Source organism: Rhodococcus sp. NPDC057014, from assembly GCF_042673295.1.
GTDB lineage: Bacteria > Actinomycetota > Actinomycetes > Mycobacteriales > Mycobacteriaceae > Rhodococcus_F.
Genome location: NZ_JBHUSF010000039.1, coordinates 1 through 41,095 on the forward strand (window position 1 = coordinate 1; position 41,095 = coordinate 41,095).

Genomic DNA, 41,095 nt, shown 5'->3' on the forward strand with positions numbered 1-41,095 from the left:
GGCGCGGCGGCGGGCTACCCCGACCGCTATAACCACCGCGGCGGCCGCGAACGCGGCCGGGACCGCCCACCGCGGCGAATACCGCTGCAGAACCAGCCACACGAGGACGACGGGCGCGACGGCGAGCGGGGCGTCACGCAGCGCCAGCACCGGCGCCAGGCACAGCGGCAGCAGCACCCCGGCGAGCATCGCCTGCGCCAGTGCCGGGGGGATGGCCGCGATCAGCCGTCCCAGCCGCGGCCACAGCCCGGTGAGGATCACCGCCGCCCCCACGACGGCGAACGCCCCGACCGCGGCGGGCCAGCCGCCGCTCACCGTTCCCGCCCCGGCGAGCAGGGCGGCGCCCGGCGTCGACCACGCGAGGGTGATCGGCATGCGGTAGTGCCGCGACATCCACAACATTCCCAGCGCCTGCGTCACACACAGCGCCAGCAGTCCCGAGGCGGCCTGGGCGGAGTTCGCGCCCACCGCCGTCAGCCCGGTGAGTACGACCGCGAACGAACTCGTGAACCCCACCAGGGCGGTGACGATTCCGGCGCTGATCGGCTGGGCGGCGGAATCCGGTGAACGCACGTCACTGTCGGGCACAGACATAGGACGCGATTCTGCCCGACGCGTGGTGGAGACGATCCGTGGCATTAGGGTCGGGACGGTGAAACACGACGACGCCCCCGCGATGCCGACCGCCGCCGACTTCCCCGCCCTGTGGCCGGTGCCGACCCGCTGGGCGGACAACGACCACTACGGGCACGTCAACAACGTCACGTACTACTCGTATTTCGACACCGCCGTCAACGGCTGGCTGATCGCGACGGCGGGCACCGACATCCGGGATCTGCCCGCGATCGGCGTGGTCGCCGAAACGTCCTGCAGGTACGTGAGCGAGCTGACGTTCCCGGACCGCCTGCAGGTGGGGTTGTCCGTCGAAAAATTGGGCACCCGGAGCATCGTGTACGCGCTCGCGATCTTCCGCGAGAACGGCGACGCACTCGACCTCGCCGCTCTCGGCCGCTTCGTTCACGTGTACGTGGACGCGGAGACCCGCAAGCCGGTTCCGATTCCCGACGAGATCCGCAGCGCCGTAACCCTTCTGGTGGCACCGGGCGCCGCCTGAGGGTCCGGCACCACCGGGTGGATCAGCGCAGGCCCTCGGCCTCGGCCGTTGCCACCGCCCGGGCGATGATCCCGTCGATCAGCGCGACCGTGGGCGCACCGGTCTCGGCCTTGTTCCGGGGGTCGTCTATCACGCGGCGCAGCACGCCTTCGGCGATGATCGCCAGCTTCCACAGCGCGAGCACGTGCCAGTACCCGACGTGCGTGACGTCGCGTTTGGTGTGGTGGACATAGGCCTCCACGAGTTCGGCCCGGGTGGGGAATCCCTCGAGGGTGGAGGCGGGGAACGGGCCGGCGTCCTCGTCGCCCGCCTCCGGCCAGTACGCCAGCAACGCGCCCACGTCGGCGAGCGGGTCGCCCAGTGTGCACAATTCCCAGTCGACCACCGCGACCACCTCGCCCTCCTCCGGCGAGGTGATGACGTTGCTCAGGTGAAAATCGCCGTGCACCAACGACAGTTCGGCCTGCTCCGGCATGTTGCGTTCGAGGATCCCGGCCAGATCCTCGATCGCCGGGACCTCGCGGGTGCGGGACTTCTCCCACTGATCCGCCCAGCGCTTCAACTGCCTTGCCGCATAAGGTTTGTGGCTGGCCAGATCGTCGAGCCCGGCATCCCGGAGGTCGACCGCATGGATTTTCGCGAGCGCCTTCGGCATCGCCAGCCCGACGGCACCCCGCTGCTCGGGCGTCAGTTTCTTCGCCACGCCGACACTGTCGATCACCACCCCCGCGACGTAACTCATCAGCACGAGCGGCGCGTCCGTGACCTCCGGATCTTCGGTGAGCCCGAGGATCTTCGGCACCGGAACGTCGGATCCCTGCAGAGAGGACAGAATCCGGTGTTCGCGGACCACGTCGTGCGCCGACGCGAGCAGATGTCCGAGCGGTGGTCGCCGCAGCACCCACCGTCCACCACCGGCGTCGCTGACCGCGTACGTGAGATTCGACTGACCGTTCCCGATCCTCTCGAAGCTCAGCGGCGCGATCGCTCCCACACCGAGTCCGGCAATCCACGCAGAAACGGCATCTTCGTTCAGCCCCACAGCATTCACGCGCTCGATGCTAACCGCTCGGAAGCCCGATGCGGAGGGAACCGGTCCGCACCGCAGGTCGCGGCCCTAGGGTGGCAACAGTGAGGCCGATTCGGCCGGAACTGGAGGGACGGACGTGGAAGTTTTCCTCATCGTGTGTGGCGTGCTCCTCGCCGTGAGCGCCGTCGCCGTGAGCATTCCCAAGCTGAGGCTGAAGGGAACCGCGTGGACGGGGTTGCAGGCCCGGGGCCTGAGCGGGCAGCAGGTGCGGCTGATCGGCGTGGCGGAACTCGCGGGAGGCGTCGGCGTTCTCGTCGGCCTCTACTGGACTCCGCTGGGCGTGGTGGCGACGGTGGCGCTGCTGATTCTCCTCCTGTGCGCTGTCGCGTTTCACGTCAGACACGGCGATTACGGCAATCCCGACACCCGGGCAGTCGCGATGCCCGCGGTCTACCTCGCGGTGCTCGCCGTCCTCGCTTCGATCGGGTTCGTGTTCGCGGGGTGATCCGGACGTTTCGGACAATTGCAGCGACAACCAAGCGTCGGTGACCTTCGCATTGGTCATTAGACGCAGCATGACACCCCCCACACCCCCAAAACTGGGCATTCTGCTCGACATCGGCGGTGCCACTTGCGCACTTCGCGTTCCCGTGGATGCTGTGAAGTAGGACACACCCGTCCTGCCGCAGTACCCGTCTCCGACGAACCCACAAGGTTCACGGACTCGACAACACGAGGTGACCCCGATGGTCGACAAGATTGCCTATCCGGTCCAGCTCATCCAGCCGGACGGCCGACGGGTCTTCAGACCCGACTACACGAGCCTCGTCCGCGACATCGGACCCGACCAACTGCGCGACCTGTACGAGGACCTCGTCGTCGCGCGCCGGATGGATGTCGAGGCGGTCGCTCTGCAACGCCAGGGTGAACTGGGACTGTGGGCCCCGCTGCTCGGTCAGGAAGCCGCCCAGGTCGGCTCCGCCCGCGCCCTCCGTCCCGACGACTACGCGTTCATCAGCTACCGCGAACACGCCGTCGCCTACTGCCGGGGCGTGGACCCGGGTGTGATGACCCGCATGTGGCGGGGATGCGCGCATTCCGCCTGGGATCCGAGTTCCGTGAACGTGACGAATCCGGCGATCGTCGTCGGATCGCAGGGGCTGCACGCCACCGGGTACGCCATGGGCGCCCACCTCGACGGTGCGGAGATCGCCACGATCGCCTATTTCGGCGACGGCGCCACCAGCCAGGGCGACCTCGCGGAAGCCCTCGGCTTCTCGATGAGTTTCAACGCGCCGGTCGTATTCTTCTGCCAGAACAACCAGTTCGCGATCAGCGAACCGGTCCGCCTGCAGAGTCCCGTCCCCATCGCACAGCGCGCCGCCGGCTACGGCATGCCCGCTCTCCGGGTGGACGGCAACGACGTTCTCGCGGTGCTCGCGGTCACCCGCCAGGCCACCCAGCGCGCCCGCGAAGGCAGTGGACCGACGTTCATCGAGGCCATCACGTACCGGATGGGCCCCCACACCACGTCGGACGATCCCACCCGGTACCGGGCGGCGGCCGAGACGGAGATCTGGAAGGCCCGCGACCCCATCGACCGGATGAGGCGACTCCTCGACCGGGAGGGACTGCTCGGCGACGACTTCCTCGCCCGGGTCCAGGCCACCGCCGACGCCGTCGCCGCGCGACTGCGCGCGGGGACCGTCGAGGCACCCGACCCCGCGCCGCTCGATCTGTTCGACCACGTCTATTCCACCGACCACCCGCTCGTCGACGAGGAACGCGAGCAGTACGCCGCGTACCTCGCAGGTTTCGCCGGCATCGAGGAGGCACTGTCATGACCACCACCACGCTGTCGCTCGGCGCCGCACTCAACGCCGGTCTGCGGCGCGCCCTCGAACACGACCGCAAGGTCGTGATCATGGGCGAGGACGTCGGACGCCTCGGCGGGGTCTTCCGCGTCACCGACACCCTGCAGAAGGACTTCGGCGACAACCGGGTCATCGACACCCCGCTCGCCGAATCGGGGATCGTCGGCGCCGCGTTCGGCATGGCCCTGCGCGGCTACCGGCCCGTCTGCGAGATCCAGTTCGACGGTTTCGTCTACCCCGCGTTCGACCAGATCGTGTCGCAGGTCGCCAAGATTCACTACCGCACGCAAGGCCGGGTCACCGCGCCCCTCACGATCCGGATCCCGTACGGCGGCGGCATCGGCGCGGTCGAGCACCATTCGGAGTCGCCGGAGGCGTACTTCGTCCACACCGCCGGACTCCGTGTCGTCACCCCCAGCAACCCGGCAGACGCGTTCCACATGATCCAGCAGTCCGTCGCGGCGGACGACCCGGTGGTGTTCTTCGAACCGAAGAGGCGGTACTGGGACAAGGCCGAGTTCGACGTGGACGCCGAACCGGATCTGCCACTGCATCGGGCCCGGGTGGCCCGGGAGGGCACGGACGCCACCATCGTCGCGTACGGGTCCGTCGTGCCGACCGCCCTGTCGGCCGCGTCGATCGCCGCCGACGAGGGGCACTCCCTCGAGGTGATCGACCTGCGCTCCCTCGCCCCGATCGACTTCGACACCGTCGAGGAATCGGTGCGCAAAACCGGCAGACTCGTCGTCGCGCACGAGGCGTCCACGTTCCTCGGGCTGGGTGCGGAGATCGCGGCCCGCATCTCCGAGCGGTGCTTCTACCAGCTGGACGCGCCGGTCCTGCGGGTCGGCGGATTCGACGTCCCGTATCCCCCGTCGAAGCTGGAACGGCATCACCTGCCGGACGCCGACCGCCTGCTCGACGCCGTCGATCGCAGTCTCGCGGCCTGATCGCACTCATCGGAGGAGAGGAGTCGTCCGTTGGCGCAGGAATTTCGCCTACCCGATCTCGGTGAGGGACTGACGGAGGCCGAACTGGTCTCCTGGGCCGTCGAGGTGGGCCAGACGATCGAGCTCAACCAGGTGATCGGCGAAGTCGAAACGGCGAAGGCGCTCGTCGAGTTGCCCTCGCCGTATCCGGGTGTCGTGGAGGAACTGCTGGTCGCCCCGGGCGCGACGGTGCCGGTGGGGACGCCCATCATCCGGATCACGACGGATGCGGCCGTCGAGGAGGCTCCCGCGCGCACGCCCGTTCTGGTGGGGTACGGGCCCGAGGCCGCCGCCGAGAGCAAGCGTGCCCGGCGGCGATCCGTCGGCCCGGAGACTGCCCGCCCGGAGTCTGCCCGCCCGGACCGCAGGCGCCTCGACGCGTCGCCGGCCGCCCGGCTCGCGGCCCGTGAACGCGGGATCGACCTCGCGGTCGTCGCGGGAACGGGACCGTCCGGCGCCGTGACCAGGAACGACGTGGAATCCTATGCGAGATCGACTGAGCCGGCAGTCTCGCCGGAGCCTTCCGAGTCGCTGCCGCGCGAGACCCGCACCCCGATCCGCGGTGTCCGCAAGCAGACGGCGGCGGCGATGGTCCGCAGCGCGTTCACGGCCCCGCACGTCACCGAATTCGTGACCGTCGACGTGACGCGCTCGGTGGAACTGCTCGACCGTCTGCGGGACCTCCCCGAATTCGAGGGGCTGTCGGTGACACCGCTGAGTCTGGTCGCGAAGGCGATGATCGTCGCGTTGCGCGCGAATCCGAGCCTCAACGCGTCGTGGGACGAGGAGAACCAGGAGATCGTCACCAAGCACTACGTCAATCTCGGTATCGCCGCGGCCACACCCCGCGGTCTGATGGTCCCCAACATCAAGGAGGCGCAGTCGCTGAGCCTGGTCGAATTGTGCCGCGCGATCACCGAACTGACCGCGACCGCGCGCAGCGGCAAGGCCGAACCGGCACAGCTGACCGGCGGCACGGTGTCGATCACCAACGTCGGGGTGTTCGGTGTCGACGCGGGCACGCCCATCCTCAACCCCGGCGAGGCGGCCATCCTGTGCCTCGGCAGCGTCGGCAAGAGACCGTGGGTGCACGAGGGCGAACTCGCGGTGCGATGGGTCACCACGTTGAGCGTGTCGTTCGACCACCGGGTGGTCGACGGTGAGCAGGGGTCGAGGTTCCTGTCGTCCGTCGCTGCCATGCTGCACGATCCCGCCTCACTGCTCGCGCACCTCTGATCCTCGGTACGTTTGGTCGGTGAGCACTTCCCGAGCGTCCCCGGTCGACAAGCGTGTGCCGGTGGCCGAGCCGCTCCGCCGGGCCCGGGCGGGAACGTTCGGGATCTTCGGGATCAACGGGTTCCTCCTCGGCATGTGGGTCGTGCACATCCCGGCGATCGAGGACCGGACCGGCATCAGCCACTCCACGCTGGGTTCGCTGCTGCTCCTGATGGCGGTCGGTGCGATCGGCGGCATGCAGGTCAGCGGCCCCCTGGCCGACCGGTTCGGCAGCAGGCGGATGGTGATCGTCGCCGGACTCGCGCTGTCGGTCGCCACCCTGGGTCCGGGGCTGGCGTCCACTGCCTGGCAACTCGGTCTCGCCCTGCTCGTGTTCGGCTTCGCCAACGGCGCACTGGACGTGTCGATGAACTCCCAGGCCGTCGAAGTCGAGCAGCGGTATCGACGGCCGATCATGTCCGCGTTCCATGCCCTGTTCTCCGTCGGCGGGGTGGCGGGGTCCCTGCTCGGCGCGGCGACGCTCGCCGCCGGATGGGCGCCGCTGACGGCGCTGCTGGTCGCCGGCGGCATCGGGGTCGTCACCGTCGCCGTGGGCTCCCGCCTGCTGATGGCGGACCGTCCCCGCTCGCGGCACGACCCGGCACCCGCCGAGAAGGCCCACGGCCGACTGTCCGCGCGGGTTCTCGCGCTCGGCGGCATCGCCTTCGTCCTGATGCTGTCGGAGGGTGTCGCGAACGACTGGAGCACCCTGCAGGTCAAGGAACACCTCGGAACGTCGGATTCCGTCGCCGCCCTCGCGTTCGGCGCCTTCTCGGTGATGATGACGGTGGGGCGATTCACGGCCGACCGCGTGAGTGCCGCGCTCGGCCCCGTCGCCGTCGTCCGCTACGGCACCCTGATCGCCGCGCTCGGCATGCTGCTCGTCCTCGTCTCGGTGCTGCTCCCGCTCACGATCCTCGGCTGGGCGCTGTTCGGCCTGGGACTGTCGGGCTGCGTCCCCCAGATCTTCACCGCCGCGGGCAACCTGGGCGCGGGTTCCGCCGGCACCAACATGTCCCGCGTGGTCGGGCTGGGGTACGTCGGATTCCTGGCCGGCCCGGCCACCATCGGCTGGATCACCCAGGTGGTTCCGCTCACCGTCGCCATGGTGGTGCCACTCGTCTGCGTGCTGGTGGCCGCCACGTTCGCGGGGGCGGTCCGGCGCACCTGAACCTCACGCGATGTCGTGATCCTCGTCGTCGGGGATGTGACGGTGCCGGGCGCACGCTCGTCGCACGACGACAACCGTTCACCGACCTCACAGCGGCCGCTCATGGATCACTCAGCGTCGGTTGGCACACTGTGTGTCGTGACCGAATCGACTAGCAGGCTTCGTCACAGTGTTCGTCGCCTCGCCTTCGCCGCGGCGGGTGTGGTGGCACTGTGCGCGCTGTACCTCATCCGCCCCGAATCGCCAGGTCTCGTCCTCCCGGAGGCGCTCCGCCCCGTCGCCGAACCCGTGATCCAGGCGATCGACGTCACGACGGTTCTCGCAGCGGCCGTCGTTCTCGCCATCGTCGCGGCGATGCGAAAACTCTCGTACGGTATGGGTGCGGTACTGCTGCTCTGTATCGGCGCGAATCTCACCAGCGCCGCCGTGCGGGCCTGGGAATCGGATGCGCCGTCCGTGCTGCTGCCGAGCGGGCACGTCGTGGCCGTCACCGCCCTGTACGGTTCGGCTCTGCTGGTGTCGGCGCCCCGGTTCCGGCCCATCATCGCGGGTCTCGGTTTCGCCGTCGTCCTCGGTGTCGCAGGCGCCGCTGCGCTCGTCGAGTCCACCGGTATCTTCGGCCTCGCGGCCAGTCTGATCATCTTCGCGATCTGGTGGGCGCTGGCGTCCACCCTGATGCTGTACTCCCCCGTCGCGGCCGAGCGCGAAGAGCGCCGGCCCGACACCGCGGCCATCGCCTTCTCCCGGCACCTGTAGGCGGCTCCGCCGCCCGTGCGTGGTTAACGAGTCTCTGTACTCGCCAACCACGCACGGGCCCGGAGGGCCTACAGCGCTTTGAGTTCCTCGGTGACCTCGGAGACCGACTTCTTCGCATCCCCGAACAGCATCGAGGTGGTGTCCGCGAAGAACAACGGGTTGTCGATGCCGGCGAACCCGGAGTTCATCGACCGCTTCAGCACGATCACCGACTTCGACTGATCCACATTCAGGATCGGCATCCCGTGGATCGGGCTGGACGGATCGTTGCGGGCGGCCGGGTTGGTGACATCGTTCGCCCCGATCACCAGGGTGACATCGGTCCGGGAGAACTCGTCGTTGATGTCGTCCATTTCCTTCATCGCGTCGTACTCGACGTCCGCCTCGGCCAGCAGCACGTTCATGTGCCCGGGCATCCGGCCCGCCACCGGGTGGATCGCGTACTTGACCTCGACACCCTTCGACTCGAGCAGCTTGGCCATGTCCTTGACCGCGTGCTGAGCCTGCGCGACGGCCAACCCGTACCCGGGAACCACGATCACCTGGTTCGCGTACGCCATCTGGATCGCCGCATCCGCCGCCGACGTCGCCTTCGCCGTCTTCGCGGTACCGTCGCCGACCGCCGCGGCGCCGCCGCCACCACCGAACCCGCCGGCCACGATCGCCGGGATCGACCGGTTCATCGCCTTCGCCATCAGGTTCGTCAGGATCGAACCCGACGCCCCGACGATCATCCCGGCCACGATCATCGCCTGATTATTCAAGGCCAGACCCGCCGCCGCCGCGGACAGACCGGTCAGCGCGTTCAGCAGCGAGATCACCACCGGCATGTCGGCGCCGCCGATCGGCAGCACCACCATCAACCCGAGCACCGCCGCCAGCACCAGCACCCCGACGATCCACCACTGCGACGTCGGTCCGGCCGGGTCGATCGCCTTGACCCCGATCGCCACCGCCAACACAACCGCACCGATCAGCAGCACCGCATTGAGTGGTTGCTGCAGCTTGCCGATGCCGATCGGCCGTCCGGGGAGGGTTTCCTGCAGCTTGAGGAACGCGATCACCGAGCCCCAGAACGACACCGACCCGATGATCGCCGCGAACAAGGAGGCGATCACGATGTGCACCGTCGGCGACTCACCATGCGCGAACGCGGTGAACCCGTCCGAGTCCAGGAACTCCGCATACGCGATCAGCGCGACCGTGCCGCCACCGACACCGTTGAACAACGCCACCAGCTGCGGCATCGCGGTCATCTTCGTCCGCAGCGCCGGCGGCACACCCAGGACCACACCGATCACCAGACCGGACACGATCAGCACCCAGTTGGAGGTGTCCCGGATCGAGATCAGGGTGGCGACCACGGCCACACCCATCCCGACCGCGGCGATCTGGTTACCGCGGACCGCGGTCTTCGGGCCGGTCAGACCCATCAGACCGTAGATGAACATCGAGAACGCCACGATGTAGAGCACGTTGACGAGGTACTCCATTACCGGTCCCCACCCTTCTCAGACACAGCAGCAGGGGCAGCCGGCTTGGACTTGAACATCGCCAGCATCCGGTCGGTCACCACGAAACCACCGACCACGTTGATCGTTCCGAACACCAGCGCCACGAACAGGATCACCTGCAGCCCCCACGGCGGGTTGTCGACCTTCCCGAGCACCACCAGGGCGCCGAGCACCACGATGCCGTGGATGGCGTTCGTCCCCGACATCAGCGGGGTGTGCAACGTGTTCGGGACCTTGGAGATCACCGCGAACCCCACGAACCCGGACAACACCAGGATCGCGATGTTCGCCAACAATTCGGTATACATCTAGGACACACCCTCCTCACGGGTGACGCAGGACGCGGCCAGGACCTCGTCCGAGAAATCCGGTGCCAGCTTCCCGTCGACGAGCATCAGCTCCAGCAGCGCGGAGATGTTCTTCGAGTACAGCTCCGAGGCGTGCTCGGGCATGGACGCGGGCAGGTTCAGCGGCGAGCAGATCGTCACCCCGTGCTTGACCACGGTCTGACCCGGTTCGGTGAGCTCGCAGTTGCCGCCGGTCTCGCCGGCCAGGTCGACCACCACACTGCCGGGCTTCATGCCCTCCACCGCGGCGGCGGTCACCAGGCGGGGTGCCGGGCGGCCCGGGACCAGGGCGGTGGTGATGACCACGTCGAAGCCCTTGATCGCGTCCTCGAGGGCCTGCTGCTGGGCCGCCCGCTCCGCCTCGGTCAGCTCGCGGGCGTAGCCGCCCTCACCGGCGGCGTCGATCCCCAGATCGAGCCACTGCGCACCGACCGAGCGGACCTGGTCGGCGACCTCCGGGCGCACGTCGTAGCCGGTGGCCCGGCCGCCGAGCCGCTTCGCCGTGGCCAGGGCCTGCAGGCCGGCGACCCCGACCCCGAGGACCAGCACCGTCGCCGGCTTGACCGTGCCCGCGGCGGTGGTGAGCATCGGGAAGAACCGGGTCGACTCCGACGCCGCCAGCAGCACCGACTTGTAGCCGGACACGTTGGCCTGCGACGAGAGCGCGTCCATCACCTGGGCGCGGGAGATCCGCGGGATCGCCTCGACGGCGAACGCCTGCACCCCGGCCGCCTTCAGCGCGGCGACCTGGTTGTCCTGGTTGCGGGGGGCGAGGAACCCGATCAGGGTCTGCCCGGCATGCAACCGGCCCACCTCCTCGTCCGACGGCGGCGCGACCTTCACGATCACGTCCGCCGACCACGGGTCGGCGATCGTCGCCCCCGCATCCTTGTACAACTCGTCCGGAATCAACGCGCCCAACCCGGCACCCGACTCGACCACCACGTCGACGCCCTTGGCGATCAACGACGCCACGACCTTCGGCACCAACGCCACCCGACGCTCACCGTCGTTCGACTCCCGAACGACACCGATCGTCGGGCGCGCAGTGGACGCGCTCTGCGATGTATCCATGTATCGACTTCCTGCGGTAGATGGTGTGTGTGCCGCGACGAGCGGCGATCAACCGATGATGAGCGGAAAAAAATTCCCCCGATTCGACTGAGTTAGCTGATAGTAGCCAGAGATCGCGTGACGTAGGGAACAGAGAAGTCCGTGCGTACGCGTCTGAATCGAGTCCGAACAGTCGTTCTCACAGATCTTTCTGCTCGTTTGTGAACCCGATCACAGGGCGATTCGTCGTAGTCTGACGGTAGACAGCCGCACGGAAGCGGAGGTTCGGCCATGAGCAAACCGAAGGAACGGAGCGCGGAGGACGTCACCGCGGATCCGCCGGTGATCGTCGAGCGGGTCTACGACCATCCGACCGAGGGCGACGGACTGCGACTGTTCGTGGACCGGCTGTGGCCGCGGGGGCTGCGCAAGGACGCGTTCCACTTCGACGACTGGGCCAAGGACCTGGCGCCGTCGACGGAGTTGCGTCATTGGTACTCGCACGACGTCGCCGCGTTCAGCGAGTTCCGCGAGCGGTACGTCCACGAGCTCGATTCACCGACCGGCAGGAAGGCGGTCGCACGGGTGCAGGAACTGGCGCAGGGACGGCCGATCGTTCTGCTCACCGCGACGAAGGACGTCAGTCACAGTCATGCCGAGGTCCTCGCCGAATACATGCTGGATCGGTTGTGACGTCTCCCGGCGACGAGGCCGTGCCCGTCGCCGAGCCGGACGGCGACGTCGGCGGCGATCCGGTCTGCTGGCTCGACCGCGTGTGCCCCGACTGCGGGTTGTTCCTCACCGACCGGACCGCGAGCACCTGCCCGCGCTGCGGTGCGGCACGGGACAGGTGACGGTCGGGGGCTCAGCCGGCGTTCAGGTACCGCGCGCGGAGTTTGTGCTTGACGAGTTTGCCGGTGGGGGTGCGCGGCAGGTCGTCGGAGAAGTCGATGCTGCGGGGCGCCTTGTAGTGACTGACCCGCTCCCGCACGTAGTCGAGCAGCTCGCGGGCGACGGCGTCCGACGGTTCCACCCCGTCGACGAGTTGCACGACGGCTTTGACCTGTTCGCCCATCTCGTCGTCGGGTACGCCGATCACCGCGACGTCGAACACCTTGGGATGCATGGTGAGAACGTTCTCCGACTCCTGCGGATAGATGTTCACTCCACCCGAGATGATCATGAACGCGGCCCGGTCCGTGAGGTACAGGAAGCGGTCGGAGTCGATGTAGCCGATGTCGCCGCTCGTCGTCCACGTCGGGTGGTCGGGGTGCGTCGCGGAGTCGGTCTTCGCGGGGTCGTTGTGATACTCGAACGGTCGCTCCTCCCGTTCCCAGTAGACGGTTCCGACGTCGCCGACGGGGACGTCCGCGCCGGTGTCGTCGCAGATGTGGACGATGCCCATGACCCCGTCGTGGCCCACCGACCCGGGCTTGGCGAGCGCCTGGGCGCTGTCGATGAACGTGGCACCGGCGCCCTCCGTGGAGGCGTAGTACTCGTGGACGACGGGACCCCACCAGTCGATCATCGACCGCTTCACGTCGGGCGGGCACGGCGCCGCCGCATGGATCGCCACCTTCAGACTCGACACGTCGAACTTGTCGCGAACGTCCTTCGGCAGCTTGAGCATCCGGACGAACATCGTCGGAACCCACTGGCTGTGGGTCACCCGGTACTCCTCGATGAGCCGCAGCGATTCCTCGGCGCCGAAACGGTCCATCAGCACGATCGTGCCGCCGACGGAGGTGATGGTGCCGCAGAAGCGCAGCGGCGCGGCGTGATACAGCGGTGCCGGGCACAGATAGACGGTGTCGGAATCGAATCCGTACATCGGGGCGAACACCGCGGTGTACGGGTCCGTCGTCGTGTCCACTTCCCCCTCGGGGAGTGCGGGTTTGATCCCCTTGGGCCTGCCCGTGGTGCCCGACGAGTACAGCATGTCCTGCCCGCGGGGCTGCGAATCGAGCGGTTCGGCCGACTCCGCCGCCACGGCGTCCTCGTAGCTGTCGAATCCGTCCAGCGCACCGCCGTACACGAGCCGGTGGCGGACGCGGGGCAGCTGACTCGGGTCGCGGGGCACGGCGCCGCCCGCGTCGGCGGAGACGATGAGCACCTCGGCTCCGCAGTCGTCGACGACGTAACCGGCTTCCTCCGGAGTGAGGTGCCAGTTCACCACGGTGATGTACAGCCCGGATCGCAGCGCCGCCCAGTACACCTCGAGGACCCGGAGGTCGTTGCTCGACACGAGCGCCAGGTGGTCGCCGACCTTCAGGCCGAGCGAGCGCAGGTGCCGTGCGAGGCGGGTGGACCGCTCGTCCAGCTCCCGGTAGGTCAGCCGCTCCCCCGTCGAGGGACGTATGACGGCGGGCTTGTCCGGGGTGGTCGCCACGAAGTTTCCAGGGAACATCCGCACTCCTTTTGTTAATGGAGATTCTCACCATCGGTCTACCACACCGAACCCCGGACGGGGAGGCCTTCGACGCTCTCACCGGCGCATTCGCCCGCCCGCGGCGAAAAAGCTCGGACTGTCCGGCGGAAGGTCCTAGAGTTGAGGCAAAAGGGAGGCGTACGACCCGTGAATGCCCTACAGAAGGAACCGATCCTCGACGCGTTGTTCGAGGAATGGGACGTACTCGACGACGTTCTGTCCTCGTTGTCCGGCGACGCGTGGTTCACGCCCACCGCGCTGCCCGGGTGGACGGTGCACGACGTGACCGCACACCTGATCGGCACGGAGTCGCTGCTCGCCGGAATCTCCGCGCCGCACACCACCATCGACGTCCGCGGCCTCGCCCACGTCCGCAACGAGATCGGCGCGTTCAACGAGCAGTGGGTCGAGGGCCTGCGCGGGTGCTCCGGCCCCGAGATGCTCGAGCGTTTCCGGATGATCGTCGCCCGCAGGCGGTCGGAACTCGGCGAGATGACCGACGAGATGTTCGCGGCCGAGACCACCACACCCGTCGGGCCGGCGCCGTATCTCCGGTTCATGCGTATCCGCGTGTTCGACTGCTGGATGCACGAGCTCGACCTGCGGGACGCGCTCGGGCTGCCCGGCGACGAGGGCGGCCTGCGCGGGGAGACGGCGTTCGCGGAGATCACAGGCGCCGTCGCGTTCCTCGTCGGCAAGCGCGGCAAGGCCCCGGACGGATCGAGGATCACGCTCGAGCTGACGGGACCGCTCGCCCGCAACATTCACATCGCCGTCGACGGCAGGGCCGCGGTGGTCGACGAACTGCCGTCGGAGGCCACCACGACGGTTTCTCTCGACTCCCGGCTGTTCACCCGCCTGGCGGGTGGCAGGACGACGGCCGCGGACCACCGCGACGAGATCGCGTTGCGCGGCGACACCGACGCGGGCAAGCGGATCGTCGACAACCTCGCGTTCACGATCTGACCGCGGTGCGCCTGTTCCTGTCCTCGTACCGGTTCGGTGCGGACCCTGCGCCGCTGCTGGCGCTCGTCGGCCGTCCGGGGCGCGTCGGGGTGATCGCGGCGGCGGCGGACGCGTGGCCGCGGGCGGCGCGGACGTCCGCGGTCGTGAGTGACGTGATGCCGCTGACGCGCCTGGGATTCACCGCGGAAGAGGTGGATCTACGCGACTACGTCGGTGACGACGGGCAGCCGCGTGCGGCCGCGCTGAGGCAGCGGCTCGGCGCCTTCGGCATGGTCTGGGTGCGCGGCGGGAACACGTTCGTGCTGCGCGCGCAGATGGCCCGGAGTGGGGCGGACCGGGTGATCCCGGAACTGTTGGCGAGCGATTCGCTCGTGTACGCCGGCTACAGCGCGGGGGCGTGCGTGATGACTCCGACGCTGCACGGTCTCGACTCCTCCGACGACCCGGCGGAGGTGGTCGCGACCTGTGGCGTGGAGCCGCGCTGGGACGGACTGGGGATGGTGGGCTTCGCGATCGTGCCGCATCACCCGCCTGCGGAGCTTCCAGGGGCCGAGAACGCGGTGCCCTTGGAGGACGCGGCCGCCGTTCGGCGCACGGTCGACGCCCTGAGGCTCGCCGGCATCGAGTACCGCACCTTGACGGACGATCAGGCGATCGTCGTGAACGGGGATCGAACCGAACTCGTCTGACGACGGCGAGCCCTGCGGCGGGAAGGCCGTCAGCCGAAGACGGCGACCGGCACGGACGGGGTGAAGGGGGCGACGCGGTCGAGTGCGGCCCAGGTGACCTCGCAGCGCTTGGCGGTGACTTCGTCCGCGTCGGCGAGGAGCGTGTTCAGGAGGGTCTTCGGGTTCAGGCGCCATTCCTGGACCATCGACCGGACTTCCTCGTTGGTGAACAATCCCGAACCGGCGAGTGCGAAGATCCATTCGTCGAACTCGCCACGGTGGATCTGCTCGATGGAGTCGTAGTCGATACCACCATCGAGGAACTCGTACGAGAACATCGCGGAGATGTAGCTGCTGGGATCTCGGTGGAGTGCATTCATCGGTGCGGGTCCTTCCAGGGTCGGTGCGGCAAAACCCGGCCCCAACGGTGTTCTGGCTCACATTTCGTGAGAATCTCCGTTTGGGTGTAACGCCTCGCCGGTGTTTGACGATGCAAGACGCTAACCCGTAGAAGTGGGTTTTTGCATTGCCTGGTCGATACGATCCGGTAACAGAGTGGCGATTGTGACCTGTGTTACACCCGATTTGTCCGGGTCCGCCCGGTTCGCGGGACGCCCCTACCTGCATTTTCCCCTCCGGGCACGGTTGCATAGCCCATCGGTGGATCCCCCGAAAAAATTCACCCCCCTGATCCCACATCGTGAGACTCCTACGCGTAAGTAACTAACGGATGGGCTAATGGGGTGTCGCTTCTACACCGAACGTCCAGGTTGGAGCGATATCCGGGAAATCCGGTCGGAATCGGTTCAGTTGGACGAATGACCAATTCGAGGACACTCGTCGTGCGCCGGGCTACCGTCGAGGTCCCCGACACCCGCATTCCAGGAGTCACGATGACGGTCACCGACGACGCACTCGCGGCGCTCTCGAGCACGCTCCCCCGGGGCTGCCTCGTCACCGATCCGGACGTCCTGGCGTCCTACCGCCAGGACTGGGCGCGCGATCCCGACGCCGTCATCCCCCTCGCCGTCGCCCGCCCCACGACCACCGGGGAAGTCCAGGTGGTGATGCGCTGGGCGACCGAGCACCGCGTCCCCGTGATCCCGCGCGGCGCCGGCTCCGGGCTCAGCGGCGGCGCCACCGCCGTAGCGGGCAGCGTGGTGGTCAGCACCGAACGCATGCGCCGGATCGAGGTCGACCCGGTGACGCGGATCGCCGTCGTCGAACCGGGGCTGCTCAACGCCGAGGTCAAGGCCGCGGCCGCCGAACACGGCCTCTGGTACCCGCCCGATCCGTCGTCGTTCGAGATGTGCTCGATCGGCGGCAACGTCGCGACCAACGCGGGCGGGCTGTGCTGCGTCAAGTACGGCGTCACCACCGACTACGTCCTCGCGCTGCGGGTGGTCCTCGCGGACGGGACGGACGTGCGCCTCGGCGGGCCGCGCCTGAAGGACGTGGCAGGCCTGTCGCTGACCAAGCTGTTCGTCGGGAGCGAGGGCACGCTCGGCATCGTCACGGAAGCCACGCTGCGGCTGATTCCGGCGCAGCCGCCTGCGAGCACCCTCGTCGCGTCGTTCGCCTCCGTGCAGGCGGCCGCCGACACCGTGCTGGCCATCACCCGCACCCTGCGACCGTCGATGCTCGAGTTCATGGACCGCACCTCGATCGGCGCCGTCGAGGACGCACTGAAGATGGGCCTGGACCGGACGGCGGAGGCGATGCTCATCGCCCGTTCGGACGCCCCCGGAGCGATTGCGGCCGAAGAGATCTCCGTCATGGCGGACGCATGCACGGCGAACGGCGCGGCCGAGGTCTTCACCACCGACGACCCCGACGAGGGCGAAGCATTCACCGCGGCAAGACGATTCGCGATCCCCGCGGTCGAGAGACTGGGCAGCCTGCTCCTCGAGGACGTCGGGGTGCCGCTGCCGAAACTGCCTGCGCTGGTGGAGGGAATCACCGCCATCTCCCGCGAGCGTGACGTGATGGTCGCGGTGATCGCCCATGCCGGCGACGGAAACACGCACCCGCTCATCGTGTTCGACCCCGAGGATGCCGCGATGGCCGAGCGCGCCCACCTCGCTTTCGGCGAGATCATGGACCTCGCACTCGCTCTCGGCGGCACGATCACCGGCGAGCACGGCGTCGGCCGCTTGAAGAAGGCCTGGCTGCCCGACCAGTTGGGCCCGGACGTCATGGAATTGACGCAGCGGATCAAGACGGCACTCGACCCGCTGGGGATACTCAACCCCGGAGCGATCCTGTAGCTACCCAGGGCGGATGCGATACCCAATGGTTACCCAGGGGACTGGTGTGACAGGTGAGGTATTGCTAGCGTGACCGGACCGAACTCGACTCGTCGCAGAGAGGTGCGCTCGTGACCAGACTCCGCCGTGTCGCCTCCCTGGCGATGCCCGCCCTACTCGCTTCCACCTGCACGTTTTTCACGATGACGCCCCCTGTCGCGACGGCGGCGCCGTGCCTCGGCGGAACCGGCAGCCTCGGATCGAGTGGCTCTGGCCAGGGCATCAACCCCATTCCCTGGCTCAACGGCAGCGACGGCCGCCTACCCGAGCTGCGTGGCAAAACTCAGGCAATCGCACACATCACCGGGCCCCGCAGCCCCAACGACACGATCGGCAGGTTCCGGGTGCTCGGCACCGACCTCGGCATCATGTGGGACAACGGCGGAGGCGAGATCCTCACCGCGTTCGGTGACACCGTCGGGCTGAGCGACAACCCGCTGTGCGGTCTGGTCGGCGACTGGCGCAGCAACATCCTGCTGCGCAGCTCCGACAAGGACCTCACCGACGGGATGGGCATCGACAATTCCCCGGTCGACGCGCCGAACCACTCCAAGGAGATCATCCAGAGCAAGAAGATCCCGGGCGTGGAGCAGACCGTCATCCCCACCACCGGCATCTCGGTCGGCGAGGGACCGGCCGCGACGCAGTACATCGATTACATGTCGGTACGCAGCTGGGGTGCCCCCGGCGAGTGGGACACCAACGCGTCCGGCATCGCGTACTCCGTGGACAACGGCGAGAACTGGATCACCGATCCCCTGACGCTGCGGCCCAACGTGCCGGGCACGGGCGCCGAGAACTTCCAGATGGGCTCGTACGTCAAGCACGACGGATTCGTCTACGCGTTCGGCACCCCGTCCGGGCGGTCCGGCGACGCCCGGTTGTCGCGGGTCAGGGAGGCGGACATCCGGAACCTCACGCTGTACGAGTACTGGGACGGCAAGGCGTGGGTGAAGGCCAACGCCACCGTCGCCGCACCGGTGATACCCGGACCGGTCAGCGAATTGTCGGTGCAGTTCAACGAATACCTCGGTCAGTTCGTGGCGATGTACACCGATGCCGGCAACTCGGTGGTGATGCGCCGGTCCGACCACCTCGAATCCGGCTGGAGCGAACCCGAAGTGCTCGTGAGCAGCCGGGACGTGCCCGAGCTGTACGGCGCGTACATGCACCCGTGGTCGAAGGGATCCGACCTGTATTTCCTGGCCACCACCTGGTCGGACTACAACGTCATGCTGCTGCGCACCAACCTCGCGGACTGACGTAATCTGCGAGTGACAGCGTGCGCGGGACAGCGCGCACGCCACACGAGCAGAGGAGCGATCTGTGGCGGCCACGGTGGAACACGACGTGTCGGAATCCCGGTTCGAGATCTACCTCGACGGCCAGCTGGCCGGATACGCCGATTACTTCGAGCGGAACGGCGCCCGCGACTTCCACCACACCGTGACGTACCCGCAGTTCCGCGGGCAGGGTCTGGCGGCGGTGGTGGTGAAGGCCGCCCTCGACGACACGAAGTCCAGTGGGCTCTCCGTGATCCCGTCGTGCTCGTACGTGGAGAAGTACATCGCCGAGAATCCGAGCTATGCGGAGCTCGTCTGATCCGCTCCGCCCGGCCGTCCGCGCGACGTGTCTTCTCGCCGCGACGGTCGTGCTGGCCGGTTGCGGTTCCGGCGGCGGTTCCGACACCGATCCGGCATCCGCGCCGACCACCTCGGTGGCCGTGCAGCCCGGCCCGTTCGTGGGTGAATGCGGCTCGCTGACCGACGCCGAGGTGTACGAGCGGGCGGGGATCGCGGGGCTCACCCCGGTGTCGCGGAACGGCATCAAGTGCCGGTGGGAAGCGGACGGCGGCGAACGGTACGTGATGTTCACCTGGTACCGCGGCAGCCCCATCGACCGGGAGCGGTCGGTGGCCAAGGGCATCGGTCACGAGGTCCACGACCTCGAGATCGCCGGGCATCGCGGATTTTCCTCGCAGAACGTCGGGTTCTGCGAGATCGCGCTCGGCACCGGTTCCGACTTCGTGCACTGGCTGGTCCGCTACGGAGCGGGCAGTGCACCCTCCGATCCGTGCGAGGCACCGACCGCGCTCGGCCGGCTGACGCTGGAGAAGGCCAGATGACCGGCCGCCGGCGACTCGCCGCGGCGGTCGCGTCGGCGATTGTGCTGGCCGGCTGCGGCACCTCCGTCACGGGCACTCCCCTGCCCGAGGGCGCCGCCTCCTCCGACGACGGCGGCTCGCCGCAGTTCGACAAACTCCTGCGCGAATGCGACGCCGTACCCAACGACAAGATCGTGGAGACACTGCACGGCGCAGGCGTCGACCAGTACTTCTACGGCGCGGTGTGCATGTGGACGGTGTCGTCCGCCGCCGGATCGATCGACGTCACGTTCGGCTGGTTCGAGAACAACTCGTTGCAGCGGGAGCGGGCGGTGGCGGACCAGCTGGGCTACCAGGTGGAGACGACGTCGGTTGCGGGCACGTCGGCGTTCAGCGCCCGGCGGCCGGGTGATTCGGCGACGTGTGGGATCACCGCCGCGTACTCCGGTGTCATCACGTGGTGGGTGCAGCAACGGTCCGGGACGGGCGACCCGTGCGACGGTGCGCGCACGCTCGCCGAGTTGACCCTGCAGCGCAACCAGTAGCGGCCGAGAATTCGCTCGCGGTGGCCACGACCTCGCTGTTAGCGTCGAAGGACCACCGACCGCGCCGACCAGAGGACCCCTGCCGTGACCGCCACCGAGACGGCTGTGACTCGCCGGTTCGGGCCCCTGATCCTCCTGAACGTCGCGACGCTGTTCTCCTCCACGGGCAACGGCATCGTGATCGTCGTGCTGCCGTGGCTCGTGCTCGAGCAGACCGGTCGCGCATCGGACGCCGCGATCGTCGCGGGCGCGGCCACCCTGCCGCTGTTGCTGTCGAGCCTGTTCGCGGGCACGTTCGTCGACCTGTTCGGACGACGCCGCACGTCGCTGATCTCCGACTGCCTGTCGGCGCTGTCCGTGGCGGCCATCCCGGTGATCGCGACCACGACGGGCCTCACCGTCACGGCGATCGCCGTCCTCGCGGCGATCGGCGCCGCATTCGATCCGGCCGGCATCGCGGCGAGGGAGTCGATGCTGCCCGCCGCCACGAAGTCCGCGGGGTGGTCACTCGACCGGATGAACAGCCTCTACGAGGCCAACTACAACGTGGCGTATCTCGTCGGCCCGGGCATCGGCGGTGTCCTCATCGCCACCATGGGTGCGGTGAACACGTTGTGGGTCGCCGCCGCCGGGTTCGTGCTGTCCGTGGCGACGATCGCGTTCCTGCGTCTCGAGAACGCCGGAAGACCCGACACCGCCACGCGTCCGACGTCCATCTGGCACGGCACGCTCGAGGGGCTGAAGTTCGTGTGGCACAACCGGCTCCTGCGCACGATCGCGCTCGTGGACATGGCGGTGGTCGCGCTGTACATGCCGGTCGAATCGGTGGTGTTCCCGGTGTACTTCACCGAACTCGACAAACCTGCGCAACTGGGCTCGGTTCTGATGGCGCTCAGCATCGGCGGCGTGGTGGGCACCCTCGCGTACGGACCGCTCGCGCCGTTCGTGTCGCGCCGGTTGCTGATGGTGGTGGCGGTGACCGTGCTGGGCGCGGCGATGGTCGCGATGGCGTTCCTGCCGCCGCTGTGGGCGATCCTGGCGCTGGCCCTCCTGCAGGGTCTGGTGTTCGGTCCGGTCGGCCCGATCGCCAACTACGCCATGCAGACTCGCAGTCCGGAGCACATGCGCGGCCGGGTCACCGGGGTCATGACGTCCACCGCCTATGCGGCGGGTCCGCTGGGCTACCTGCTGGCCGGCCCGATCCTCGACAAGTGGGGAATCCAGCCGACGTTCTTCGTGCTCGCGATCCCGGTCCTGATCATCGGGCTGGCGTGCTTCGCGCTGCCCGTGCTGAAGGAACTGGACGAGAAGGTTCCGGTCAGTTGAAGCCCATGACGTCGTTGCCCCAGGCCACCCGCATCTCGTGGTCCGGGTCCTTCACGAGGGTGTCCGCGCCGTCGATCAGCAACGTGGAGCGGTTCTCCTCGTCGTAGGGGGCCCAGTGCTTGGACCCGTCCAGGGCGGCGGGGACACCGTGCCGCGCGAACGCGAGCCACCGGCGCTGTATCCGGCCCGACACCTCGAGCGCCGTCTTCCGGCCGCCGAGCCAGAACGTCGGATCGATGTTGAGGGTGTCGAAATTGCCGAACACGTACGGGAGTTCGGTGGCGTGCCCGGCTCCGATGCGTGCGGCCTTGAGCATCGGCGTGGCCTGGTCGAACCGGTACATCCACGTCGGCGAGTGCCTGCTGTGGGCGTCGGCCACCCACAGGGCGGGCATCCGGAACGCGGCGTCGCGGGACATCGCGAGTGCGCCCTTCGGTTTCCCGCGGTCCGGGTACGCCGACAGGATGTCGGCGAGGCGGGCCGCGGGCAGTTCCGGGTGATCGGTCGCGATCGCCCGCAGCATCTCCTGCACCGAATCCGAGGTGACCGGCAGCAGAGGAGATTTCATGAACTTGAAGATCGACGACTCGTCCTTGTTGGAACCGATGATGAGGGGGATGCGGTGGGAGTAGCCCTTCTGGAACGCGGCCACCGGGTAGCGGGGCAGGAAGTCGCGGTCCACCACGGGCGCCATGGCGAGTGTGCCGGGGATCTTCGTCGGCACCTCGTTGACGAGCGTGTCGCTGGCCTCGATGACCGTGCGGTACGGGAGGCGCAGCAGCGTGTCGATCCGGGCGGGTTCCACGTCGAGGATGTCGAGGAACTGCTTCGCGACCGTGGCCGCCCGCTCGCTGCCGTAGACCGATGTGGCGGGTGGGCTCTGGGCGATCGCGCGGTGGAACAACCCGTCCGCGCTCGGGCACGTCATCAAGGTGGTGATCGACCCGGCTCCCGACGATTCCCCGAACACCGTCACCTCGTCCGGGTCACCGCCGAATGACGCGATGTTCTCGCGCACCCATTCGAGCGCGGCGACCTGGTCGCGCAGCCCGCAGTTGGTCTCGAACACCCGCTCGGCCGTCGAGAACGACGACAGGTCGAGGAAGCCGAGCGCACCCACCCGGTAGTTGAACGAGACCAGCACGACGTCGCCGAGAGTGGACAGGATCCGCCCGTTGTAGATGCCCTGAGCTGCGGTTCCCAGGCAGTAGGCACCGCCGTGGATCCACACCATCACCGGCCGCGGGGTGCCGTCGGGCCGGGGTGCCCACACGTTGACCGACAGGCAGTCCTCGTCCATCTCGAGTCCGGCGTCGATCGGGACGGCGGTGCCGTGGCCCTGTGGGGCCATCGGGCCGAAGTCGACGCAGTCGCGCACGCCCTGCCACGGCGTGGGCTGGGCCGGCGCCCGGAACCGCAGGTCGCCGACGGGGGCGGCGGCGAACGGGATGCCCTTCCACGCGTAGACGTCGCCTTCGGGATAGCCGCGCACGTCGCCGTCCCGGGCGCGGACGACGAGTGTGTCGCCGGACTTCTCGACATCCACGGCCGAATCTCCTCACGCAGCGCGTACGGGAATCTCTCGCCAAACTACCAACGATGCGCAGGCAGGGCCGCTCGAACGCGATATAGATCAACCGCGCGCTAACATGTGCTCCGTGGCCGCATCGACCGATCCCGAGGGCAAGAGCCTCCTCGACTACCCGCGGCCGTCCGTGGCGGTCGACGTCGCCGTCCTCACCGTCGACGGCACCGATCTGAAAGTGCTTGTGGTTCCGCACCGTTCGGGCCGGCTCGCACTCCCGGGCACCTTCCTCCACGAAGGCGAGCGACTGCGGGACGCCGCCGAGCGGTGCCTGCGGATCAAGGCCGGCCTGACGGGTGCCGAGTTCCACCAGCTGGCGATGTTCGACGACCCCGGCCGCGACGACCGCGGGTGGGTGCTGTCGATGACGCACGGTGCGGCGCTGCCGCGCACGGCACTCCCCCGCGACGCCCTGCTGATCCCCGTCGACGGCGACCGGGTGACGCAGGACCTCGCGTTCGACCACGCGGACGTCGTCACCCTCGCCGTCGCCGACCTGCGCGAGCGGTACGCGCGGTCCGTCGACCCGTCGGGCCTGGCCGGCGACACGTTCACGGTGCTCGAACTCCGCCGGGTCTACGAGGTGGTGTTCGGCCGTCCCCTCCCGAAGGACTCGTTCCGCCGGCACGTGATGCCCGCGCTCGAGCACACCGGCGACATGGCCGTCGTCGGGACCGGCAGGCCCGCCGAGATCTACACGCGCGGCCCCGCACCCCTCCCGCCGGGAGCGGCCGCGTTCCTCGGCGGCTGAGCGCGTCCACCCACCCGGGGCCTTTCCGTTCGCGGCACGGCCGGTGCTAGGGTCGGCTTGTTCTGACACGGGGTGCTCCGCACGGGCGGGGCTGAGAACACACCCGGGAACCTGCTCAGGTAATGCTGACGAAGGGATGTCAACGTTGTGAATAGCTCTGTCCAAGGTGCTGCGGGCGCAGGTCGGCACGCCCGATTCACGGACCACTTGTGGGACCGGACCAAGGTGCTGCGCGAGGCGATCGACGAACTCGAGTTCCTGCGCCGCCTCGGCGACGGAACGCTGCCGCTGGACGTGTTCCGCACGTATATCGAGCAGGATTTCCTGTATCTGACCGGGTACGCGAAGGCCCTGTCCCTGGTCGCCGCGCATGCGCCGGGCCCCGTCGAGGCCGGCTTCTGGGCAGGCTCGGCGGCCGAGGCCGCGACGGTCGAGGCGACGTTGCACCAGAACCTGCTGACCAGCGGACGGCTCCCCGCGTCGGACGCCGAACCGCAGCATTCGCAGGCCTGCCTCGGGTACATCTCCTACCTGACGGCGGTCGCCGCCACCGAGCCGTACGCGGTGTCCGCCGCCGCGGTGCTGCCGTGCTTCTGGATCTACGCGGACGTGGGACGCCGGCTCGCGGCGAGCGCCCGCGACGTGCTGGCCGCCGACCCGTCGCACCCGTACGCACAGTGGGTGACCACGTACGACGCGGAGGAGTTCCACGCCGCCGTCGCGACGGCCCGCGACCTCGTGGACGCCGCCGCGGACGCCGCGACCGAAGCCCAGCGCGAGACGATGGTGGAGGCGTTCACGATCGCCAGCCGCTACGAACTCATGTTCTGGGACACCGCACTCAACAAGCAGGAATGGCCGGCGTCGTGACTCTCTTCTCCCGTACCAAGCGCGCGGCCACCGCAGCCGTCATCCTCGTCTCGGCCCTGTCGATGCTCACCGGCTGCGCCGGAAACTCGCAGTCCGACGACACCATCCGGTTCGCACTCGACTGGACGCCGAACACCAACCACACCGGCCTGTTCGTCGCCCAGCAGGAGGGCTGGTTCGCGGACGCCGGACTCGACGTGCAAGTGCTGCCGTACAACGACACCTCACCCGACACCCTCGTCGACGCCGGCAACGCGGAGTTCGGCGTGAGCTTCCAGAGTTCCGCGACGTTCTCGAAGGCCGCGGGCGCCCAGACCACGTCGGTCATGGCCCCGCTGCAGCACTGGGCGACGGGTATCGCGGTGAAGGCGGATCGCGCCGACATCACCCGCCCCCGGGATCTCGACGGCAAGATCTACGCCGGTTTCGCGGACCCGGACGGCGAGGAGACGCTGAAGCAGATCATCCGGAACGACGGCGGCAAGGGCGAATTCACCACCGTCACGCTCGGCACGTCGGCCTACGAGGCCGTGTACTCCGGCACCGCCGACTTCACCGTGTCGTTCTTCGGCTGGGAGGGCATCGAGGCCGAGCACCGGGGCACCCCGATGCGCTACTTCCACTACACCGACTACGGCTTCCCGGACGCGTACGCACTCGTCATCGAGGGCAACGAGCAGTGGATGGACGACCACCCCGAGCAGGCCCGCAAGTTCGTCCAGGCCTTGCAGCGCGGCTACCAGTTCGCCGCCGACCGGCCGGACGAGGCCGCGCAGATGTTGATCGACGCCAATCCCGGCGCCTTCACGGACGAGTCCCTCGTGCGGGAGAGCCAGCAGATGCTGTCCTCCGAGTACATGAAGGACGCTTCCGGAAAGGTCGGGACCCAGACGGCCGAGCAATGGGCGGGGTATTCCGGTTTCCTGTTCCAGCACGGCCTGCTCACCGGCCCCGACGGGGCACCGCTGACCACGGAACCCGACTGGTCGACGTATTTCACCAATGAGTACCTCGCTCAGCCCTGACCCGACCGTCCGGACCCCGGCCCCGGGCACGTCACCGCTGCTGCGGCGGGTGCTGCCTGCGGTCGTGGTCGTGGCACTGCTGGTCGTCGCGTGGCAGGTGTACGTGACGGTCAGCGGTATCCGGCCGCAGGTGCTGCCGTCGCCGCTGCGGGTCGTGCAGCAGGGCTGGCGGGCGCGGGACGCCATCTCCGGTCACGCCTCCGCGACACTGCAGGTGACGCTGATCGGGTTCGCCGTGTCCCTGCTCTGCGCGTGGGCTCTCGCCGTGCTCGTGGACTTCTCGCCGTGGCTGCGCCGCGCATTCGTTCCGCTGTTCGTCGTGTCGCAGACGCTGCCGATCATCGCGATCGCGCCGTTGATGATCATCTGGTTCGGATTCGGTCTGCTGCCGAAGGTCCTCGTGATCGCCCTCGCCACGTTCTTCCCGATGACGATCGGCCTGATCGAGGGTTTCGCCGCCGCCGACCGGGAGGCGGGTGCGCTGTTGCGCAGCATGGGTGCCTCCCGGTGGCAGGAGTTCCGCTACGTGCGTCTGCCGTCGGCGATCCCCCGGTTCTTCACCGCCCTGCGCATCGGCATCACGTACGCCGTGGTGGGCGCCGTGTTCGCCGAATACGTCGGGGCCACGTCCGGTCTCGGCATCTACATGGCCACGCAGAAGAACTCCTTCCGCACCGACCTCGTGCTGGCGGCGGTGCTCGTGACCGCCGTGATCAGCGTCAGCCTCTACCTGCTCACGTTCGCGGTCGAACGCGTCGTCGCCCCTTGGATCAAGAACGAAAGGGCCCGGCATGAGTGAGACCGCGCGCGTCGCACTGTCCGGACTGAGCAAGGGATTCCCCGTCCGCGGCGGCACCCGTCCCGTCCTCGACAACGTCTCGTTCACCGTCGAACCGGGCGAGTTCGTGTCGGTGATCGGCCCCAGCGGGTGCGGGAAGAGCACCGCGTTCGCCATGCTCGCCGGACTCGACCAACCGGACACCGGCACCGTCACGATCGGCGGCGAGTCCGTGCGTCCCGCGGGCAGTGGCCCGTCGAAATGCGCATACATGCCGCAGAAGGACCTGCTGTTCCCGTGGCGCAGCGTCCTCGACAACACCACCCTCGGGCTGGAGGTGCAGGGCGTGCCCCGGAAGCAGGCGCGGGAGAAAGCCCGGGAACTGTTCTCCGTCTTCGGTCTCGGCGGGTTCGAGGACGCCCGCCCCAGCCAGCTGTCCGGCGGGATGCGGCAACGCGCCGCGATGCTGCGGACCGTCGTCCAGGACCGTCCGGTGCTGCTGCTCGACGAGCCGTTCGGCGCCCTGGATTCGTTGACCCGCACCGAGATGCAGACCTGGTTGCAGGACGTGTGGCAGCGCTACCGCTGGACCGTCCTGATGATCACCCACGACATCCGGGAGGCCGTCTACCTGTCGGACCGGGTGGTCGTGCTGTCCGCCCGGCCCGCCACCGTGCGCCGCGAGGTGACGGTGGGTCTGCCCCGCCCCCGCGAACTGTCGATGATGACGTCACCCGAATTCGCGGACGTCGAACACGAACTGCTCGGCGTGCTGCACGAGGAATCACGGCGGGCCCTCGTCGAGCAGGAGTCGGGCAGACGCTGAAACCCGCGGCGGCTCAGAGCAGGGCGGCTTCCAGTTCGCCGAGCGCGGCCTCGAGGTAGTACAGGATGCGTTGCAGGCTCGGCACCGAGCGGCGGCACCCGATGACACCGAAATCGAGGTTGTCGCCGTTGGTGGTGAGCGTGATGTTCAGCGCCTGCCCGTCCAGCACCACCGACGTCGGGTAGATGCCGTCCAGCCGGGACCCGTTCCAGTACATGGTCTTCCGCGGTCCAGGGACGTTGGAGATGATCACGTTGAACGGCGGCGGCGTGAAGCGGACGAACCCCGGCACCGGGGTCAGGGCGATCGGTGACATGTTGACCGCGGACCACGCCAGCGCCTGAAGCGAGGTGAGACTGCCGAACAATTCCTTCCCCTGCGACATGGACGCGGAGATCGCTGTCAGGCGTTCGGCCGGGTCGTCGACGTCCGTCGCGAGGTTGCACAGGGTCACCCCCACCGCGTTGCCGCCGGCGTCGGCCTTCTGCTCGTCGCGCAGCGACACCGGAACCATCGCGATCAGCGGTTCGTCCGGCAGTGCGTTCTGCTCCTCGAGGTAACCCCGCAACGCCCCGGCGCACATGGCCATCACGACGTCGTTGACACTGGCCCCGGCCGCCTTCCGCACGGCATGGATCCGGTCGAGCGGCCAGGACTGCGCGGCGAACCGGCGCGCGCCACCGATCGGGACGTTGAGCATGGTGCGGGGCGCCTCGTACGGAAACCGCAAGTCGTGCTGACCCATCGCGGTGCGGGCGATGCGCAGCGACGCCGGCGCGAGACCGGCCACGTCGCCGACCGTGCGACGGACCCCGTTCACCACCGACCACAGGTCGGGGGCGGCAACTCCGTTCGCCGACGCCGACCGCGGCAGGTTCCACGGCGGCGGCGCGTCGCGCACGTCCGGGTCGGTCGAGAGCGTCCGCATCAGCAGGCGCAGCCCGGAGACCCCGTCCATCAGCGAGTGGTGCAGCTTGGTGTAGATGGCGAACCGGCCATCGGAGAGGCCCTCGATCAGATACATCTCCCACAGCGGGCGATGACGGTCCAGGAGCGTGCCGTGCAACCGGGACGTCAGCGTCAGCAATTCCCGGACCCGGTACGGCGACGGCAGGGCCGAATGACGCACGTGGTATTCGAGATCGACGTCCGACTCGTCGGCCCACCACAGGTTCCCGAGACTGCCGACGGGGCCCGCCGGCTTCTTGCGGAACGTGGGGTCGACGTCCGTGTGCTTCAGCAGTGTTTCGTGCATCGACTTCACGTAGTCGGGACCGGCATCCTCCGGCGGTGTGAACAATTCGAGCGATCCGACATGCATCGGATGCTCTCGCGATTCGCCGAGAAGGAATATCGAATCGGTAACCGGCATGATCCCCACCTGGACGTTCACCCCCGCTCGGTCACTATCCCATTACGACTTCCGCCTGGATGCTACGTCGGGCGTAGCGTCCGTGCGACCTACTTCGATGTAGTCCACACGGCGCACCGAGGTGGCAAACCTGAAGGCAGCACGTCGGAGGGCACCGAGGCCGGAACGGAGGCAGACAATGAGCACTGCGACTTACGAATTCTGCCCGTCACCGCTCCCGGTGACCCGGCGGGAGTTCGCCGGAACCAGCCTGCAGTCGGCGGCCCTCGCCCACACCCTCCGCCGCACGGTCCGGCCGTTCCTCGACGGGTGGGCGCGCTACCCGGAACTGCCGTGGCCCACCGGAGTCGTCGACCTGTTCGGGTACTCGCTCGGCCCCATCCGCGGAACCCAGCGCAGGCCCGTCCGGCTGCCGCACTGCCGCGCCGAATGGATCCGGCCTCCGGGCGAGCTCGGCGACCGGGCGATCCTCTACCTCCACGGCGGGGCGTTCCTGTGCTGCGGGATCAACTCGCACCGCCAGATGGTGTCCCGGATCTCGGCGGAGTCCCAGGCGTCGACGCTGAACGTCGCGTACCGGATGATCCCGCGGAACCCCATCCGGGCGGCCGTCGAGGACGGCGTCGACGGGTACCGATGGCTGCTCGCGCACGGCTACACCGCGGACCGCATCGTCGTCGCCGGCGACTCGGCGGGCGGATTCCTCACGTTCATGGTGACGCTCGAAGCGCTGCGTCAGGGGCTGCCGCGTCCCGCCGCCGACGTCGCACTGTCGCCACTCACCGACCTCGACCCGGTGAACAAGCTGGCCCATCCCAACGCCGACCTCTGCGCCGTCTTCCCCACACGCGCGGTCGGTGCCCTGTCCAGGCTGATCGAACGCCTGGACACCCGGGGCGGGCACGAGCCGTCCACGTCCCCCGTGGACGGCTCCCTCGCCTCCATGCCGCCTGCCCTGATCCAGACCGGCTCGCAGGAAATGGTGTACGTCGACGCGGAACTGATGTCCGAGCGGCTGTCCCAGGCAGGTGTGCCGTGCGAACTGCAGGTGTGGGAGCGGCAGGTGCACGTCTTCCAGGCCGCCGCCGGACTGCTCCCCGAAGGCACCCGCGCCATCCGCGAGATCGGCCGGTTCATCCGCAGGGCCACCCCCGTGAGTACTTGTTAACCGCCGGCGGTTAGGAAGTACTCACGGGTGCGAACAGGTGGTTTCGGTCGAGCGTGGAACCCGACGTGCGACCGCCGCCCCACCCGATCACCGCGCGGTAGGCGCCCAGCGCCCCGGACTCCGCCAACGCGTCGGCGTCGGTGTGGGTCGAGTCCTCGGGAACCGGGGTGTCGAACGGCGCGACGTACAGCGCGTCGGTCGGACAATTCGCCTCACACATGAAGCACGTCTGACAGTCCTCCTGATGCGCGACGACGGGAACCCCGTCCTCGCCCCGGCGGAACACGTCCGTCGGGCAGACCTTGATGCAGATGTCGCACTGCACGCACCGGTCGGCGAGGACGACCTCGATCACGACGCCACCGTCCTGTTTTCGGCGGTGCCGTGTTCCGGCCGCACCCACACCTCGTCGAGCCCGCCCGACAGCAGGCGACGGGTCTGCGCCGGATCGGTGTCGGGCAGGTCCGTGCGCACGTGCATGCCCCGGGTCTCGGTCCGCGCCAGCGCCGAGTGGGTCGCCCACCGAGCCGCGGCGAGCATCGCGGCGGCCGAACGGGCCTGCAGCAGTTCCCGTTCGGCACCGCCGAGCAGATCGGCGGCACCCGACCATGCCTCGTCGAGCGCGGTCACGCTGTCCTGCAGGCTCGCCGCGCTGCGCCGGTAACTGCGCCGCAGCGGCAGGGTGTGCTCCTGAACCAGTCCGACGATGGCGCGCGACGCCTGCCGCCGGGCGGACGGGCCGCGCAGACCGGCCGTTCCCGCGCCGCGCACTCCGTCGGGGACGCGACGCCCCCGCGCGAACCGGGCGGCACCCACGCCCGCCCACGTTCCCGAGGAGATCGCCCAGGCCCCATTGTGGCTGCCTCCGCCGCTGCGGCCACCGGTGATCAACTCGCGGGTGGCGGCATCGCCGGCCGCGAACAGGCCGGGAACGTCACTGGCGCAGTCGGTGCCGGTGATCCGGATGCCTCCGGTTCCGCGCACCGTGCCCTCCAACACCGCCCGCACGGGATATTTCTGGGTGAACGGGTCGATGCCCGCCTTGTCCAGCGGCAGAAAGTAATTCGGTTGCGACGTGCGCATGGCCGCGCGGATATCGGGCCGGGCCCGGTCGAGCCGCGCATACACCGGGCGGCCGGTGGCGAGGTGCGCCATCGCGGCGCCGCGTGCGGAAAAGCCGCCGTCCCCGAGCGACTGACCGTCCGCGTCGTAGTACGTGGCGAATTGCATCATCAACCCCTTCGTGTGCCCGCTCCACGCGGGCGCCAGCGCGTAGGCGGCGGAGAATTCCATGCCGGAGAAAGACGCCCCGACCTCGGCGGCCATCAGGAGTCCGTCGCCGGTGTCGACGTTCGTTCCGAAACTTCCCGACAGGAACGCGCAGCCGCCGGTCGCCACGACCACGGCCCCGGCGCGCACCGACCACGGCGCGTACCCGTTCTGCCGTTGCAGACCGGCGGCGCCGGACACGACGCCGTCGCCGGTGGTGAGCAGTTCCAAGGCGGGGCTGTGATCGAGGATGGTGACCCCGGCCCGGTGCACCCGCCTGCGCATCCGGCGCATGTACTCGGGCCCCTGCAGGCTGGTGCGCACCTCCTGCCCGTCGTCGCCGGACGGAAACCGGTAGCCGGAATCGGCCAGTTCGTCCACCCGGCGGTGGGTCTCCTCGAGCACCCGGTACATCCAGGCCGGTTCGGACAGCCGGCCGCCGTCCTCGAAGCGGGCTTGCACCGACCGTTCGCGGGCGGGGCCGGGCGGGACGTTCCACAGGTTGTTGCCACCCGAGGCGGTCGGACCGCTGGTTCCGCAGTACCCCTTGTCGGCGAGCACCACCCGGGCACCCTCCCGGGCAGCGGACAGTGCCGCCCAGGTGGCGGCGGGTCCGCCGCCGAGGACGAGGACGTCGGCGACGATCTCGAGTGCGCTCACGAAGCGAACAGCATCGCCGACGCGGCGACGGCTGCCCCGGCGCGTTCGGACAGCGGGCGGCGGCGGAACAATCTGTCGAGCAGAGACATCGTTACCCCCGGTCGGAGCGGTATGGACACCGCTCGATCGTCGGCTCGCGACCTCATCCGGGCAAGGGTTCTCGTCAGCGTGCGCCGAACCCCGACAGCCGCCTGGCAACCTTCGAGCGAACCCCTCCCGGGCGACTCGTCTGCCGACACGTGCACCAGCCGGGGGCAACGCCCTCTATGGTGGACGCATTTGCACGCCGACGACGGGTAAAGCATGGACGACAGGACTGTAGCGATCGGGGCGCTTGCGATTGCCACCGTTTCGGCGGTCTCCGGGCTGATGATCGGCGCCGCGGGCGGCGCGTTCGGCAGTCACGGACCGGCAGTCGTGCCACCACCGCTGTCGTCGGAGGGTCTGCAGGCCGCGGGACCGTACAGCGCCGAACCGGCGACGTTCCAGGTGTTCGTCCCGCCGACCCCCACGTGGCAGATGGCGGAGCTGACCACCCCGCGGGTCGTCACGCTCCCCACCGAACCGGCGCCGGTGACCACCGGGCCGCCGCCCGCGCCCTCGACGACCCCCGCACCGCCTCCTCCGCCGCCGGTCCGGACGACGATCGCGCCGCCTCCGCCTCCCCCTCCGCCTCCACCGACGATCAGCCTCGCCCCGGTCACCACGCCCGTGACCCGGCCCCCGGTCGTCACGACGACCGAGGCGACTGTTCCGCCGCAGGCCGCCGTGGCGCCGACACTGGCGCCGACCACCACCACCACCACGACGCGTCCGGTGATCACGATCCCGCCGGTCACCACCCGGCCTCGAGGCTGACGCTCAGGCCCGTCTGCGCACGATCAGTTGCGCGACGGCCACGCCGGCACCCAGTGCGGCGACCAGCGCGCTGAAGACGATCCCGGCGGCCCGTAGGTCGGTGAACCGCGCGAGCACACCGACACCGACCGCGGGAACGGCCAGCATCACGTAGATCCCGGCGAAGAATGCCGAGGACACTCCGCCGCGGAGTTGCGGTTCGACCCGTTCGACGGTGGTGGCGAGCGACGCGTTGAGGCACAGTCCTCCGGCGACGCCGAGCACCACCGCGGACGCGAGCAGCGGCGCGAGGACGATGTTCACCAGCGCGAGCGCCAGCAGCCCGGCGGCGGGGATCAATCCGAGGCACCCGGCGAGCATCGCGATGGCCGTCGACATCCGGCGTGCGAGGAGTTGGCCGGCGGCCATGAACAGGAACGTCAGGAACACGACGAGCCCTGCCGTGGAGTGGTTCGTCGTCCCCAGGTATCTCGTCAGGAACAGCGCCGACACGGCGGTGAGGACGCCGGTCACCGCGAACGCCGTTCCGGCCGCGAGCACCGCGGTGACGAAGGCGCCGCGGATCGACGCCGGAACCCGCAGGCGGCGGGGTCGGATGCGCCACGTCGGCCGGGTGGCCGGCGCCGGCGCGAAGATCCACAGCCCGGCGACGGCGACGGCGGCGAGCACGAGGTTCGCCGCGTACGGAATGGTCAGCGGACTCGACGTGACGTCGGCGATCACCCCCGCGCTGAGAGTGCCCAATCCGAGGCCGCCGGTGTTCACCGCGACCGCGAGCATTCCGCCGACCGCCTTCCGATCGGGTGGGAACAGGTCGATCACCGCGGCGGTGCCCGTGCCGGTCATGAGGCCTGCGGACAGGCCGGAGATCACCCGGGCCACCACGAACACGGGAAGCGTCGACGGCAGCAGGAACAGCACGGCGCTGACCGCGGCGAGGGCGACAGCGAAAAAGAGCACCGGGCGCCGGCCGACGTCGTCGGACAGCCGCCCGAACACGGCGAGCGCGGCCACGACCCCGACCGCGTACACGGCGAACAGGATCGTGACGGTGAGGGGGCTGAACGCCAGTTCCTGCGCATAGATCGAATACAGCGGGGTGGGCAGTGTCGTTCCCATCATCGTGACGAGGAACGCGAACGCGGTCGCTCCGATGGCGAGGGTGGGTGACCGGCCGGTGCGCGTCGTGGACGCTGCGGGCGAGAACGCGTGCATGGTCTCGAGCCTCTCGGAGTCGAGGAGCGGTGACAAGTCGGATGTGGGAGTCGGTAAGGTGGCTTCCCGCCGGATTGGGGGGTCCACTCCGGGACCGAGAGTCCAGCAGCGGAGGTCGGGGATGAACGGCGGGGAGAATTTTCGATCGGACGCCTGGGATCACCGCGCCATCAGTAGCGCTGTTGACGCGCTGAGACCCGCCGAGTCCGAGGCGGTCGCCGCGTCCTGGGACGACCTCGGTAGGCGATTCCATGAGTCGGTCACCGCGTTCCACGACGCGACGCGGGCCGCGGTCGGCGCTGGCTGGCACGGACAGTCGGCGACGGCGGTGGTGTCGGCACTCGACGACTACGCCGCCCGGGCCGGGCAGATCGGCGGCCGGTTCACCGACGTGGGGGATGCGCTGCGGCACGCGAGCGCCGGCGGCGAAGCGGTGCGCGGCGCAGTCGGCCCGCCCCGGGACCACCCGGCCGACTGGACCCGGGTGCTACCCGGCAACTGGACCGCGGAAGCCGACGCCGACGCCGCGGAACAGGACGCGAAGGCCGCCATGGACACCCTGTACGCGTCGGCGTATCGGGTTGCCGACGAGCGACTCGCCACCGAGGGTCTTGCCGCGACGCACGCTGCGGCAGCGGCCCATGCGCAGCCGGCGGGCTTCGACATCGGACCGAACGGCGTGCACGGCATACCCAGCGATCAGCAGGTGGCCGAACCCGAATCCGAACCCAGCGCGGACTCCGGGCCCCGCGAGAGTGACCAGGTTCCGCCGCAGGCCGCGCAGGCCGCTCCCGGTTCTATCGCCGGTGCGGCGCTGGCCGGGGCCGTCGGCAGCGGGGTGGCGCAGTACGCGCACGGCATCGTGGCCGCGCACCGGGCGCCCGCCCCCGAACGGCCCGGCAGTGTGGCCCTGCCCGCCGAAAGCGAGGACGAGGAGGAACCGCCGACCTACCTCGAAAGCATCGACGAGGGAAGCGAACTCGTCGGGAAACTGCCCCTCGTCACGCCCGCGGTGATCGGCGAATAGTCGTGGGGCACTGGGTGTTGAGCGGTCCGCAGTTCTCGGCGTCGTGGGCGCGGACCGGCCAGGACCGCATTCCGTATCCGTTCACGGTCACGAGTGCGCTGGCCACCGCCGACGAGTACGAGGCCGAGCAGCGCCGGATCCGCGCCGCCTTCTCCGGACCGGAACACGACCCGCTCGCGTCGGCGCTGCTGGTGCTCGCCGAACCCGACCTCCGGATCGAAGTCTCCGGTTCGGAGGGCGGACCGCCGATCCGCCTGATCGGGGCGCTCGCGCGCGGGCACGGGATCGCGGCGGTGCAGCATCCGGGCGGCGAGGTGGTGATCCGCAGCTGTGAACCGTACGACGTCGGGCGGCAGCTGATCGCGCAGCTTCCCGACACCGACGCGGGCACGCAACGCGGCATCGTGGTCGACCGGGCGGCCGCCGCGCACCGGCAGGCGGAGGTCGCCCGGATCCTCGACCGCCCGTCGACGGGCCAGGGGGTCGTCACCGTCGTCCGCGGCGCGCGACACTCGCCGCGCCCCGTCGGCGGTCTGGCGTGGCGCGACATCGACAGCGACGGAAGATACCTCGTGTGGGGCGACACCGCGGTCGCGGTGGAACCGGGCACGTCGTGGGACCTCCTCGACGCCGTCACCCGGCTGACCGGACCGATCGCGGCCGGTCACCCCGTCTGAGCGCCGCACCCCCTGCTGCGCTGCGGTGTCGGCGATCGCCGCTACCGTATACAGCGGAAGTAGGTGACCTGTGGCCGACCCGGACGGAGCTGACATGCAGGACTTCGATCTGGATTCGAGCGTGAACCGCGACTGGGCGGAGTTCCAGCGGCGCCTCGCGGACTATCTGGCGGCGATGCAGGACGAGGACCTTCTGGTGCTCGAATCGGGATTCGAGGAGCTCGACGTAACCCAGGGGCTGATGCCGTGCATCCAGTTCGTGGTGTGGGACGGCGACACGGTGCGCTGCGAGGTGCCGTCGAACCACTACCTGCACCCCGACCGCGCGCTGACCGAGGCCGAGCAGACGTACCTCACCGAACTGGGCTGGAACCGTCCGACCCGCGGCCCGGACGACGAACCCGACGACGGCTCCCCCGCGTTCTACGTGGACAAGAAACTGTCGTGGTCGGATCAGCTGGCCGCGATGGCGGTGGCCGCGTTCCGCGACGTCTGGGGAATCACGCATCCCGCGTTCCTGAGCACCGAGACGTCGAGCACCGACCCCGCGGCGACGTTCGACCCCGTTGCGGTGCGGCCGCCGCTGGTCGCGCAACTCGACCCCGCGGCCGCCGTGATCCCGCGCGACGTCGAACACCTGCACGAGCTGATCACGCTCTCGTTGGTGCCGATGCTCGGGCTGCTGCCCGAACGCGACCCCGACGGCGACGTCCCGATCCGGATGGGCAACACCATCCTGTTCGTCGGGCCGCTCGCCGACAGCGTCGACGTGCAACTGTTCGCGCCGCTGGTGCACGACATCAGCGACCGCACCCGGGCGGCCGAGGTCACCGCCGACCTCAACCGCACCTGGTCGCGGATCAAGTTCGTGCTGGTCGACGACCGGTTGTCGGCGTTCCTGGAGGTGTCGGGCAACCCGTTCGTCCCCCAGCACCTCACGGACAGCTGCAAGTCGTTCGCCGATTTCCTGCGCACCGTCGACAGCGACTTCGCGGCGCGGTTCGGCGGCGAACTGTTCTTCAACCGGGACTCCGGCCCCGACGAGGACACCGAACCAGTGTCGGCGCCCCGCACCGGGAACGGGACTTCGGCGACCGAACTGCCGAAGGAACTCCAGACGCTGTTCCATCTCGATCCCGGGTGCGGTGGCGACACCGATCCGGCCGTCGTCGCCGACGTGTGCGGTCACGACCGCGACCGGATCCTCGCACTCCTCGACACCGGCACCGCGTGGGTGTCCCGACTGCGGGACACGGACGACGCGTCGGTCGAGCACTGGGAGCGCGTCGTCCGCACACTGCGCAACGCCCTCCGGACCGTCGTACTGCCGCCGCCGGAGAACGCTCCCGACACCACACCGCGGCCCGAGCAGATGGGACTGTTCAACAACCCCGAAGAGCCGTAGGCGCTCCGCGCCCGTGCGCGGTTAACGAGTCCAGGGACTCGTCAACCACTCACGGGCGTAACACTCCTCACAATCGTGACGAATAGGACTTCGGATGCTCCTTCGTTCGGAGTGAGCGCCTGCGACAGGGGTGGGTCACGTGAGCGACGGGGTGGACAGGCGCAAGGACCGCTGGACGACGGGCCTGGTCGTGGTGTCGATCATGGCGAGCGGGGTGATCGTCGCGGTTCTGCTCGATTCCGGATCCGGCCCGGCCACCATCGAGGACGCTGCCGCGGTTCCGTCGTACGTCACGCCGGCGGTCGAGTACCCCGTCGACATTCCCGGGTGCGCGGCGGTGGAACCACCTTCCGAGGGAGAGACTTTCGGCGTCACCATTTTCGGGGAACAGAGTTACGACAACCCGCGCTACCCGTGGTTCTCGGCGCTGAAGGCGTCGTCGATGACCGCGGCGGTCCTCGACGCGCTGCCCGAGGACGTGGAGATCCCCTTCGTCAGTCCGACGGAGTCGCTGCTGTTCGAACCGATTCCGGTGTACGACCAGGCCGAGGTACCGGACTTCGAGGACGATTTCGGCGGCGTCACCAGCGCCCGGGGACCCCTGGTCCGGGACTCGGTTCCCGGTTCGCTGTGGATGTCGGTCAGCAAGGCGGACAAGCCGGTTCCGCCGTGCGTGGCCGGGGAACTCGACCGCCGCACCACGCTGCCCGACGGCACGGTTCTGGATGCGGACGACACGTGGACTGAGTACGACGGCCGCCGCACACTGTCCCGGAGTGTCGCCGGCTACTTCCCGGACGGCACCTGGATCCACGCCAACACGACCGACGAGAATTTCACCGAGGCCGACCCGGTCGGCAAGCACAGCGGAACTGTCCCGCTCACGCTCGACGATCTCACCACCATCGTGCTGCGCCCCGAACTGCGGGTGAGCACACCCGTTCCACCGGGCACCCCGCCTCCCCCGACTGCCTGCGGTTCCGGGATCGGCTCCGAGGACGAGGGATCGGCCTTGACCCGCGACGATCTGGACCGGCTCAATTCCGTCCTCGACGCCGCCTGGCATGATCGGACCGTCGCGCTGTCGAAACCACTCGGGTCCCTGCAACTGGCCGAATACAGCGACAACTCGGTGTGCGAGAGCGTCGACGTCACCACCCCGGGATCGGAGGGCACCCTGAAAATCTCGATCGAGGGCGGCCACAGCATTCCGGCCGAACCCGACAAGTACGACCCGTCCTACGACCCGCAGGCCGCGAAGGCCACCCGACTGCCCGACGGTTCGGTGCTGGAGCGGCGGGACGCGTACACCACGGCGGCCTCCGGGCCCGGAGTGCCCGCCGTCGACGAGGCCGGTCGTTACGTGACGCTGACGCGGCCGTCGGGCACGCAGGTCTCGGTCAGCTCGACCACCGTCTCCCCCGCGACCCCACTCCCCTACGAGGTTCTCGAATCCCTGGCCACGACACCCGGACTGGAGCTGTAGCCGACATGGGCCTCGACAAGAGCACCCGAAACCTGTGGGCCGCAGCCCTCGTGGCGGCCGTGACCGTCGCCGGCGCCGTCACCACCGTCATCGCGCACGAACCGACGCAACAGCAGGAGGTGAACATCCCCGGACTGTCCGGATTCACCACGGGTCCCGACACCCCTGAGGCGTCGCCCGACGCACCGGCCGCCGAGTGGTCGCTGGACGCGGCCGCCACCTACGACCGGCAGTTCGCCGTCTTCCGCAACCCGGTGTACGGTAGCGGATTCGACTCGGGCGAGCCGGGATTCGTCGACGCCGGCGACACGCTGGTCACCATGATCGGGCTGGTGAACCAGCAGACGTCGGGACTGGACGAGACAACACTGGTCGGGGTGGACACCGACACCGGGTCGGTACGCTGGCAGACGCCGATCGAATCGCTGGGCGGATGCGCCGACACTCTCGCCGTCGGGCGGATGGTCTGCTACACGACGCCCTACGAGGAGGCGCCGACCATCCTGGCGGTCGACACCGAGAACGGTTCCGTCACCCGCACCCCGACCGACTGGACGATCCTCGCGATGACCGCCTCCGACGACTGGTTGTACGTGATGGAGGGCGACCCGGAATCCGACGACATCCGGGTGCACGGCGGCATCCCTGCCGATCCCGATGCCCGCTGGTCGCAGCGGTTCGACCTCGGCGCCGCGTGGGAGGACGCGTTCGGCGGCCACCTGATGAGCACCGATCACGGGCAGGGGGTGCTCGAACTCGGCGGCGAGGTCGCAGGATTCGACCTCGCGACGGGAAGCCCGACGTTCACGCGGACGCTCCCCGATTGCACGCAGTCGGCCCGGGCAACCGAGGGTGGCGTGGTCGTCCGCGTCCACAGCGACTGCAACCTCGGCAAAGTGCTGGGCTCGGAGGCCGTCGATCGCACCGGTCGCGTCCTCGCGACGTCGGAGGTGGAGGCGGTGCACACCCTCGCCCTCGATCGTCCCGCCGACACCACGATCCCGGTGCTGCTCGGCGACGGCGCCTACGATCGCGCAACGGGCGAACTGTTGTGGACGAGCCCGGATCTCGTGTCGACGCCACGGGTCGACACACCGGAATCATACGGCCCCAACACCACGCAGGGCACCGCCGTCGCCGTGCTGGGCGAGGTGGCGTTGCTGCGCGACTACGAGGGCAAGACGGAAATTGCACTCGACCTGCGGTCCGGGGAACGGTTGTGGCACCGGGACTCCGACTCGTACGGCACCGTCGTCGCCGCGGACGGCGACACCGCGGTCACACTGGAATCCGACGTCCTGCACGCCCTGGACGTTCGTTCGGGCGAGGAACTGTGGGTGCTGCCCCTGCAGACCGTGATCGACGACGACTCGTGGGACAGCACCCCCGTCGTCGCGGCGTCGGCTACCCGCCTGGTCTACATGACGTCGGGGACCATCGTCGGCTTGGGCGCGTCCGAGTGAATCACCCGGCGCTACCCGGTCGGCACGTCCTGCGCGCCGAGCCGCCACAGTGACGTCACTTCCCGCTTGCGCGCAGCGTGCAGCGCATCGGAACGGTCGGCCACCTTGCCGTGCCGGGGCGCCACGTCCCGCCGCTCGAGAACGGTGAGGCCGGCGTCGTCGATCAGGGTCAGCAAGTCCTCGCGGGTCCGCAGTCCGAGGTGCTCGGCGATGTCGGACAGGATGAGCCAGCCCTCTCCCCTGGGTTCGAGGTGCTCGGCCAGTCCGGCGAGGAATCCGCGGAGCATCCGGCTGTCCGGGTCGTAGATCGCGTACTCGATCGGTGAGGTGGGCCGGGCCGGGATCCACGGCGGGTTGCACACGACCAGCGGTGCCCGGCCGTCGGGGAACAGATCCGTTTCCACCACCTGCACCCCATCGGCGTAGCCCAGCCGGTCCAGATTCGCCCGCGCGCAGGCCAGCGCGTTCGCGTCGAGTTCGGTCGCGATCACCTTCTCGACACCGCGGTGCGCGAGGACGGCCGCCAGCACACCGGTGCCGGTGCCGATGTCGAATGCCTTCGCGAGCGAGGGCAGCGGGGTGTCGGCGACGAGGTCGACGTATTCGCCGCGAATCGGTGAGAACACCCCGTAGCCGGGGTGGATGCGCGCGCCGAGGGCGGGGATCTCGACGCCCTTCTTCTGCCACTCGTAGGCGCCGATCGCGCCGAGCAGATCCCGCAGCGTGGTGACCGTCGGCTGATCCGTCGGTCCGTACGCCGCGAGCGCCGCCTGCCGCACGTCGGGGGCGCGGCGCAACGGGACGGTCTGGTCGGCGTCGAACGGCACCAGCAGCATCCCGAGGATCCGCGCCCGCCGCGACTGCGTCTGCCGGTGCAGGTGGAACGCGGTGGCCGGGTCCGTGGACGTCTTGCGGGCCTTGCGGTCGGTGCGGGCGGCGACGGCCGTGCCGAGCTGGCGGGCGTTGTGGAAATCGCCGCGCCACAACAGCGCCGTCCCCTCACACGCCAGACGGTAGGCCTCGTCGGCGGTCATCGAGTCGTCGGCGACCCTGATCTTCTTCGGGGGCGCCGCCCCGCTGGTGGACCGCCACACCGCCGAACGCTCGGTGCCGTCCTCGGTCCAGCGGACGAACTCGGTTTCCATGAGGGAGAGCCTAGGCCTACGGCCCGTGAGTGGTTAACGAGTGCAGGGA

42 protein-coding genes and 1 riboswitch are annotated in these 41,095 nt (G+C 69.2%); of the genes, 29 read left to right on the plus strand and 13 right to left on the minus strand.

The genetic code is table 11. The annotated features are described in order from the left end of the window. Positions 1 to 594: benzoate/H(+) symporter BenE family transporter (locus ACFTZB_RS11195; RefSeq protein WP_378431621.1), on the minus strand; the 594-nt coding region annotated here is incomplete at its 3' end. Between the two features lie 82 nt (positions 595 to 676). Here ACFTZB_RS11195 and ACFTZB_RS11200 point away from each other — a divergent pair. Next, positions 677 to 1,114 carry an acyl-CoA thioesterase gene (locus ACFTZB_RS11200; RefSeq protein WP_378431663.1) on the plus strand — a complete coding sequence of 146 codons (438 nt, stop codon included), beginning with the start codon at positions 677 to 679 and terminating at the stop codon, positions 1,112 to 1,114. 22 nt (positions 1,115 to 1,136) lie between these two features. On the opposite strand, the gene ACFTZB_RS11205 is transcribed toward ACFTZB_RS11200, so the two are convergent. Continuing rightward, the gene (locus ACFTZB_RS11205) at positions 1,137 to 2,165 is read right to left on the minus strand and encodes a phosphotransferase family protein (protein WP_378431623.1); all 1,029 of its coding nucleotides are present in this window, start codon (positions 2,163 to 2,165) and stop codon (positions 1,137 to 1,139) included. Positions 2,166 to 2,280: 115 nt separating this feature from the next. On the opposite strand from ACFTZB_RS11205, the gene ACFTZB_RS11210 reads away from it, so the two are divergent. From ACFTZB_RS11210 to ACFTZB_RS11235, 6 genes are all read left to right on the plus strand, one after another. Then, positions 2,281 to 2,649, plus strand: a complete 369-nt coding sequence (locus tag ACFTZB_RS11210) for a DoxX family protein (protein WP_206010473.1) — start codon at positions 2,281 to 2,283, stop codon at positions 2,647 to 2,649. Between the two features lie 241 nt (positions 2,650 to 2,890). Beyond that, positions 2,891 to 3,988, plus strand: coding sequence for a pyruvate dehydrogenase (acetyl-transferring) E1 component subunit alpha (pdhA, locus tag ACFTZB_RS11215; RefSeq protein ID WP_378431624.1), 1,098 nt, complete (start codon positions 2,891 to 2,893; stop codon positions 3,986 to 3,988). Beyond that, positions 3,985 to 4,968 (plus strand): alpha-ketoacid dehydrogenase subunit beta, encoded by a 984-nt coding sequence (locus tag ACFTZB_RS11220; protein WP_378431625.1) that lies wholly within the window; start codon positions 3,985 to 3,987, stop codon positions 4,966 to 4,968. The genes pdhA and ACFTZB_RS11220 overlap by 4 nt, the downstream gene beginning before the upstream one ends. 30 nt (positions 4,969 to 4,998) lie before the next feature. Then, entirely contained in the window at positions 4,999 to 6,243 is a 1,245-nt protein-coding gene (locus ACFTZB_RS11225; protein ID WP_378431626.1) for a dihydrolipoamide acetyltransferase family protein, read from the plus strand. A gap of 61 nt (positions 6,244 to 6,304) precedes the next feature. After that, complete coding sequence (locus ACFTZB_RS11230; RefSeq protein ID WP_378431664.1) at positions 6,305 to 7,453, plus strand: MFS transporter; 1,149 nt, start codon at positions 6,305 to 6,307, stop codon at positions 7,451 to 7,453. A gap of 138 nt (positions 7,454 to 7,591) precedes the next feature. Then, positions 7,592 to 8,209 (plus strand): hypothetical protein, encoded by a 618-nt coding sequence (locus tag ACFTZB_RS11235; protein ID WP_378431628.1) that lies wholly within the window; start codon positions 7,592 to 7,594, stop codon positions 8,207 to 8,209. 68 nt (positions 8,210 to 8,277) lie between these two features. Here the strand turns inward: ACFTZB_RS11235 and ACFTZB_RS11240 are convergent, their stop codons facing one another. The 3 genes from ACFTZB_RS11240 to ACFTZB_RS11250 are packed head-to-tail and all read right to left on the minus strand — an operon-like array spanning position 8,278 to position 11,144. After that, the gene (locus tag ACFTZB_RS11240; RefSeq protein WP_378431629.1) at positions 8,278 to 9,702 is read right to left on the minus strand and encodes an NAD(P)(+) transhydrogenase (Re/Si-specific) subunit beta; all 1,425 of its coding nucleotides are present in this window, start codon (positions 9,700 to 9,702) and stop codon (positions 8,278 to 8,280) included. Further along, the gene (locus ACFTZB_RS11245; protein ID WP_378431630.1) at positions 9,702 to 10,031 is read right to left on the minus strand and encodes an NAD(P) transhydrogenase subunit alpha; all 330 of its coding nucleotides are present in this window, start codon (positions 10,029 to 10,031) and stop codon (positions 9,702 to 9,704) included. The genes ACFTZB_RS11240 and ACFTZB_RS11245 overlap by 1 nt, the downstream gene beginning before the upstream one ends. Further along, the gene (locus ACFTZB_RS11250) at positions 10,032 to 11,144 is read right to left on the minus strand and encodes a Re/Si-specific NAD(P)(+) transhydrogenase subunit alpha (protein ID WP_378431631.1); all 1,113 of its coding nucleotides are present in this window, start codon (positions 11,142 to 11,144) and stop codon (positions 10,032 to 10,034) included. It lies immediately after the preceding gene. Positions 11,145 to 11,414: 270 nt separating this feature from the next. Between ACFTZB_RS11250 and ACFTZB_RS11255 the strand changes: the two genes are divergently transcribed. Together ACFTZB_RS11255 and ACFTZB_RS11260 are read left to right on the plus strand one after the other, a co-directional pair. Continuing rightward, entirely contained in the window at positions 11,415 to 11,816 is a 402-nt protein-coding gene (locus ACFTZB_RS11255) for a DUF488 domain-containing protein (protein ID WP_072945947.1), read from the plus strand. Then, entirely contained in the window at positions 11,813 to 11,977 is a 165-nt protein-coding gene (locus tag ACFTZB_RS11260) for a hypothetical protein (RefSeq protein ID WP_378431632.1), read from the plus strand. The genes ACFTZB_RS11255 and ACFTZB_RS11260 overlap by 4 nt, the downstream gene beginning before the upstream one ends. Before the next feature lie 11 nt (positions 11,978 to 11,988). Here the strand turns inward: ACFTZB_RS11260 and ACFTZB_RS11265 are convergent, their stop codons facing one another. Then, positions 11,989 to 13,530 (minus strand): AMP-binding protein, encoded by a 1,542-nt coding sequence (locus ACFTZB_RS11265; protein WP_378431633.1) that lies wholly within the window; start codon positions 13,528 to 13,530, stop codon positions 11,989 to 11,991. Between the two features lie 168 nt (positions 13,531 to 13,698). Between ACFTZB_RS11265 and ACFTZB_RS11270 the strand changes: the two genes are divergently transcribed. Next, positions 13,699 to 14,517, plus strand: a complete 819-nt coding sequence (locus ACFTZB_RS11270; protein ID WP_378431634.1) for a maleylpyruvate isomerase family mycothiol-dependent enzyme — start codon at positions 13,699 to 13,701, stop codon at positions 14,515 to 14,517. Positions 14,518 to 14,522: 5 nt separating this feature from the next. Then, positions 14,523 to 15,206, plus strand: a complete 684-nt coding sequence (locus ACFTZB_RS11275; protein ID WP_378431635.1) for a Type 1 glutamine amidotransferase-like domain-containing protein — start codon at positions 14,523 to 14,525, stop codon at positions 15,204 to 15,206. Positions 15,207 to 15,235: 29 nt separating this feature from the next. Here the strand turns inward: ACFTZB_RS11275 and ACFTZB_RS11280 are convergent, their stop codons facing one another. Beyond that, complete coding sequence (locus tag ACFTZB_RS11280; RefSeq protein ID WP_011594545.1) at positions 15,236 to 15,565, minus strand: hypothetical protein; 330 nt, start codon at positions 15,563 to 15,565, stop codon at positions 15,236 to 15,238. Positions 15,566 to 16,078: 513 nt separating this feature from the next. Here ACFTZB_RS11280 and ACFTZB_RS11285 point away from each other — a divergent pair. The 6 genes from ACFTZB_RS11285 to ACFTZB_RS11310 all read left to right on the plus strand — a co-directional run bounded on the left by ACFTZB_RS11285 (position 16,079) and on the right by ACFTZB_RS11310 (position 21,466). Next, the gene (locus ACFTZB_RS11285) at positions 16,079 to 17,452 is read left to right on the plus strand and encodes an FAD-binding oxidoreductase (protein ID WP_378431665.1); all 1,374 of its coding nucleotides are present in this window, start codon (positions 16,079 to 16,081) and stop codon (positions 17,450 to 17,452) included. A gap of 110 nt (positions 17,453 to 17,562) precedes the next feature. Continuing rightward, positions 17,563 to 18,753, plus strand: a complete 1,191-nt coding sequence (locus tag ACFTZB_RS11290; protein ID WP_378431636.1) for a DUF4185 domain-containing protein — start codon at positions 17,563 to 17,565, stop codon at positions 18,751 to 18,753. Positions 18,754 to 18,817: 64 nt separating this feature from the next. Next, positions 18,818 to 19,093, plus strand: coding sequence for a GNAT family N-acetyltransferase (locus ACFTZB_RS11295; protein WP_012688515.1), 276 nt, complete (start codon positions 18,818 to 18,820; stop codon positions 19,091 to 19,093). Then, positions 19,077 to 19,616 carry a DUF3558 domain-containing protein gene (locus ACFTZB_RS11300; protein WP_378431637.1) on the plus strand — a complete coding sequence of 180 codons (540 nt, stop codon included), beginning with the start codon at positions 19,077 to 19,079 and terminating at the stop codon, positions 19,614 to 19,616. The genes ACFTZB_RS11295 and ACFTZB_RS11300 overlap by 17 nt, the downstream gene beginning before the upstream one ends. After that, complete coding sequence (locus ACFTZB_RS11305) at positions 19,613 to 20,140, plus strand: DUF3558 domain-containing protein (protein WP_378431639.1); 528 nt, start codon at positions 19,613 to 19,615, stop codon at positions 20,138 to 20,140. Before ACFTZB_RS11300 ends, ACFTZB_RS11305 begins: the two co-directional genes overlap by 4 nt. Positions 20,141 to 20,224: 84 nt before the next feature. After that, the gene (locus tag ACFTZB_RS11310; protein WP_378431641.1) at positions 20,225 to 21,466 is read left to right on the plus strand and encodes an MFS transporter; all 1,242 of its coding nucleotides are present in this window, start codon (positions 20,225 to 20,227) and stop codon (positions 21,464 to 21,466) included. Here the strand turns inward: ACFTZB_RS11310 and ACFTZB_RS11315 are convergent. After that, entirely contained in the window at positions 21,459 to 23,012 is a 1,554-nt protein-coding gene (locus ACFTZB_RS11315) for a carboxylesterase/lipase family protein (protein WP_378431642.1), read from the minus strand. The two genes, ACFTZB_RS11310 and ACFTZB_RS11315, sit on opposite strands and share 8 nt — an antisense overlap. Positions 23,013 to 23,124: 112 nt before the next feature. On the opposite strand from ACFTZB_RS11315, the gene ACFTZB_RS11320 reads away from it, so the two are divergent. From ACFTZB_RS11320 to ACFTZB_RS11340, 5 genes are all read left to right on the plus strand, one after another. Beyond that, positions 23,125 to 23,802, plus strand: a complete 678-nt coding sequence (locus ACFTZB_RS11320) for an NUDIX hydrolase (RefSeq protein ID WP_378431644.1) — start codon at positions 23,125 to 23,127, stop codon at positions 23,800 to 23,802. Positions 23,803 to 23,860: 58 nt separating this feature from the next. Further along, a riboswitch (TPP riboswitch) is annotated at positions 23,861 to 23,956 on the plus strand. Beyond that, positions 23,950 to 24,672 carry a TenA family protein gene (locus tag ACFTZB_RS11325; protein ID WP_378431645.1) on the plus strand — a complete coding sequence of 241 codons (723 nt, stop codon included), beginning with the start codon at positions 23,950 to 23,952 and terminating at the stop codon, positions 24,670 to 24,672. It overlaps the preceding riboswitch by 7 nt. Continuing rightward, the gene (locus ACFTZB_RS11330; RefSeq protein ID WP_378431646.1) at positions 24,657 to 25,697 is read left to right on the plus strand and encodes an ABC transporter substrate-binding protein; all 1,041 of its coding nucleotides are present in this window, start codon (positions 24,657 to 24,659) and stop codon (positions 25,695 to 25,697) included. The genes ACFTZB_RS11325 and ACFTZB_RS11330 overlap by 16 nt, the downstream gene beginning before the upstream one ends. Next, positions 25,675 to 26,496 (plus strand): ABC transporter permease, encoded by an 822-nt coding sequence (locus ACFTZB_RS11335; RefSeq protein ID WP_276139944.1) that lies wholly within the window; start codon positions 25,675 to 25,677, stop codon positions 26,494 to 26,496. The genes ACFTZB_RS11330 and ACFTZB_RS11335 overlap by 23 nt, the downstream gene beginning before the upstream one ends. Then, positions 26,489 to 27,301 carry an ABC transporter ATP-binding protein gene (locus ACFTZB_RS11340; protein ID WP_378431647.1) on the plus strand — a complete coding sequence of 271 codons (813 nt, stop codon included), beginning with the start codon at positions 26,489 to 26,491 and terminating at the stop codon, positions 27,299 to 27,301. Before ACFTZB_RS11335 ends, ACFTZB_RS11340 begins: the two co-directional genes overlap by 8 nt. Positions 27,302 to 27,314: 13 nt before the next feature. On the opposite strand, the gene ACFTZB_RS11345 is transcribed toward ACFTZB_RS11340, so the two are convergent. Then, positions 27,315 to 28,673, minus strand: coding sequence for a wax ester/triacylglycerol synthase family O-acyltransferase (locus tag ACFTZB_RS11345; protein ID WP_378431648.1), 1,359 nt, complete (start codon positions 28,671 to 28,673; stop codon positions 27,315 to 27,317). Between the two features lie 178 nt (positions 28,674 to 28,851). Between ACFTZB_RS11345 and ACFTZB_RS11350 the strand changes: the two genes are divergently transcribed. After that, the gene (locus ACFTZB_RS11350; RefSeq protein WP_378431649.1) at positions 28,852 to 29,841 is read left to right on the plus strand and encodes an alpha/beta hydrolase; all 990 of its coding nucleotides are present in this window, start codon (positions 28,852 to 28,854) and stop codon (positions 29,839 to 29,841) included. A 10-nt stretch (positions 29,842 to 29,851) separates the two neighbouring features. Here the strand turns inward: ACFTZB_RS11350 and ACFTZB_RS11355 are convergent, their stop codons facing one another. Further along, positions 29,852 to 30,196 carry a ferredoxin family protein gene (locus ACFTZB_RS11355; RefSeq protein ID WP_378431650.1) on the minus strand — a complete coding sequence of 115 codons (345 nt, stop codon included), beginning with the start codon at positions 30,194 to 30,196 and terminating at the stop codon, positions 29,852 to 29,854. Next, entirely contained in the window at positions 30,193 to 31,770 is a 1,578-nt protein-coding gene (locus ACFTZB_RS11360; protein ID WP_378431651.1) for an FAD-binding protein, read from the minus strand. Before ACFTZB_RS11360 ends, ACFTZB_RS11355 begins: the two co-directional genes overlap by 4 nt. Before the next feature lie 303 nt (positions 31,771 to 32,073). On the opposite strand from ACFTZB_RS11360, the gene ACFTZB_RS11365 reads away from it, so the two are divergent. After that, positions 32,074 to 32,628, plus strand: a complete 555-nt coding sequence (locus tag ACFTZB_RS11365) for a hypothetical protein (RefSeq protein WP_378431653.1) — start codon at positions 32,074 to 32,076, stop codon at positions 32,626 to 32,628. A 3-nt stretch (positions 32,629 to 32,631) separates the two neighbouring features. On the opposite strand, the gene ACFTZB_RS11370 is transcribed toward ACFTZB_RS11365, so the two are convergent. After that, positions 32,632 to 33,843 (minus strand): MFS transporter, encoded by a 1,212-nt coding sequence (locus ACFTZB_RS11370; protein ID WP_378431655.1) that lies wholly within the window; start codon positions 33,841 to 33,843, stop codon positions 32,632 to 32,634. Positions 33,844 to 33,964: 121 nt separating this feature from the next. Between ACFTZB_RS11370 and ACFTZB_RS11375 the strand changes: the two genes are divergently transcribed. From ACFTZB_RS11375 to ACFTZB_RS11395, 5 genes are all read left to right on the plus strand, one after another. Beyond that, positions 33,965 to 34,870: a hypothetical protein gene (locus ACFTZB_RS11375; RefSeq protein ID WP_378431656.1), complete on the plus strand. Its 906-nt coding sequence runs from the start codon at positions 33,965 to 33,967 to the stop codon at positions 34,868 to 34,870. Between the two features lie 14 nt (positions 34,871 to 34,884). After that, positions 34,885 to 35,547 (plus strand): ESX secretion-associated protein EspG, encoded by a 663-nt coding sequence (locus tag ACFTZB_RS11380; protein WP_378431657.1) that lies wholly within the window; start codon positions 34,885 to 34,887, stop codon positions 35,545 to 35,547. A gap of 70 nt (positions 35,548 to 35,617) precedes the next feature. Further along, the gene (locus ACFTZB_RS11385) at positions 35,618 to 36,952 is read left to right on the plus strand and encodes a hypothetical protein (RefSeq protein WP_378431658.1); all 1,335 of its coding nucleotides are present in this window, start codon (positions 35,618 to 35,620) and stop codon (positions 36,950 to 36,952) included. A 139-nt stretch (positions 36,953 to 37,091) separates the two neighbouring features. Next, a complete protein-coding gene (locus ACFTZB_RS11390; protein ID WP_378431659.1) occupies positions 37,092 to 38,438 on the plus strand; it encodes a hypothetical protein in 1,347 nt (448 codons plus the stop codon). Between the two features lie 5 nt (positions 38,439 to 38,443). Next, the gene (locus tag ACFTZB_RS11395; protein ID WP_378431661.1) at positions 38,444 to 39,901 is read left to right on the plus strand and encodes a PQQ-binding-like beta-propeller repeat protein; all 1,458 of its coding nucleotides are present in this window, start codon (positions 38,444 to 38,446) and stop codon (positions 39,899 to 39,901) included. A gap of 11 nt (positions 39,902 to 39,912) precedes the next feature. Here ACFTZB_RS11395 and ACFTZB_RS11400 read toward each other — a convergent pair whose 3' ends face one another. Then, a complete protein-coding gene (locus ACFTZB_RS11400) occupies positions 39,913 to 41,046 on the minus strand; it encodes a methyltransferase (RefSeq protein WP_378431662.1) in 1,134 nt (377 codons plus the stop codon). Between the last annotated feature and the right edge of the window lie 49 nt (positions 41,047 to 41,095).

Coding starts and splice junctions, on each gene's coding strand:
- ACFTZB_RS11255 (WP_072945947.1), top strand. CDS start 11,415: ATGAGCAAACCGAAGGAACGGAGCGCGGAGGACGTCACCGCGGATCCG.
- pdhA (WP_378431624.1), top strand. CDS start 2,891: ATGGTCGACAAGATTGCCTATCCGGTCCAGCTCATCCAGCCGGACGGC.
- ACFTZB_RS11340 (WP_378431647.1), top strand. CDS start 26,489: ATGAGTGAGACCGCGCGCGTCGCACTGTCCGGACTGAGCAAGGGATTC.
- ACFTZB_RS11375 (WP_378431656.1), top strand. CDS start 33,965: ATGAACGGCGGGGAGAATTTTCGATCGGACGCCTGGGATCACCGCGCC.
- ACFTZB_RS11395 (WP_378431661.1), top strand. CDS start 38,444: ATGGGCCTCGACAAGAGCACCCGAAACCTGTGGGCCGCAGCCCTCGTG.
- ACFTZB_RS11285 (WP_378431665.1), top strand. CDS start 16,079: ATGACGGTCACCGACGACGCACTCGCGGCGCTCTCGAGCACGCTCCCC.
- ACFTZB_RS11345 (WP_378431648.1), bottom strand. CDS start 28,673: ATGCCGGTTACCGATTCGATATTCCTTCTCGGCGAATCGCGAGAGCAT.
- ACFTZB_RS11350 (WP_378431649.1), top strand. CDS start 28,852: ATGAGCACTGCGACTTACGAATTCTGCCCGTCACCGCTCCCGGTGACC.
- ACFTZB_RS11245 (WP_378431630.1), bottom strand. CDS start 10,031: ATGTATACCGAATTGTTGGCGAACATCGCGATCCTGGTGTTGTCCGGG.
- ACFTZB_RS11300 (WP_378431637.1), top strand. CDS start 19,077: ATGCGGAGCTCGTCTGATCCGCTCCGCCCGGCCGTCCGCGCGACGTGT.
- ACFTZB_RS11330 (WP_378431646.1), top strand. CDS start 24,657: ATGGCCGGCGTCGTGACTCTCTTCTCCCGTACCAAGCGCGCGGCCACC.
- ACFTZB_RS11370 (WP_378431655.1), bottom strand. CDS start 33,843: ATGCACGCGTTCTCGCCCGCAGCGTCCACGACGCGCACCGGCCGGTCA.
- ACFTZB_RS11400 (WP_378431662.1), bottom strand. CDS start 41,046: ATGGAAACCGAGTTCGTCCGCTGGACCGAGGACGGCACCGAGCGTTCG.
- ACFTZB_RS11240 (WP_378431629.1), bottom strand. CDS start 9,702: ATGGAGTACCTCGTCAACGTGCTCTACATCGTGGCGTTCTCGATGTTC.
- ACFTZB_RS11250 (WP_378431631.1), bottom strand. CDS start 11,144: ATGGATACATCGCAGAGCGCGTCCACTGCGCGCCCGACGATCGGTGTC.
- ACFTZB_RS11365 (WP_378431653.1), top strand. CDS start 32,074: ATGGACGACAGGACTGTAGCGATCGGGGCGCTTGCGATTGCCACCGTT.
- ACFTZB_RS11200 (WP_378431663.1), top strand. CDS start 677: ATGCCGACCGCCGCCGACTTCCCCGCCCTGTGGCCGGTGCCGACCCGC.
- ACFTZB_RS11280 (WP_011594545.1), bottom strand. CDS start 15,565: ATGAATGCACTCCACCGAGATCCCAGCAGCTACATCTCCGCGATGTTC.
- ACFTZB_RS11335 (WP_276139944.1), top strand. CDS start 25,675: ATGAGTACCTCGCTCAGCCCTGACCCGACCGTCCGGACCCCGGCCCCG.
- ACFTZB_RS11265 (WP_378431633.1), bottom strand. CDS start 13,530: ATGTTCCCTGGAAACTTCGTGGCGACCACCCCGGACAAGCCCGCCGTC.
- ACFTZB_RS11305 (WP_378431639.1), top strand. CDS start 19,613: ATGACCGGCCGCCGGCGACTCGCCGCGGCGGTCGCGTCGGCGATTGTG.
- ACFTZB_RS11220 (WP_378431625.1), top strand. CDS start 3,985: ATGACCACCACCACGCTGTCGCTCGGCGCCGCACTCAACGCCGGTCTG.